This is a genomic window from Bacteroidales bacterium, from assembly GCA_013314715.1.
In the GTDB taxonomy this organism is placed as follows: domain Bacteria; phylum Bacteroidota; class Bacteroidia; order Bacteroidales; family GWA2-32-17; genus Ch61.
This window is the reverse complement of record JABUFC010000012.1, coordinates 1-57,671: the sequence shown is the minus strand read 5'-3', so window position 1 is coordinate 57,671 and position 57,671 is coordinate 1. Positions and strand designations below refer to the sequence as shown.

Here is a 57,671-nt window from a genome sequence, read left to right as displayed (position 1 = left end):
CTTTACAATAATAAAAGGATTACCTTATCATAATGAATAAACAAAGTTTAAATTTGGCAAAATTCGTTTACATTTGCAAAGAAATTAATAGTTATGACTTTTGCTGAAATTGTAGGACAAACCTTTATAAAACAACGATTAACCTACATTGCTCGTCAGGAAAAAATTCCTCATGCACTTTTATTTACAGGTCCTGAAGGTGTAGGCAAGTTAGCTACTGCCATCGCTTTTGCTCAATATATTAACTGTCATAAGCCACATAATGATGATTCATGTAACACTTGTTCGTCTTGTCATAAATATAATCATCTTATTCATCCCGATTTACATTTTGTATTCCCTATTTACAAAGGGAATAAAACATCGGCTGTTTGCGACGATTTTATCAACGATTGGCGCGACTTTGTATTAACTCGCCCCTATTTTAAATCGTCAGATTGGTACCAAATTGTTGCTGAAGACAAAGGACAACCTATCATATATGCCGACGAATCGCTGGAAATTATAAATAAACTAAGTGTAAAAAATTACGAAGCTAAATACAAGGTAATTGTTATATACCAACCGGAGCGAATGCACACAGCTACCGCTAATAAAATACTTAAAGTACTCGAAGAGCCTCCTGCCTATACTGTTTTTATTCTGATATCGAGCAATCCTGAATTATTATTGCCTACTATTGTTTCGCGTTGTCAAATAGTTAAATTTCCATTACTCGATGATGTTAGTATAAGCCAATATTTAAAAGAAAAATATCCTCAACATAAAGAACACGAAATACATCAGGCTGTTATATTAGCTGGTGGCAGTTTACCACATGCCATTCAAGCTTTAGAAAACCAAAATGCTACACAAGAATTTTTTAATTGGTATGTACAAATTTTTCGTTTAGCTTTTGAAGTTGCCCGAAACAAACCCCGTCGCGACGAAATGATAAAATGGGCGAGTACATTAGCCGGTTTATCTAAAGAACAACAAAAAGATTTTATATTATATGCCCTTCGATTTACACGCGATCACTTTTTAAATCAAGCCTCCTTAAAATCGCTAACATTTTTAACGAAAGAAGAACAAGATTTTTCTGAAAAATTTGCTCGTTTTATTACTTTTCCTACCGCACAAGCATTGTATAAATATTTTAGCGATGCACTTTATCATTTAGAACGAAACGGAAATGCAAAAATAATTTTTACCGATTTAGCTTTTTTGTTAACACGACATTTTTAAAAAAGGTTACAAAAAATTATTCTACTTTTGCATATTATTTAATAAAAACGAGACTTTTTTTATATAAGAGTTAAAATACATGATAAAACCCAATGTTTTTAGTTGGATATTATGGCTTTTAAGTGGCATAGTATTATTATTTATTATTGCTCCCTTAGTTCAGGTATTTTTATCGATTCATTATTCTGATTATCATAAAATTATTTCAGATAATGAACTACATCAAAGTTTAGTTACTACGATTTTGATAGGTTTTATTACTTCCTTAATATTTTCGTTGTTGGCAATTCCTTTAGCATATGTGCTCGCTCGTAAGCAATTCCCATTAAAACGCCTTATAATAAGCATTATCGATATTCCTATTGTAATTCCTCATACGGCAGCCGGTATCGCATTATTAACTTTATTTAGCTCCAAAGGTTTTTTCCCATTAAATATCATTGATAAGCCAATAGGCATTGGTTTGGCTATGGCTTTTGTAAGCATTCCTTTTCTTATACAATCTGCCCGCGAAGGATTTATATCAGTTCCCGAAAAGCTCGAAAAAGCATCGTTATCGTTAGGCATAAACTATACTCAAACATTTTTTAAAATTTCGCTTCCATTAGCTTGGCAACATATTGTAAGTGGATTTATTATGATGTTTGCGCGTGGTATTAGCGAATTTGGCGCTATTATTATAATTGCTTATCGTCCTACTACATCGTCGGTTTTGTTGTTTGAACGATTCAATTCTTTTGGTTTATCGGCAGCCCAGCCTGTTGCCGCTACTATTATTGTAATTAGTCTTATTATATTTGTAATTCTTCGTTTATTGGCAAGCAAAAACTAATATGCTTAATATCAAAAACTTATATTATCAAATTGGAAATTTTAAATTAAACAATGTATGTCTTAATATAAATCATGGAGATTATTTTGTTTTATTGGGCGAATCGGGTAGCGGTAAGACCCTTCTCCTTGAAATAATTGCCGGTTTTAGAACCTATAAACAAGGTGAAATTTTTTTGAAAAACGAAAATTTACTCCATAAACCTGTTCATAAAAGAGGAATTGCTTATATCCCTAACGACGGAGCTTTATTCCCTCACTTAAATGTTAAAGAAAATTTATGGTATGCCATTAATAAACATACATATCCATTATTAAATAATATTATAGAGTCATTCGGACTAACACTATTATTAAACAAAAAGCCTGCAATGCTTTCTTCGGGAGAAAAGCAAAAAGTAGCTATTGCAAGAGCCTTACTTTCGGGCGCTTCTTTATTTTTATTTGACGAACCCCTTTCGAGTATAGATGTGCATGCAAGGTACGAAATTATGCTTATGTTACGACAACTAAATCAGCAAGGATATACGGTTTTGCATGTTACTCACGATTATTACGAAGCACTCACGCTTGCAACTCATGTGGCCGTATTGCATCAAGGTAAAATTATTCAAACAGGAAAGGTTAATGAGATTTTTAACCAACCGAATAATCTTTTTGTTGCCAAACTTTCAGGTATTAAAAATGTATTTAATGCCACATTAAGTTCAATTGAAAAAAAACAATATAAAATTAATTCTAACCTAACTATTGTTGTTAATTCTTTAGATTTACCCCAAAAAGCTATTTTAATAATACCGGCTAACGATATTGTACTTTCTATACAAAAAATAGAATCGAGCATGAAAAACTCTTTTTTAGGCATTGTAAAAGACATTATAAAAAGCCATGAGTCTATTGATGTGCTTATTGATATGGGTGTTTTGTTGCATGTATGCATCACCGAAATTTCACTTTCTACTATGGATTTAATACCTGGTAAAGAAGTTTGGATAAGCTTTAAAGCTTCGTCGGTAAAAGTATTACCATCGATATAACCATACCTCGTTTTTTTTATACAATAAAAAATTGTACTTTTGCTCAGTTATTAAGCTTAATATTTTGTGAAAGAACGTAACATTCAATTTCAGATTAAAGAATATACATCTGTAAATGAATTAGATTTAATTTATCAAAATTTAATTAAAGAGGCTGAAAATGCTGCTCATAAAGCATATGCTCCATATTCTTCGTTTTTTGTTGGAGCTGCCATTTTGTTAGATAACAATGAGGTGATTACGGGTAATAATCAGGAAAATGCTGCCTATCCTTCGGGATTATGTGCCGAGCGTGTTGCCTTATTCTATGCTAATGCACATTTTCCCAACCAAAAAGTAAAAGCCATTGCTATTACAGCCTTTGTCAACAATACGATAAAAGTTGACGAACCAGTACCTCCTTGTGGCAGCTGTCGTCAAGTAATTTTAGAAAGCCAATTAAGACAAAACGAACCTGTTACATTGATCTTAGCTGGAAAAAATAAAATACAACTAATCGAAGATGCTTCGTTGTTGTTACCTTTACATTTCGACAAAGAAATGCTTTTATAATTTTAAAAACTTCTTTATTTCTTCTAAATATTTTTCTTTATTAGCCAATAAATTGTTTTCACCATTACTATTTTTAACAGTATAAATGGTAGAAATCGCCGAACGTATTTTTGCAAGTTCTTTTATATCTTTAGGTGTATATATTTTATCATTTTCGCCAACAATAAACATTACTCCATTTAATTGTCCTCCCTTTGTTTCTAATGCATATTTAGGTTCTATTTCGTTCTTATTATAACCTAAAGGCAATAAAACGTCTTGTCCGCTGGCTTCTTTTATTCTTTGTTTAGCTAACTCTAATGTTGTATAAGGAGAATCGGCAATAACAGTTCCTAAATTGCGATTTGCAGCAACTGCAATAGAAAGTCCAGCTCCAATGCCAATGCCATATAAATGTATTTTAGGCAAACTAGTCCGTTCTTTTTTTAAATAATCGATGACTGCATTTAAATCTTTTTGAAATTGAGCATATATATAAAAGTTGGGTTTTATTTCAAAATCGCTACTAGCCCCATAGCCTCGATAGTCGTATGTTAAAACATGATATCCCAACGACAAAAAAATACTCACATGTTCCATTAAATCAGACATATTGCCATTACCATCATCGCTTAAAACCATTATTTTATACGAAGTTTGGCTTGCAGGAAAATACCAAGCATTAAGTTTTAAACCATCTGAAGTAGCAATTTTTAATTCCTCAAACGATAAACCAAAGTCCGAAGGTTTTACCGCATATTGCCGCAATGGATTTAAGGCAAAAATATTGCTAACTAATAGCAAGGATAAGCTTAAAAACAAAAATTTCATATAATTTATATTTAATAATTTTGAACAAAGTTAAGAATTATTCAAGTTGTTTGATATTTATCTTTGCCATATTTTTTTTAACAACTTATGAACAAAAAGGGTTATTTTTTAACATCTCCAAACCATTCATTAAATAATTTATTTAAATTTGCATTAAACCCCTAATACTCATAAAAAATGAGAGCATTATATATAACACTCATTTTAATTTTTTTTAATATTTTAGCTAAAGGAAACTTAACCATACCCGATTCTATTTCAATCAAATATAATCTTCTTAAAAGCGATTCAAACAAGGCAGAGTTTCTTATAAATAAAGCGTTTTCGTTACAAGGGAATTTTCCTAAACTTGCATTCGAATTGGCCGAAAAAGCATTGTTTTATTCAGAACAAGCCAATTATATTCAAGGAATGTGTAAGTCGTACAATATTCTTGGTTCAATAAAATGCAATATAGGCGAATATATTACTGCCATTGAATATCACGAAAAAGCATTTGAACGTGCTAAGTTTATTAACGATTATTGGTTGCTATCAGAAACTTATAATTACATGGGCAATGTAGCTTATGCACAAAAAAAGTACAGCAAAGCTATAGAATATTACAAAGAATCGTTAGAATACAGCGAAAAATCGAAATATAAAACACAATCTCTAAATAATTTATACAAATTAGGATTGATATACGAAACATTAGATAACCTAAATGACGCTTATCGTTGTTACAAACGTAGTTTACTTATCGAAGAAGAATTAAAAAATAAAGAAGGCATGTTTTATAGTTTAATGGGAATAGCCTCTGTTAGTATGAAAAAAGAAAATTATTATCAAGCTTTTATTTTATACAACAAAGCCAAAGATATAGCAAAAGAATTAAATATACTTTCGTATCAGTCGCTCGTATATTCGAAATTAGGTGATTTAGCTAAGGCACAAAAAAAATACGTAGAAGCCCTAAATAACTATATGATTGCATTAAAAATTGCCGATTCGCTAGAATATTATAAAGATAAACGCGATTGCTATTATAATTTAGCTTATACAAACGAAAAGTTACAATATTACAAAGAAGCCTATCAAAATCTTTATCGTTTTGTCGAAATTAACGATACACTTTATAATGCCGAAGTAAACGAACAAATAGCACGCATGCAAATGCGATTCGATTTAAAAGCAAAGGAAAAAGAAATTGAATTTTTCAAACAAAAAGAAGAGCAACGAACAAAAGAAAGAAATTTTATGATTGTAGGCTCAATTTTTTTATTCATTATTTTAGTATTATTATTTTTATTATACAGAAACAGACAAAAACACGCACAAAAACTTAAATACCAATACAACGAAATAAAAGAAAAACAAGACGAACTCAATACTGCTATTGAACAACTAAATCAATTAAATTTAGAATTAAAAAAGAGCAACGACCAAATTACCGATAGTTTATTATATGCATCAACCCTTCAACAATTATTATTGCCTTTTGAAAAACAATTTAAGTTTTATTTTCAAAACTCATTTGTTTTTAATCAGCCCAAACATCTTGTAAGTGGTGATTTTGCTTGGATTTATGAAACAAATAATTATTATTACTTTGCTGTTGCCGATTGCACAGGTCATGGACTGGCAGGAGCATTAATTAGTATCAAAGCCTTTAGTCTGCTAAATAATTATGTTAGCAATAATAATCAAGCATCAACAGGCGAAATTCTTTTGTGGTTAAACCAAAATTGGAGCCCCATACATAAGGCTCATAGCGAACAAGAAGACAGTTTAGAAATTTCGCTTTGCCGATTAAATAAACAAAGTTTTGAAATGCAATATTCAACAACGAATCATAAAATTGTAGTTATTCAGCATACAGGCGAAAGCAATATTCTAAACAATAATATGTTTTGCATTGGTGGAAATATTAACAACAACGAACCCATTTATTTCAATACCGACCAAATAACTTTACATAAAGACGATACCATTTATTTGTTTACAGATGGTTTTGCTGATCAATTTGGACATGGCAATCAAAAACTTATGTTTAATGCATTTTTAGAACAATTAAAATCGCTTTCAAAATATCCTATACAACAACAAGAAACTATATTAAAAAACTTTTTTATGGAATGGAAAGGCAAAAGACAACAAACCGACGATGTGTTGGTAATAGGACTTCGCATTTAAAACTATACCCCATCTTGCTCGTTAAAAAAGCTTAATATTTTTTTAATTAAAAACTTCGACTATCTCAAAGTAAAGTTTATAAAAGTTATTAATGCATTTGTATAAGCCATTTTTCTTAAAGCTTTTCAACATCGTAAGTTATTTTAAGAAAACACATAGCTTTTTTTAACTGAACATTTGGAATTGTTTAAAAGTTTTATTTTTTGTATCTTTGCAAAAATATTTTTTATTCGCTCTTTAAACATGGAAAAAGAAAAAATTCTATTTGTAACCCAAGAAATTATTCCTTATTTACCTGAAAACAAAATTTCGCACATTGGACGATATCTACCACAAGGCATGCAAGAACGAAATTGTGAAATTAGAACTTTTATGCCTCGTTTTGGTAATATCAACGAACGTCGTAATCAATTACACGAAGTCATTCGTCTTTCAGGGATGAATATGGTTATTAACAACACCGATCACCCGCTCATAATAAAAGTTGCATCCATTCAATCGGCACGCATGCAAGTTTATTTTATCGATAACGACGACTTTTTTAAACGCAAATTTACTCTTACCGACGATAAAGGACATTTATTCCCCGACAACGATGAACGTTGTATTTTTTATGCTCGCGGTGTATTAGAAACCGTAAAAAAACTTCGTTGGGCACCCGATGTTATCCATTGTCATGGATGGTTTAGTGCCCTTGTGCCTCTTTATGTAAAAAAAGCTTTTAAAGAAGATCCGATTTTCGACCATGCAAAAATTGTATTTAGTATATACAATCAATCTTTTGAAGGAACACTCAATAAAGATTTTATTAAAAAAGTTCCTATTGACGATATCACAACCAAAGACATTAAAATAATAGAAAATCCAACATATACAAACCTTATTAAATTGGCAATTCAATATTCCGATGCAGTTGTTATTGGAGACGAACATGTCAATACTGAAATAATCGAATACATAAACCAAAAACAACTTCCTTTTATTCATCATCCCAATGAAGAAAACTACGTTGAAGCATACAATGAATTTTATGACAGCCTTATCGAAAAAAAATACATCGAAGAATTTTAATCTACTAATTATATTGGTCATTTTTTCTTTCTTTGCTTGCCAAAAAGACCCATCCGATATAGGACTTAGCTTGCAAAACGAAGAAGAAATTATAAACGGCAACGTTATTGATACCATAACGATAAATGCTTTTACTATTAAAGAAGATTCATTATCGTCCGACGAACGAACGTATAGTTTATTAGGTTCTTATCTCGACCCCATATTTGGATATTCCGAAGCCTCATTTATTACACAAATGCGATTACCTTCGTCTAATGCAAGTTTTGGCACAAATCCAGTTGCCGATTCTATGGTTATATATCTCGATTATCGGAGTTATTATGGTGATACTACCATTGCCCAAACTTTTGATGTTTACGAAATAGAAAAAAGTATTTATCTCGATTCTACTTACTATTCTAATTTAAATATTCAAAATTTTATTCCTTCGCAAAAAATAATTGCCACAAAAAACTACTATCCTCATCCAAACGATAGTTGCTTGGCTATTCGTTTATCAGACACTTTTGCACAACAAATAATATCGGCAACTTCAACTCAACTTCAAAATAACGATAACTTTTTAACTTTTTTCAAAGGTTTTTTATTTAAACCGCACTCCAATTATAATCAAGCTGCTATTATTTATTTCAATTTATTAAGTACAAAATCAAAAGTAACATTATACTACCATAACGACACTGGCAACAATTTAAAATACGACTTTGTATTTAATAGTAGTTGTGCCCGTATCAATCTTTTTAATCACGATTATTCAACTTCTACAATACAAACAAGCATCAACGACAGTACCGGCAACGATTCGCTATTATACCTACAGGCCATGTCAGGTTTAAATGTTAAAATTAAGTTCCCATTTATTTCAAATTTTTATCAACAATCCTTACTTGCATTTGTTAGAGCAGAGCTAATAATACCCATTAAAACGGATGATGCAACCGCCTCTTTATTCAAAGTTCCACAAAAATTATTGCTTGTAATGTATAACAGCTCAGGCACATATGAATTTATACCAGATTATAGCGTTGGCAGCAGCTATTTTGGCGGAAATATTAACACCGAATATACAGAATATCGCTTTAACATTTCGCGGTATATACAACAATTAGCCTATAAAGAACGTGAAGATTACGGCATTGCACTATTTGTTGCCGATAATCGAATCAGTGCAAACCGTTTAGTTATAAAAGGACCCCAATGTTCTAATGGAATGCGTTTATCAATTACTTATTTAAAACCTTAAAAAATTATGTGTGGAATAGTAGGTTATATTGGACCTAAGCAAGCATTTCCAATATTAATAAATGGCTTAAAGCGTCTTGAATATCGTGGATACGATTCAGCTGGTATTGCTATTGTAAACCCCGACACAAAACAATTCAATGTATATAAATATAAAGGCAAAGTTGCCGATTTGCAACAAAATACTATTGGTAAAGATTTAGCCGGAAATATTGGTATTGGTCATACCCGTTGGGCAACTCACGGCGAACCAAACGATATCAATGCTCATCCCCATACTTCAATGAACAAAAAATTTATCATTATTCACAATGGTATTATCGAAAACTATGCACGTTTAAAAAAACGATTAGAAGATCGTGGTTACTCTTTTATTAGCGAAACAGATACAGAAGTTTTAGTTAACCTCATCGAATATATTTACATTAAAGGACAAGTTTCGGCTGAAATAGCCGTTCGATTGGCTTTAACTAAGGTTGAAGGAGCATTTGGAATACTGGTTCTTTGTACCGACGAACCTAATACTATTTTTGCCGCGCGTAAAGGAAGTCCATTAGTAGTTGGGATAGGAAATGGCGAATATTTCTTTGCTAGCGATGCTACACCCATAATAGAACATACCAATCGTGTTGTGTTTTTAAACGACAACGATGTAGCTATCGTTCAGCCCGATCAAATTACTTTTAAAACCATTATGAATGTTCCTATTACACCTACCATTCAAGAACTGGATATGGATATTGGCGAAATAGAAAAAGGTGGGTTTGAACATTTTATGTTAAAAGAAATTTTTGAACAACCCAAAGCTATTCAAGATACAATTCGCGGAAGAGTATCGCTCACCAATAAAGAAATTACATTAGGCGGTTTATACAACGTAATGGATAAACTTATCCATGCGAAACGAATACTTATTATTGGCTGCGGCACATCGTGGCATGCCGGACTGGTAGGCGAATACCTACTCGAAGACTTAGCACGCATTCCTGTAGAAGTTGAGTATGCGTCTGAGTTTCGCTATCGAAACCCTGTAATATTCCCCGACGATATCGTTATTGCTATTAGTCAAAGTGGTGAAACTGCCGATACACTTGCTGCTATTAAATTAGCTAAACAACGAGGTGCAACTGTTATTGGAATTTGCAACGTAGTTGGCAGTAGCATTCCCCGCGAAACCGATGCTGGCGTATATACACATGCTGGTCCCGAAATAGGTGTTGCTAGTACCAAAGCCTTTACCGCTCAAGTAACTGTATTAACCGCCATGGCTGTTTTGCTTGGACATAAACGTCAAGCGATTTCAGACGAAGAATATCGTTATTATATCGAAGAAATTCATGCTATTCCTGCTAAAATTGAAAAAATTTTAGAACAACACGAAAAAATTAAAGAAATTGCCGAAAAATACTTTAATATCTCTAATAGTTTATATTTAGGAAGAGGTAACCTTTTCCCTGTAGCACTAGAGGGTGCACTTAAACTAAAAGAAATATCATATATCCATGCAGAAGGCTACCCAGCTGCCGAAATGAAACACGGTCCCATTGCTCTAATCGACGAACATATGCCGGTGGTTGTATTAGCTTCTAAAGATAAATCGTACGAAAAAATTGTATCCAATATTCAAGAAGTTAAAGCTCGTAAAGGAATTGTAATTGCTATTGTAACCGAGGGAGAAGAAACCATTACAAAATTTGCTAATCATACCATCGAAATTCCAGAAACTCCAGATATTTTAACTCCATTAACTTCTGTAATCCCGCTCCAGCTTCTATCATATTATATTGCTGTATTAAGAGGTTGTAATGTTGATCAACCTAGAAATCTTGCAAAATCTGTAACAGTAGAATAATGTATAAACTTAATTTTTAACTAATTTTGCAGCGTGAAAAAAATATCGATTTATAGTATTATCATTATTTCTACTTTAGTAGCTTTAGGATGTAGCAATTTCCAAAAACTACTCAAAAGCACCGATTATAATTTAGTGTATAACGAAGCTGTAAAATATTACGAAAAAAAAGATTATTTTAGAGCCCAAAGCCTATTTGAAAATCTCGAAAACATTTTTAAAGCTTCTGATAAAGCCGATAAAATATTGTATTATCTAGGATATTGCTACTATAACCAACGCGATTATATAATGGCCTCGTACTATTTTAAAAATGTTGGTAATCGCTATCCATTAAGCCCACTTCGCGAAGAAAGCGATTTTATGGCGGCTTACTGTTCTTACCTCGACGCCCCCGATTATAGCCTCGACCAAACTTATACATATCAAGCTATTGATCAAATGCAAGCATTTATAAATCGTTACCCCAAAAGCGATAAAATAAAACAATGTAACGAAATTATCGACAATTTACGAGCAAAACTCGAAAAAAAAGCTTTCGAAGCGGCTAAACTTTACTATAAAACGGGTTATTATCAATCGGCTATTATCGCTCTTAAAAATTCATTACAAGAATTTCCTGATAGTCGTTATCGCGAAGAAACATTATTTTTAATACTTAAATCAAGCTTTATATATGCTCAGAATAGCATCGAAGAAAAGAAAAAAGAACGTATGGCAGCAACCATAAATGAATATTATACCTTTACGTCTGAATATCCCAATTCAACTTTTTTAAATGAAGCCAAAAAAATATATAATCAAGCATCTGAAATAGTTAAAAACTAAAATATATGGAAAACAAAAAAAGTAACGCATCTTTAACAACTATTACTCGCGATGTAGATAAATTAGAAGAAGCTACGGGTAATCTTTATCAAACTATTATGATAATAGCTAAAAGAGCCAATCAAATTGCCGTTGAAATGAAAGAAGAGTTAAGCAAAAAGTTGGAAGAATTTAGCTCATATACCGAAAGCCTCGAAGAAATTTTCGAAAATCGCGAACAAATCGAAATTTCAAAATATTACGAGCGATTACCGAAACCCGTTGCCATTGCTTTACAAGAATTTATCGAAGGGAAATTATATTACAAAATTCCCGAACAGACAGAACGAATAAGTGGCGATTCTTCGCTCAAAGACGAATAAGGCTATGCGCCTAAAAGGCAAGCATATTATACTCGGTATTACAGGAAGTATAGCAGCATACAAGGCCGCTATGCTTGCTCGTTTGCTTATTAAAGAAGGAGCACAAGTAAAAATCGTAGTTACTCCATTAGCTAAAGAGTTTATTACACCTGTTACCTTAGCAACACTTTCGAAAAATACCGTTTTATGTGATTTTTTTCATCACGACGATGGAGCTTGGAATAGCCATATAGAACTTGGAATTTGGGCTGATTTAATGCTTATTGCCCCCGCCACTGCGAATACTATCGCTAAAATGGCTCATGGAATAGCCGATAATCTATTATTAACAACCTATTTGTCGGTTCGATGCCCAGTAATGGTAGCTCCTGCTATGGATACAGATATGTATATGCACATTGCCACTCAAACCAATATTAAACAATTGCAACAACGAGGTGTTTATTTTATAGAACCTCCTTCGGGAGAACTTGCAAGTGGTTTAACCGGAAAAGGCAGGATGGAAGAACCCGAAAAAATTGTTGAACATGTTGTATCGTTTTTTGCACTCACACAACGATTTTCAAATAAAAATGTGCTTATAACGGCAGGTCCAACATACGAATACATTGACCCTGTTCGTTTTATTGGCAATGCTTCGTCAGGAAAAATGGGTTATGCTATTGCACATGCATTTGCACAAGCAGGTGCCAAGGTTACCATTGTTAGTGGTCCTGTAAACGAACAAATACAACATCCCAATATCAACATCATTTCAGTTATTTCAGCCGACGAAATGCTAAATGAAGCCATACAAAATTTTAAAAAAGCAGATATCGCTATACTTGCAGCAGCTGTTGCCGATTTTAAGCCTTTAAAAAAAGAAAATATAAAAATAAAACAAAAAGATAAAAACCTTATTATAGAACTTACACCAACTCCCGATATAGCAGCTACATTAGGCAAAATGAAGAAAAAAAAGCAAATTATTATTGGTTTTGCTCTCGAAACAAATGAACCACAAAAAAATGCATATGAAAAATTAACTAAAAAAAATCTTGATGCCATTATTTTAAACACCATTTCAAATAAGCTAAACCCCATTGCAAACGATGTAAATCAAATTACTATTCTCAATAAGCAAAATAAAAGTATAAAATATCCGTTAAAAACAAAAAAAGAATTAGCTCTAGATATTGTTAGATATACCGAAACCTTATTAAATGAATAAATTTACTGCTTTAATAATTGGCTTTATATTTTTAAATGCTTGTTATGCACAAGAATTAAATTGTCGTATTCAGGTATTTTCTCAACAAATACAAACATCTAATAAACACATTTTTGAATCGATGCAAAAGGATCTTTACGAGTTTATGAATAACCGTAAATGGACCGACCACGTATATACTTATGACGAAAAAATTGAATGTACCATTCTGATTAACCTTACCGAACAAATTTCGGCCGATCAATATAAAGGTACGATGCAAATTCAATCGATTCGCCCTATTTTTAATTCAAATTATAACTCAGTAATGCTCAACTTAAAAGATAATGATATTCAATTTAATTATCAAGAATTTCAAGCCTTAGAATTTAACGAAAATACTTTTGGCTCCAATTTAGTATCATTACTCGCCTACTATGCATACATTATTATTGGGTTCGATTATGATTCGTATTCATTAATGGGTGGTACTCCTTATTTTCAAAAAGCTGAAAAAATTGTACAAAATGCTCAAAACGCCCAAGAAAAAGGATGGAAATCGTACGAAAGTCAAAAAAATCGCTATTGGCTAGTAGAAAATTTACTTAATTCTAAATATGCTCCTATTCGCGAATTTAATTATAAATATCACCGACTTGGCCTCGATATTATGGCTGAGAAACAAGCTGAGGGAAGAGCACAAATAGCCGATGCATTAACGCTAATTCAAAAAGTATATCGCGATAAACCTAGTCCTTTCATGATGCTTTTGCAAATTTTGTTTGATGCTAAGTCGGATGAATTTGTACAAGTTTTCTCCGAATCATTCCCCGACGAAAAAGCACGTATAGCCAATCTTTTAAAAGAGGTCGACCCAACCAATGCCAATAAGTATCAACGAATATTAAACGAAAACAAACAATAACCCATGCTGCAAAGCTTATACTTAAATAACTTTGCAATTATCGAGGAGTTGCATATAGACTTTTCTAATGGATTTACAGTTATTACCGGCGAAACAGGTGCAGGAAAATCGATTATAGCAGGATCTTTATTGCTGCTAAGTGGTGCAAAAGCCGATATAAACATTCTTAAAAATAAAGAAAAAAAAGCTATTATCGAAGCCCTATTTAATTCTACAATAAACGAAGTAAAAGAGTTATTTAAACAACATGAAATTGAATGGTCTAACGAAATTATTTTACGTCGTGAATTATTACCATCTGGCACTTCACGCTGTTATATAAACGACACCATTGTTTCGGTTAATGTTCTTAAAGAAATTAGCGCATTTTTAATTGATATTCATAGTCAACACCAAAATTTGCAAATTACACATCAAAATTTTCAACTTTTTGTACTCGATGTTTTAGCCCAACAATTAACCGATGTAAAATCTTTTAAAAAACAATATCAACAATATCTGCAACAAATAAATAAACTCAAAATATTAAAAGAACAACAACAAAAATCGAAACAAGAAGCCGATTTTCTTTCATTCCAACTACAAGAATTCAACGCCATTAAATACACAGAACAAGAATTTTCAGAATTAGAACAAAAATATCAAACACTTGAACATGCCGAAGAAATTGCTATTAAACTTTCAGAAATAATTCAAACTGGTAAAGAACAAGATAACTCAACATTAACTCAATTAAAAAGCATCACAAAATTATTACAATCACTTAGTCATCAATATTTTAAAGCTGATTTATGGTTACAACGAGCTGATAACCTGTATTTTGAATTTAAAGATTTAATTTCTGAAATAGAACAAGAATTTGAACATATTCAAGCTAATCCAGCTCTTTTAGAACAAATTCAAAAAGAAATCAATACGGTTTATAATCTCCAACAAAAATATCATTTAAAAAACTATCCAGAAATATTAGAACTTAAAAACGATATTAAACTAAAACTCAGTAAAATTAACCATATCGATAATGATATTTTACAGTTAGAAGAAACCATAGATGTTTTAAAAACAGAATTGGATAAATGGGCTCAGAAACTGCATCGGCAACGACAAAAAGCTTCTGAAATTCTTGTAAAACAAATTATCCCTATTTTAAATAATTTGGGCATGCCCAATGTTAACTTTGTTATCGATTTAAAAAAATCGGAAAACTTATCTGAATTTGGTTATTCCATCGTAGAATATTTATTTTCATCGAATATTAAAATACCTCCACAACCAATTGAAAAAATTGCTTCCGGAGGCGAATTATCAAGAGTTATGCTTTCATTGAAAACAATAATTGCACACCAGAATACCTGCGAAACAATATTTTTCGATGAAATTGATACAGGCATTAGTGGCGAAATTGCATATCATATGGGGCATATAATGCAACAATTAGCTACACATATGCAAGTTATTTCCATTACTCATTTACCACAAGTAGCTGCTTGCGGCAAACAACATAAACAAGTTTCTAAAAATCAAAACAATAAAGGCACAATTGTGGTTGTTAAAGATTTATCAGAACAAGAACGCATTTATGAGATAGCTAAAATGTTAAGTGCCAAAGAAATTACAAATTCTGCATTAGAACAAGCTAAACATTTATTAAAACACTAATAACAAAATAAAAAAAGGCTGCCTTTCTGTAGCAGCCTCCTTTTAAAACATCGTAAGATTTTATTTTTTAATTATTGTTGTTGAATATATTTTGTCACGCAAATATACTTTTACAATATAATTCCCTTTTGGTAATTGTTCTATTACTAAAGGTTCATCTATCGATTTTGAATTAGATATAAGATTCCATTCGTTTAATTTTTGACCTAACATATTAAATATCTCAACCATTACATTACCTAAAATATAATTTGAACGAATAGCTAAAGTAATATTTGATTGAGCTGGATTCGGATAAAGAGCCAAACGTGTATTAGCATCTATTTCAATTACTGAAAGTGGCGACTGACTTACAGTAACGGTTAATGAAGTAACACAACCATATGTATTAGTAACATTTACCGTATATGTTCCAGCTGGAATATTGGTTAAATCTTCAGTAGTAGCACCATTGCTCCATTGAATGGTATAGGGCAAAACACCTCCCGATATAGATAAATCAATAGCGCCATCGTTGCCACCATAAGTTGACACATCAGTTACAGAAGCATTAAGTATGTATGAAGGAATTACATCTATTGCAATTTGTGCAGTATTTGAACAACCATTAGCATCCGTTCCTGTTACGGTATAAGTGCTAGGTGATTGAGGTGTAAAAGGAACGCCATTTTGAATACCATCACTCCAACTGTATGTTTGAGCGCCTTGGCCTGTTAAAGTAACTGTATTACCTTCGCAAACAGGATTGGTCGAAGCATTGATCGTTACATTGGGCAATGCATTAACAGTTATAGTAACTGACGCTGTGTTTGAACAGCCATAACTATCAGTACCAGTAACAGTATAAGTATTGGTTGCCGTTGGTGTAAAAGCATTACCATTTATTACATTATTGTTCCATACATAAGTTTGCGCACCATGACCTGTAAGAGTAACCGATTGTCCTGAACAAACAGATGTATTTGAAGCAGAAATAGTAACGTTTGGTAGCGAATGAACTGTTATGGTTTGCTGTGCTATAGATGAACAAGAATGATTATCTGTAGCGGTTACTGAATAGGTTGTAGTTGTTGTTGGAACAAAAGATACTCCATTCGTTATTCCATTGCTCCAAGTGTATGATTGTGCACCAGTAGCAGTTAAAGTTACCGATTGACCAGAACATATTTCTGTTGCAGATGCTTGTACAGTAATAGTTGGATTTGCATATACCGTTATAGATGAAATAGAAGTATCTGAGCCAAAAGCATTAGTTGCAATTAAAGTAACGTTATATGTTCCAGGATTTGCATAGCTAACACTTTCGTTTGCATTGGTACTTGTAGCTGGATTGCCTCCTGCAAAAATCCATTGATACGATGTTGCATCTGTACTTGTGTTGGTAAATGATATGTTCCCATTTTGACAAATAGCATTAGAGGAAGTATTGAATGAAGCGGTTGGAAGTATTTGTGTAATTCCCGGATCGATGGTGATATCGTCTATAAATAACATAAATTTATCGGTAGAACGATGACGAATAGCTACATATATTGTTTGATTATTGTATGCAGATAAATTGTAAGTTTTTTGAGTCCATGTTGAAGGAGCGGTTTCATTTGAGGCAATTGCTGTAAAGCTTGCGGGTTGATTGTTGGTTGTAGAAACTAACACATCGTAAGTTTCGTTGCCCCATGTACCTGGTTTTGGCGATTGTACCCAAAAAGAAATGGAACCTCCTGTTTGCATGGGTAAAGCCGATGAAATAAGCCAATTATCAGCTTGCGAAGCATCGGCAGGGCAAATGGCTACTCCACAACGTTGACCACCATGGGTAGCAAAGCAACCTGCAAGCGACGGATTAAATGCCATAAAACCAAATGCTGTGCCTTCTCCTGTAAAGTTACAATCAGATGACTGATAAGTAGTTTTTCCATCTTGGTCTTGACTTGTCCAAGGAGTAAAGTTTGTTGACCAATCGGTGCAAGCTTCAAAATCTAAACTAAACCCACTTGATGGTTGATTTACTGTTATATAATTGGTTTTTGTAATCGTATCAGAACCATATTGGTTACTTACAATTAAGGTTACGTTGTAGGTACCCGCTGTATTATAGGTAACAGTAGGATTTTGTTGAGTAGAGGTTGCTGGTGTGCCACCAGGGAACGACCACGACCATGAGGTGGGAGTATTAGTACTTTGATCGGTAAATGCTACCGAACCACCTTCTATTATATTGGTAGGATTTCCAATAAAATCAGCAACGGGTGGAACATTTAAATTTTCATCAAATCTAAAAGCTACAATTTTGGTGTACTTTGTTGTTGTAGAAGTTTTCATATATTGAGTAGTCCCCCAAAATGTGATTTTGTCGGTAGGGTCAACTGATAGTTGAGCATAATCGCCCCATCTATTGTATGACGATTGATATGTTCCGCCATTAACTATGGTTGTTTCAGGAATATCTAAAGTACCATTAGCAATGGCATTAGCACTTGCCGATTGTCCACAGATTCTGATACCAGGATATACATTGGTGCCTCCAGTAACACTATAAATCAAAGCTATTTGCTTATTTTGATTGATAGAAATAGAGCCACACCATCTATTTAAGCCATCATTGGGAGCATATGTACCGTTTTGCCGAATGGTCCACGTTGTTCCACCGGATGTACGAGTAAGTTCGTACCAACGCAATCCTGCCCTATTAGACCCCACATTAACTGTATGGTAGCAAACGATACGTTCTTCGCTTCCAAAATTTACATATTGAGCTCTAAACATTAAAATGGTAGGAATACCATCTAATTTTTGTGAAGTTCCAGCTTGAGTAATATCGTCCCAAGTTGTGCTACCAAAATAGCTACTAAATGCAGGTACCGATATGGTTTGTGTGCGACTAAAAGTAGAGTTTGAAGTTGTTGTCCAGTTAACTTGTAATTCGTAAATCCACAATTGATCTGATCCACCCCATGCATCATCATTAATAGTAAGAAAAATACCAGGTTTGCCTGTTGGAGCAAATGTCCAATCATTGTCAGCAGGCATAATACAATGAAAACCACTATTGGGACGATTAGGATTATCAAATCCTACCATTTTAGGGCTAGAACCACCCGTAAGCATTACATCGCGTTGAAAAACATAAACATCTTTACCCGATGTATTATTAGTAGCCATATAATACCCATCACGCCAAACGCCAAACTTCATATAATCAGGAACATCGTCAACATCAAATGAATATTTATACCACGTTCCAGTTGGATCGTTCGTTGTTGATACAGCAATTAGCATATAATCGTTAGTGCCACATAAAGAAAATTCGGAATAAAACCAACGATCGGCATTCTCATCGTATAAAACGATAGGATCGCCATCATTACAAGAGGCCCCTGTTAAGCCCGAAAAAATTACATTCAAGTTTGTGGGACCTGCCACTAATGCTTCAGTAGATTTATTATAAATAGTATAAGTTAAATTAATGGTTTGCATAAAATGATTAGGACCTACCGTTCCATTGCAATCAAGCGGAAATGAAGAACCATTTTGACCGTCAAAATTATGTACAATGGTTGTTGTTACTGCTTTTGCGTTTCCTTGTTCACTCTGTAAAAGTGGATCAGGACCCTTGGGCAATGCTGTTTCTATGAATGGATATCGACGTTGTTTCATTTCAGGATTTCGTTCAAATTCTAATTCTTTGCGTTTTTGTTTTGAATCTTTAAAAAGTTGCTGAACTTTTTCTAAGTCATCAACAGGTAAAAGATCTCTCAAAGGTTGGCTTTCACCAAGGAATACTCCCGTTGTTTCAAAAGATGGATGAACTTTAATGCTTGCAGGTTGACTAAATGCCATCGTACTAATAAGCAAGCTAATAGCTAATAAACGCAGCTGTTTAAACATATTGTTATGGTTTTAAGTTTGGTTTTGGTAAAAATAGAGAAAAATATTTTTAATTATTCTTTCGTTAAAAAAGAATTTTTATATATATTATGAAATGTACATCTCGTCAAAATGACGAGACCAACCGAAAATGAAAATTATAATATCAATATTATCGGTAATATAAAAACTTTATACACATGAAATACCATTAATGAATTACAGTAACAGGACCTGTTTTGGTTCGCGTTACATTATGCGTATCTTTAAATTTAGCTATCCATGTATAAGTACCTACAGGCACTAATTGGTCGCCATCTTTTGCCTTGCCGTTCCAAACCTTTTCAATATCGTTGGTTTCAAAAATAATTTCACCCCAACGGTCCATAACAACCAAGTGGAAAGTGCTAAAATCTATATTGGTAGCATATACCCGCCATACTTCGTTTTTGCCATCGTTATCGGGCGAAAATGCCGTAGGAGCATAGAAGGTATATTCTCCCATTACTTCTATGGGTTGCCATACGGTATCCACACATCCGTGAGAGCTTATAGCAACCAAATAAACTTGATATTGTCCTGGTATGCTTGGATATTGATGATAAGGACTTTCGAACGAAGAAGAGTCGCCATCACCAAAATTCCAATAATAGGAGGTTGCACCTGTAGATAAATTTACAAAATGCACATTTGTATTTAGCATCGTTATAGTAAGTGGATCGGTTACAAATTTGGCTTCGGGAATAGCATAAACATGAATTAAATTGGGTATAATTTGCTGCGTATGGCAACCATAAATATTGGTTGTTGTAAGCGAAACGGTATAATCTCCGGGATTCACATAAGTATGAACCGGTGTTTTGCTATCGCTGACATTAGCCGAATTGGGATCACCAAAATTCCACCAATAAGTTTGATTTTCGTTAGGCGAAGATTCTACAAAGTGAACCGTTAATGGAGCACAACCCGCAATGATATCGGCTTGTAAATTATTAGGAGGCGATGGAATAACTAATACATCAAAATAGAAGTATATAGGTGGGGTATTGCAGTCATCATCAACTTTAATAACATACGAAGCAGATTCTTCAGGATATAAAGTAAATGGAAGTGTAATAGGCAAGGTATCGTTTAATGTTATTGTATATTGACCGCTGCCTCCATTAATAGTTCCCGAAAATACTAAAGGTTCTCCACTGCAAAGTATGCTGTCGTTAATATTGATAATACCCGACAAGGGAGGTCTTACTTGTACCGTTGTGCCAACAGTTGAAATACACCCATGGGTATCGGTAACGGTTACAGAATAATTTGTATTTATTGTGGGCCAAACATGGATTAACGTATCATGTGAGCCAGTATTCCAATTAAACGAATATCCCGGAGTTCCACCTGTTGCAGACACATACAAATGAGCGGTGTCGTTAATACAGATAATAGTATTTTGTGTTACATCTGCATAGAGTTTACCAGGTTCACGAACAAATGCTGAATCAACAATAATACAACCATGGCTATCAGTTACTGTTACATAATACCAATCAGACGTTAAAAAGCCAATATCTTCATTGGCAGAACCGTTATTCCATTGTATTTGATAAGGAGGTACACCTCCAGTAACAGTTAGGTTAATAGCACCATTTATTTCGCCATGACAACGCACATCGGTTACTTGTAATTGTGTACTTACATAAGTTGGAGGTTCATTAACCGTCATGGAATAGGTTTCGGTACAACCATTAAAATCCGTTATTGTAACCGAATAATTTCCAGCAGGGATGTTGTTTAAATCTTGGGTTGTTTGCCCACTGCTCCATTGATAACTATATGCAGGAGTTCCTCCTGCAGGTGTTAAATTAATAACACCGGTTGAGTATCCATGACAAAGCACATCAGTAACCTCGTAAGTAGCCGTAAGAGGTGCCAAGGGTTGTTGTATAAATACTTCAGCTATAGTTGTACACTGGTGGCTATCGGTAACCGTAACGGAATAGGTTCCAGTTGGTAAATTGCTAATGTCTTCGGTAGTATCTCCTGTACTCCAGATATACTGATAAGGAGGAGTTCCACCACCAACAATTAAGTTAGCGCTTCCATTTGAAAACCCGTAACAAGTAACATGGGTAGGCATAATTACGGCTGCTAACAAAGGTGGTTGGCTTATTGTTTCTGTTAATGTTATGGTACAATGATGGTCATCTGATACAGTTACAGTATAAGTATTCGCATATAAATTATTCACATCTTCGTTGGTAGAACCATTTGACCAAATATAACTATAAGGTGGAGTGCCCCCACTGGCTGTTATGGCTAAATAACCATTGTTGCCTCCATAGCAAAGCACATGTTCTAAAGAATCAAGCACAACGCTCAATGAGGTGGCAGGTTCGGTTATGGTGGTACTATCAACTTTTGGACAACCTACAGCATCCGTTACTGATAGTGTATAGGTTCCGGCGGGTAAGTTAGTCGCATTCGGTCCATTGCCTCCCAAGGGTGTCCATTGATAAGTATAAGGAGGTGTTCCTCCTGTTACTTGCGAATAAATAACTCCGGTACTGTCTCCATGACAAAGAACGTTCACAGGTATCAAATGCATGTTAATAGGAGGATTGGTTTCAATAATAGTAGCAGATGCCGTATGCGAACAGCCATTGATGTCGCTTACGGTAACCGTGTAAGTGCCACTTAATAAGCCAGTTATACTATCTGATGTGGAATTGGTGGTATCTACCACACCATTCGACCAGGTATAAATATAAGGCAATGTACCATTGGCGACTGTTACTGTAATAGTACCAATACTATCACCTGCACAAATATTATCTGTATGAGTTATAGAAACTAATTCAAATTCTGGATTGGGAATCATAACAATACCGGGGAAAATAGTATCCTGAAATCCGGCCAATTCCCAAGTATTATCATACCAAGTTAAAGGAATGTATCCTAAAGGCAAATTGATATCAATAAGCGGTCCTATGTGGAAGGTCCAGTCTAAAATATGTGGGTCTGTTCCATTATTGCCATCATCATACGTCCCTGTGTTGCCGGCAGAATCAGACAATTGTTTTAACTGAACCAACTCATCTCCGGTAATAGCAGGAGCACAAACTTCACTATTTGGGTTTTCTGCTTGTGTACTATCGGGTAGAGGAATGCAAAATTCAGGGACGATAATAGCCGATTTGAAAGGCAAATCGATCGTAATTGTAAATTCTAATGCTTGAATAATAAAATTAAAAGCAATGCTATCCCAAACATGGTTATTAAAATCGTTTCCTAAGTGTGCTGCCATGCCAATTGGCATTTGAGGCCAGTTGAAGCAAGGATAACGATATTTAAAATCCATACAAGTTGCAAAAGAAATACTATCTGAAATTCCTTGATCAACAACCTGATTACCATTATGTGGGTCGGTTATCCAGTATTCTACAGGAGTTGGAAATGTAAAAATAGAATATACCGTTGGTGTAAAAGTTAAGTCTTGTTGCAACGTATTGCTCATACCTAAATGAGCAGAAAGCAAATTATATTCGATGGAAATAATACTAAAATTATAAGTGCCATGCAGCATGTCTAAAAATTGTTGAATAGCAGGACCTTGGGGCGGTGGTATAAAACCAGCTAAAAAATGTAAAAACTGTATGATATCTAAATCAATACCTGCATAAGCACTATCTCCATTGGCTCCAAGAATTTGGTGACATGGGTCTGAGTCGTCTAACCAATCGGTTGTTTCGATGTAGGGCAGAGTTATCCAACCACTCAAGCCAATACCAAAAAGATTATTGAACGTGATAGGTAAAATATCATCATGGCAAATGGTAAAACCCAACCAACTATTAGGGTCAACACAAGGATAAGCGACTTCGCCCGTTTGCCCATTTAAATAAAATATCGCCATAGAGTCATCAGGCATGTTTATATCAACAATTTGAATATTGTCGCACCCAAACAAACAAACATCGGCATTGATATCTAAACCAAAACCATAATCTAAATCGAGCGAGATGACGCCAGCTTGCGGAAAATGACTATATAATTCCCACCCGGGTAGTACTTCGTAATCGGAATGAATGGTAACAACCTCACCAGGATTGAATGTGTAATTATTAGGAATTTCATAATTTACGCGAACCGGGTAATCAACATCGATCCATCCAGTAGTCCAACCGTGCATGTCGAATGTTGAACCCAATAACATGTGGGCATTTATATTGAACATAGCTCCTACTTGCTCACCTAATACTTCTTCCATATATCCAATAGAGATAGAAGTATCAAATTCTATATGAAAAAGTTCGTATGTAAAGTTTAGGTTAAAAGGAGTACCGTTGGGTCCCCACATGTTTTGATTTTCGGTATGCCAAGGAATATCGTGACTAATGGTATAGGTTTGAGCTTTAGAACTAAAGTTCAGCAGAAAAATTACCATTAGAAGCAGTATTGTTTTTCGTGTGCTCATGGTTAGTCTTGTTTTTCAGGTTTAACAGATAACAGACTTTTGCGAACAATTTTTTCGACAAAGCGTTTTACCGATTGAGGGTAAGTAGCATTGAGCCAAATGGTGTTTTCCATATCGCCTGTAAATAGCATAACACGTTCAAAGGGTGTGTCTTTATGAAGGGAGTCTTTTGCTGGAATGGTAAATGAAATGGTAAATAGCTTTCCTTGAGTTCCATTATCTAATACCACATCTTCGGTTGCATTTAATACGGCATTTTGACTGGCAATATATTCTGATGTTAATTGTTCGCATAATTGTGTATAATGATAGCCTTTGATTTCTGTACACGTTATTGAAGTGGTAGTTGCCAAATGTATAAAACCGCGAATGTTGTCAACCGGTTTAAAATTTTTTGGAGGTGAAATAAACACATGCGTTTGAGGAAATAATACAGGAGGCTGTAAAACCAAATACGAATCGGAATCTTTGAAATGTTCTTTAAACTCCTGCTTGCTTTTTACCAATTTCATGGTCTTTACCTTAGAGGTGTCTATACGCTGCGTTTGAGCCCACGTTTGATTGATGGAGTAGATTAAAATGATAAAAAATATAAGAATCTTCATGTTCAATATTTTTTTAAAAGACGTATTTAATTTTATTTAGTTGCCTGTTTTTTTTCATATTCTTTAAGTTTATGCTTAATTAAAAGTGCACAATCTAAATATGCTTCTGCTGTTTTGTTGCAACAAGCATTTTTAAATTTCTTTTCAAGTTCTTTAATAATTTCTATAGAAAAAAGTTGAAGGTCGTTCATAATCATATTGTTTTAATACGCAAAAGTAGTCAAATTTGTTTCACTTCAAATTTAAATTTTGGTTATTTAATATTTCTTTTTCCGATTAAAACTTCTTAATTTGCAAAAATTTTTTATTATGGAAAGGTATGCTCTTCATTCTAATTTAATTGAAAAATATTTACAAAAAGATGCTGAAACTTTTACACGAGAAGACATCATAAAGTATATTTGCGATCATCATATTGAAATGGTTAATTTTAGATATGTCGCACAAGATGGACGATTAAAAACGCTTAACTTTTATATATCAAGCCTTGAGTATTTAGAAACTATTTTAACTTTTGGCGAACGTGTCGATGGTTCGAGTTTGTTTTCATTTATTGAAGCAGGTTCGAGCGATTTATATGTTATACCTCGTTATTCTACGGCTTTTGTCAATCCTTTTTCTGAAATTCCTGCTGTAGATATTTTATGTTCGTTTTATACGAATGAAGGGAAGCCACTCGAAAGTGCTCCCGAATATATACTTAAAAAGGCTCATCAATATTTTCAAGAAACAACAGGGCTCAAATTTAAAGCATTAGGAGAACTTGAATATTATGTAATTGCTCCCATTGTAAATGACTATGAGCCAACCAATCAAAAAGGGTATCACGAATCTGTTCCTTTTATTAAATATAACGACTTCCGCAATCATGCTATGCAACTTATTTCGCAATGTGGTGGTAAAATAAAGTATGGACATTCAGAAGTAGGAGCATTTTCTGACGACAACTATATTTATGAACAACATGAAATTGAATTTTTGCCGGTTCCTGTTGAACAAACTGCTGATCAGATTTTAATAGCCAAATGGGTACTTCGCAATTTAGCTTATCAATATGGTATAACGGTTAGTTTTGCACCAAAAATCACTATTGGCAAAGCAGGTAGTGGCATGCATATTCATATGTTAGCCGAAAAAGATGGACATAATGCTATGCTCGAGAATGGCCAACTTAGTATTATTGCTCGCAAAATGATTGCGGGCATTCTTTCGCATGCCGATGCATTGACTGCTTTTGGCAATACAACACCGCTTTCGTACATGCGCTTAGTGCCCCATCAAGAAGCACCAACTAACATATGTTGGGGCGATCGTAATCGTTCTGTACTAATTAGGGTTCCATTAGGTTGGACCACAAATGTAGATATGGCTTCGGCAGCGAATCCTCATGCTATTATTACCAATCTTCCTAAACCTGAAAAACAAACCATTGAATTACGTTCACCCGATGGAACTGCCGATGTTTATTTATTGTTAGCAGGTATTGTTATCTCAGCAACACATGGTTTTACTTTAGATAACGCACTTGAACTTGCCGAAAAACTTTATGTTAATGTTAATATTCATAAAGAAGATTGTCGTGATAAGGCAAAATATTTAGGGCATTTACCTTCGTCGTGTGTAGAATCGGCAAGGGCATTGCAAGCTAAACGTAAAAGTTTCGAAATAAATAACATTTTTCCTGCAGGAACCATCGATCATATTATAAAATATTTATCAGATTTTAATGATGCCGATTTAAGAGAACAACTTCAACGCGATCAACAAATGCTCGAAGAATTGGTTAAAAAAAACTTGCACCTTAAATAAATACCGATTATATTTCAATATTTTTTTAATATTATTTACAATTTAAATATTACTTATTGTTTTATTTAAAAAAGCAAAATATTTGTACATTTGCCATAAAAAAGCTGTGAATAAATATAAGAATATCTGGTTAATATTCTTTATCGTATCAACTTTTACCTATGCTCAAAATGATTATTTTGATAGCTCAAGTATTCGTTATAACGATTTCATTTATCAATCGACGATACATACTCCACAAATACATAAACTGGGCAATGAACTATCGTATCCATTTGTAGAGATGAATAGCAACGACACACTGGTAGCACAATTTGATGATTTTCAGGACAACATTCAAGATTATTATTTTACCATTATTCATTGCGATAAAAACTGGACACCTTCGTCACTCAGTTTTTATGAATATGCCGAAGGCTTCGACGATTGTCCTATTAAAAATTATGCTTTTTCGTTTAATACTTTACAGTCGTACATTCATTATAGTCTTACTATTCCTAACGAACAACTAAAAATAAAATTAAGTGGAAACTATTTATTACTGGTACATCATAACGACCGTAGTAAACCTGTACTAACACTTCGTTTTTTTGTATATGAGCCTTTGACACAAATTACAGCACAAGCCCATCAGGCAACTTTAACCGAGTATAGAAAAACGCATCAAGAAATTGATTTCTCCATTAAAAACGCTTTTAGTTGTAACAACCCTTTTGCAGAGATTTCGGTTGTTATTAGCCAAAACTTCCGATTTGATAATGCCATATACGATTTAAAACCGCAATTTGTTAAAGACAACGAACTGATATATAATTACGAACAAGGTAATCTTTTTGAAGGCGGAAGTGAATTCCGTTGGGTCGATTCTAAAAGCATTCGTTTTCAGGCAGAGCGAATACAAGCTATTGAATTTGAACGCCCCTTATATCATTATTATATGTACCCCGACGAAAAACGTACTTTTAAAGTCTATTTTCAATGGCAAGATATAAACGGACGTTTTTTAGTAAAAAACAGTATGGGACGTGATAGTCGCATTGAAGCCGATTATGTTTATGTGCATTTTTTCTTACCATTCGAAGCTCCTTTAGCAGAAGGAAATTTATATGTAGCTGGCAATTTCAATCGTTGGCAATATAATAACACCAATCAAATGACGTATAATTACGACCAAAAACGATATGAGCTTACTTTACTTTTAAAACAAGGATTTTATGATTATGCTTATGCATACCTTACAGATAAAAATAATCAAGCCGATTTTGGCTTTATAGAAGGCAATCACTACGAAACCGAAAACGATTACTATATTTTTGTTTACTGGAAAAATAACAGTTCTCTATACGAACGTTTAGTTGGTGTAAAAGCGATTAATTCAAGCAGACAATAAAAATTATATCATATAAACAAATTTATCTCGTTTTTATGAAGATAATATAAATCAAATTCTTTTCTTTCTTTTCAACGTTAAATATCTTTAATGAACTTTTTATTTAGAAATATTCTAATTAAATTTGCAAAAAATATTTTTTCATATATATGGAAAATGAACACATATTGAATAAAATCACTCAATCGGAATATAAATACGGATTCGTTACTGATATCGAAGCCGAATCTATTCCTAAGGGTCTTAATGAGGACATCATCAAAAAAATTTCAGCTTTAAAAGGTGAACCCGAATTCATGCTCGAATGGCGGTTAAAAGCTTTTGAGTATTGGAAAAAAATGGAAATGCCACAATGGGCTCATTTAAAAATACCTCCTATCGATTATCAAGATATTATTTACTATTCAGCACCAAAACAAAAAGCTACCCTTAATTCTTTAGACGAAATCGATCCCGAACTTAAAAAAACTTTTGATAAATTGGGTATTCCACTCGATGAACAAAAGCAATTATCGGGTGTAGCTGTCGATGCTGTAATGGATAGTGTATCTGTAAAAACTACGTTTAAAGAAAACTTGGCAAATTTGGGTATTATTTTTTGCTCTATGAGCGAAGCCATTCGCGAACATCCCGATTTGATAAAAAAATATTTAGGCTCGGTAGTTCCTTATACCGACAATTATTTTGCAGCCCTCAACTCCGCTGTTTTTAGCGATGGATCGTTTGTTTATATTCCTAAAGGCGTACGTTGTCCTATGGAACTATCGACTTATTTCCGTATTAATGCTGCTAATACCGGACAATTTGAACGTACCCTCATCATTGCCGACGAGGATGCATACGTAAGCTACCTCGAGGGATGTACGGCTCCTATGCGAGACGAAAACCAACTACATGCTGCCGTAGTTGAGCTAGTTGCTTTAAAAAACGCTGAAATAAAATATTCTACGGTTCAAAATTGGTACCCAGGCGACAAAAACGGCAAAGGTGGAATATACAATTTTGTTACTAAACGAGGTATTTGCAAAGAAGAAAATGCAAAAATCTCGTGGACACAAGTAGAAACCGGTTCTGCAATAACATGGAAATACCCCAGTTGCATTCTGAAAGGCGATAATTCTGTTGCTGAATTTTATTCAGTAGCGGTAACCAATAATTTTCAACAAGCCGATACCGGCACCAAAATGATACACATAGGCAAAAACACTCGTAGCCGAATTATTTCCAAAGGAATCTCTGCCGGTCAAAGTCAAAACAGTTATCGTGGTTTGGTAAAAATCATGAAAAATGCCGATAATGCACGAAACTATACCCAGTGCGACTCCATGCTCATGAGCGATCGTTGCGGAGCTCACACCTTCCCATACATCGAAATCGACAACCAGACCGCTATAGCCGAACACGAAGCCACGACCTCACGCATTGGCGAAGACCAGATTTTCTATTGCAATCAACGTGGCATAAGCACCGAAGATGCCGTAGGGCTCATTGTGAATGGCTATGCTCGCGAAGTTTTAAATCAGTTACCTATGGAATTTGCTGTTGAAGCTCAAAAACTCTTGCAAATATCTTTAGAAAATAGTGTAGGATAAAATTAAAATAATGTAAATTATGTTAACGATAAAAAATTTAAAAGCCCAAATAAATGGAAAACTTATTCTGAAAGGAATCAACTTGGAAGTTAAACCTGGCGAAGTTCATGCTATTATGGGACCCAATGGCTCAGGAAAAAGCACCTTAGCTTCGGTACTCGCCGGACGCGAAAATGTTGAAGTAACAGGAGGAGAAGTGATATTTATGGGTAAAAATTTACTCGATTTATCTCCCGAAGAACGTGCACGAATGGGTATATTTTTAGGTTTTCAGTATCCTGTTGAAATTCCAGGCGTAAGCATGGTTTCGTTTATGCGAACAGCTGTTAACGAAATACGTAAATACAGAAATCTATCACCCTTATCATCTTCAGATTTTTTGAAATATATGCGAGACAAAAAAGAACTGGTAGAAATAGACACACAACTCACCAATCGCTCAGTTAACGAAGGATTTTCGGGTGGTGAGAAAAAGAAAAATGAGATTTTTCAAATGGCTATGCTCGAACCCAAATTAGCCATCCTCGATGAAACCGATAGCGGCTTAGACATCGACGCTTTACGCGTAGTGGCAAATGGCGTCAATAAACTCAAACGACCCGACACTGCAACCATTGTCATTACTCACTATCAGCGACTGTTAGATTATATTGTGCCCGATATTATTCATGTATTGTACAACGGTCAAATTGTAAAAACAGCCGGGAAAGAACTTGCTCTCGAGTTAGAAGAAAAAGGATATGACTGGATAAAGAAAGAATTTCAAAATTAACAGCTTATGTCAACAAATCTTATTCAAAATATAGCCCAAGAAAATATTCAGAAAGCAATGGAGACGGTGTTGGATTCGGGAACACAACCAATTGTTGCAATTCGAAAAGAAGCTTATGAAAAGTTTTTACAAAAGGGGCTTCCCAACAAAAAAAACGAAAATTATAAATACACAAGTATTGAACAGCACTATACAGGGAAATATCAGTTTTATCCATATTTAAAATCTGAAAACATAAACATTGATGAAGTTTTTAAATGCGATGTACCAACGCTCAATACTCAAGTTATTGTACTTATGAATGGTTGGTATTATGCTACTGTTCAACAACCCAAATTAATAAAACACTCAAATGGCATTATTGTTGGAAGCCTTAACGAAGCCATTAACCAATATCCCGAATTAGTTTTTTCATATTTAGGCAAAGCCGCTCATAAATACCATGACGAACTAAGCACTATTAATGAAGCTTTAATGCAAGACGGGATTTTTATTTATATTCCTGCTAAAGCACAATTAGAAAAGCCTATACAACTCATAAACATTGTAGTTGCCGACGAACCTATCCAGGTTTATCCACGTCACTTAATTATTAGCGAAAGTGAATTCGAAAATCAAATTTTAGTATGCGACCATAGCCTTAACCCCAGTCCTTTTATTATGAATGGATTAATGGAAGTATTTTTAAAAGAAAAAGCTAAACTAAGTTTTTATCGAATGCAAAATGCTCATAATCATTCCGTTCAAATAACAAATAATTATATTGAACAAGAAAAAGAAAGTCAATTTCATACGGCTTTTATAACCCTTCATGGTGGAACTGTTCGCAACAACCTGTGGGTTGATTTAATAGGCTCAGAAGCTCAATCGAACCTTAATGGTTTATGGCTAGCAGATAAAAATCAACATATTGATTATCATACTTTTGTAAAACATCATACAACTAATTGCGAAAGCAATCAACTTTTTAAAGGTATCCTCGACGATGAAGCCACCGGAATTTTTTCTGGTAAAATATTAGTTGAAAAAGGAGCTCAAAAAACAAATGCTTATCAATCGAATAAAAACCTTATCATTAACCCTTCGGCAAAAGTACGCTCAAAACCACAACTTGAAATTTATGCCGACGATGTTAAATGTAGCCACGGTTCTGCCACAGGTAAACTCGACGATGAAGCTATGTTTTACCTGCGTTCGCGTGGCATTGCTCATAAAGAAGCTTGCCAATTACTAATGGTTGCTTTTGCCAGCGAAATAACCAAACAAATACTCATTGATGCATTAAAAGAAGAAGTAGAAACCTTGGTTGATAAACGCTTGAGAGGCGAACTATCGCGTTGTAATCGTTGTTCTATTGCTTGTTCGTAAACACTTCGTAATTTAGCAAATAGCCATTATCGCTTCCTACTATTAAGTAATAGTTTTTGATAGTGGTGCTAAAAATACTTATGCTAAATGGACTTATTCCTTTTAAAGGAAATCCGCTTGGCATTTTGCCATCTTTATCAACCAATAAAATCGAATTTTTGCAAACTAAACCTATTTTATTTTTCGATAGTGGAAACTCGTAAAATATGGGTTTATATAAAGGCTTAGAAGGTAACGAATAGCTTAGCATTATTTTTTTATTACGTTGATAAATTAAAAGTTCGTCTTCGTCAACAAAAATAAAATCGGAATAACCATCGGCATCCATATCGTTATATAAAAAATAATGATGAGGGCTAAATTTATCGAATGAACATGATTTTACTTTTCCATCGAGATAAATAAAATGAATATTCCCTTCGATGTCATTAATTACAAACCGAGTTTCAGTTTCATGATTTTTGGGTTCAAAATAAAGTTGTGCATTACGATTTATTGGAAAATGTTGTTTTATGTTAATAGCTGGTTTGCCTTGTTGGTTTAAAATATAGATGTTAAGGGTATCGACAAAATAAATATATTCTTTATTGTCGAAAGAAACGTATTGTACTGGTTGATAAACAAAATGGTTAGTAGTTTCAAAAGTCCATGTTTTGTCTAATTTCCCTGCAAGTGTATAACAATACACTTTTTTGTCGGCACAAGCAATCCATATACGTTGTTCATTTTTTTTATTTATAGTTATAAGGCTCATAGCATTTGTTGCAGGAGCTTTTAGTTTTATAGGATAATTTTCTAATACCTCGCCATTACGATCAACAATATAAATGTAATTTTTGGTACTGAACAGATATTGCAACCGTTTATTCTTCATTAAATCTACTTGAAAAATATCGCTTTTTATTTTTTCGGGCAAATGATTTTTCCATAATATGCGACCCGAATTATTGATAAGATATATGTTATTGGCATCATCTTGAACCCATATTTCTTTTTCCTGATTCGTATGATTTATTACAAAATAAGGTTTCATACTAATGGTTGTATCGAGCTTACTTTCCCAAACGGTATGCGTATTTTGTTTTATTTCGGGACTATAGCGAACATACAAACTGGTATATAATAAGTCGTTGTTGTTCGATATTTGACAACTTACAGCATCCATTTGTCGAACAATTTCGAAATTTTGCTCTAAAACACGGAAAATGTTGGTGTGAAGTGTTGTTTTTAGAAACGTTTTAGCACGAGCAATATCGCAATAAAATAAAAGGTTCGATTCTTTATCGAGCATATCGGTATAAGAGCGATATAGTTCTTCGTTTTTGAGTGTTTTTTTTAGCGTATTGGCATATAAAATACGCTGTAAGGCTCGCTTAGACTTTGTAAATATCAGATAATTATCGATAAAAGCAGCATAGCGGCTGCCAGCATTCGAAAAGGCACTACCAAATAATATTTCAGGTATATTTGTAATAGGAAAACTATAGATTTCGGACGAAAGTTCGTTATCTAATTTTAAATTTAAAATATAGTCGTTGTATTTTTTGCCTTTAGCTTGAGCATAGTTTTCGAGCACACTGTCTAACATCTCTTTTGAACTTGTTTGATTATCGGTATTGATAATAAAAAAGGTGTCATCGCTCTGAAGGCTATCGCTCGATTCGGGATTAGAAGCAAAGACCAAACCGACTTCTTTATATATCAATTGATCGAATAAGCGAATAATATCGATTTGTTGATTTTTTTTCAATAAGGATAAAGTTTGGTCTCTGCCTTTACGTAAACCATACGATTCTAAAAATATGCTGTATGCTTCTTGCCAATTTTTAAAATGACTCATGCTTAAAAACAAAAAGGTATGACTTTCTTTAGGGATAATATTGTCGAAGCTAAAATCGACAGATTCCTGACTTGATAAAATTTTTAAATAATTTACTAGTGAGTCGCCATGATCTATAAAACCATTGATTAAAAACATGTTTTGCGAGACATGTAAATCGAATGCCGACCATTCTGCTAAACTTGTGTTGATATTTGCCTTTTGCAAATCGGACGATAGCCATTTTTTCCAAAGCTTATTAAAAAGTTTGTGATTTATAAAAAGATTGGCTTCAACGTTTTGCCCGGCCGTTTTTACAACTTTCTTAAACGACGGATTGTCGAATAGCGAATATTGGCTTTGATGTTGACGCAATACCTCTTCAACCATTAACGAAGAATTTGAAGCAATAAAAAGACCATGTATAAAACAAAAATGAAACGATGATATTACATCATTTGGGTTGGCAATAACCGAAAATATAACTTGATCGTTGTATGTTTTTTCATTTATCGTAATAGGATGACCGTACAAATCTTGAACAACTGATTGAGCGGTTGCTTCGCTCGTATTTGAACCAAAGTTTACTATTAATAATGTATTAAAATCTTTTTTACCACTGGGATGAAACGATAGTAATACGGGACCCTTAGTTGAGTTGTATTTGAATAATGGATGATATTTTACAACACTGTCAAAATAATTTATTTGTTGATTTAATCGTTCTATTTCTTTTATATTTTTGAGTAAAGACCACGGCTTGCTCGAATGATTTAAAGCTGTATTTAGGTTCGATATATTTTTAGCTTCAATAATTAGGGCAGCATCGGTAGGAATATACTTATAGATATCAGAAACCATAACTTCTTTTTCGATAAACGAATTTTGGTAGTAATATATTCCACCTACCACGATACCTATCAAAAAAATTAAAACAACCGATATGCGAATCCATTTCATCATAGCACAAACTTACATATAAAGCTATTATTTTTTTCGGTACATTTAAATAAATAATGAACGAAATAATGTTAATAGCTATATATATTAAAATTGCATTGAAATTGAATAAAAAATTTGATCAACCAGATTATTTTTTATTTCTTGAACTTTGTTAATTTGAGACTTTTGCAAATGTCTCAAATTGCAATTTGCTTTAAAAAGCAACTTTATTTAAATGATAATTGTTATTTTGCGTATTGTTCTATTTTCTGTATTAGTACTTCTAATTCGATGGGTTTAATGATATAATCTGAACATCCAACTTGTTTGCTCATCTCAATTTCGGTTGAATATGCATAAGCGGTTTGGGCAATTACTGGGATGTCTGGTTTGAGTATTTTTATTTTTTGAGTTGCAACAAAGCCATCCATAATAGGCATTTGTATGTCCATTAAAACTAAATTTATTTGCTCCATTTTTTCAGTAAAAAGTTCAACCGCTTCTTTACCATTTCGTGCGTGTATAAGTGTAAAATTATATTCCGACAGCATTTCTTCTATGAACATGTAATTGATGTCATCGTCTTCGGCAATAAGAATGGTTAATGGTCGTGCAATAGAGCAGTGTTTTTCTACGTTAGTTGTTGTGTTTTCAAAGGTAAATGTATGACGATAAGGAAAACGAACGGAGAAGGTACTTCCAACTTGCCATTTCGATTCTACATGAATACTTCCCCCCATTAGTTCCGTAAGTGTTTTAATTATGGTTAAACCTAAACCTGCACCTTTTTGTTCGGTAGTATAGTTAGAACTTAATTGTACAAATGGTTTAAATAATTGTGGAATGTGTTCTTCTTTAATGCCTGTCCCGGTATCTTTTACATAAAAAATAATGCTATTGTTGTAGATTTTATAGCCAAAACATATTTTGCCCGAATAAGTATATTTAATAGCATTGATTAAGAGGTTCGAAAGAATTTGCTTTAATCGTAATTTATCGGTTTCAAAAGGTAGATTATCGTCGGGTGTGTTCTCTAAAACAAGCGAAATATGTTGTTTGTTTCTAATTAGCAATTCTTGTTGATATTGCTCGTATAATTCTTTTAACAAGTCGTATAAAAAGACTGTTTCGAAAATAAGCTGTAGGTTTCCTGTCTCAAATTTAGTATAATCAATAAGGTCGTCAATAATACGCGAAAGTGTTGACGAACTGGCATTGATTTGTTTTATATATTGGTCTCGTTTGTTGTCAGAAAGGTCAGCTTTTTGCAGCAAATGAGCAAAACCATGAATAGCATTGAGTGAATTTCTAATTTCGTGACTAATGGTAGCTATAAAAGTCGATTTTAAGCGGTTGCTTAATTCTGCCTTTTCTTTTGAATCAATAAGTGTTAACTCTCTGTTTTTTTGTTCGGTAATATCTTTTACTAAAACTAAAATAAAAATTACTTTATTATTTTCGATAATTGGATGAAGTTCTTCAGAGAATATTTTCTTGATTCCTTTGCTATTTTCGAATGGAAACTCAAAATATAAATTAGTAGGGTTTTGTTTTAAGTTATTTATGATTTCAATGGCTTTATCTTTGAATTTTGGAGGGAAAACGTTAATTACAGATGTGTCGGTAAGTTTGTTTTTTTCTATTTCAAAATAATCACAAAACGGTTGATTGACAACTTTTATTTTGTAATCAGTATCTACGATTAAAACTCCTTCATTTAGGTTTTCTATAATTTTTTGGTTAATAGAAGTAAGTGTTTCAACTTCTTTCGATTTAAGTGCTAATTTCGTAACATCGCGTATTGCAATAATAAATTGTTCATCGTCTTGATCGGTAGACAAATATGAAATGTTGGTCTGATAATAAACAAGTGTATTGTTTATTAAAGATGTGCTTTGAAATAGTTGACTTTGTTTAGTGTTTTTACATGTAATAAGATAATTGTATATATTTTGATTTAAAAAAGGTACAGCTTCTTTTATTTCGAGCCCTAAAACAGATGTTGAATAGTTATAATTAGCTAATAACTGCAATAAAGGTTGATTGGTAAAAACGATCTTGTAATTTACATCCACAACCAAAATAAAATCGTCAATAGTATTTAATATCGACTTATAAAAAGCATGATTTTCGTTGATTTTTTTTTGCGATAAATGACGTTGTAAAAGCAACGACGCCTGATTTATAAGTAATTCGAGAATTTCGATATTTGTTTCTTCTTTATGAGTAAAAAGGGTAATGTTTCCCATGAGTATAGAATTATTGATAAACCCCATGGAATATATGGATTCAACTTGAGCAGTTAATAAAAGTTTTATTATTTCTTCTTGTTTTATTGAGAACTGTACTGTTAAAAAATCTTCGTGTGGTATTTTAATAAATTTCCCTTGAAAATTTAAAGGCCAAAGTTCTTGAGGTAAGGTGTACGACAATAGTGCTTTTTTTTGTTTTAGTTTTTCTGATAGTTCTTGAACCGATGGTTTGGGAGAATATAAAAATTCAGTTATAAAAAGATTTTTCGTTGGGTAATATTTATTTATTGTTATTGTACAATCGGGGAAAAGTTTTTTTACTTTTTCACCAATAAAAACAAATGGGTTATAGCTATTATCGAGTGTAATAAACTCGTACGAAAATTGATGTAAAAGAGCAATTTGATTTTTAATAAGTGTTTCTTTTTCTTGAGCAATATAAACAGGTGTTAAGTCGTTTACATAAAGCCATATTTGCTTTACTTCATCGTCTTGAATAATAGGAACTAATTGGTAGTAAACATATATTAATTTTCCCCACTTTGTAAAATACTTAGCGGTATCGGAGGTTATATTTTTAGTTTCTAAAGCCTTATTAAATAAGCCAATTAAAGGAGTTTCCTGTAAAGGCTTAAATTGCAAAATATTGATTTGTTTAGTTGCCTCTGCCGAAGGAGATCCCAATATAGTCAACATAGCAGAATTTACTTCCAATATATTGCCCCAAATATCTATAATAGCTATGCCCAAAGGAGCATTTTTAAATATTGTTGGTAAATTTTGGATATCTTCTTGACTTAGATTTTTTATTTTTTCAGTTTGATTTATATCTCTAATTATGAACAAACATCCATAATTATTTTTATCAATATTGATAGGAATAGCTTTAAAAGTTACTAGTTTATTGTTTTGTACTAACAATAAAGGTTCTAAAGACTCTATTGTTTGATTTTCTTGAATACACTTCAAAATAGGACAACCTACGATTTCGCCCTTTTTTGTTTTTAAACTTAAAATATCTTTAGCAACTAATCCATTTAATGGAGAACGATTAAAAAACGACTCTGCTAATGTATTCGTGTTAATAATTATACCGTTTTGATTAGTAATAATTAAAATTTCAGAGGATGGTTGGAATAGAAAATTAGAAGTATCAGAAACATGAAAGTTTTGATGGTTCATTGAAAATTCAGCTATTTTATTAAGCAAAAGTAAATCAAAAAAAAGTAATTACAAAATAATTATTCGGTTTTACTCGATTTTAAAACCGAGATAAACATCTTAATATCAATAGCTTTTGTAAAAATAATAACCAGTCCACCTATCGTTATAATAATAGTAGAACCTATTAACCAATTTGAAATATATAGCGAAACAATACAAGCTGTAACAATAGTAAAAACTAATATAAACATCAATTGCAATAAGAATTTTTTGTTTATTTTAAAATGAAATATTTTTAACGATAAATATATTTGAAAAATTGCAGCAAATAATTGAGCAGTAATACTCGAAAAAGCAGAACCTAAAGCTTGAAAACGAGGAATCAAAATCAAATTCAATGTTATATTAATTAACATGGTTATAAAAGCCATAATATTAAGCTCTTTTAAATTACCATTAGATGTCAATAACGTACCGTATATATACGTTGTTGAAGTTGCAAACAAGCCAATAATTAAAACTCTAAATACAGCAACAGAATAATCATCGTTGTGATGATAAAGCAAATTCATTATTTGAGGTGCATAAGTTATTGCCACTATAAGGAAAATAATAACGGGTAATATGATAAGTTTATACGATAACTGAACCAACGGATAAACATCTTGTTTTTCTTTAAGCATTTTAGAAAACATGGGCAATAATAAACCACTAAACAAAAAAGCGATCATACTTGCAGCATCGAGGATTCGAAACGATTGAGCATAAATTCCCGCTTGCTCTTTACCATTTTCGAGCATACGTTCTAACATAACGCCATCAATACGATTATAAAAAGCCATAAGCAGAATAAGCAAAGCATAAGGGTAGCTTTGTTTTAAAAAAACAATAAAAAATTGCCAATCAACATGTAAATATATTTTCCCGGCTTTTTTTAATACTATCCATAACGCAATGGTTGCTGCAATGACATAAGAAACGGTCTGAGCATAAACAAACTTTTCAATAGTAAAAGGTTTTGAGAAAAGACTTGACCAAAGCATCAACGAACATAAGATGATCATAATAAGTCGATCTAATACCGATATAATGCTATCTGTTTTAAATAACTGCAAAGCACTAATGTTCGAACGCAGATATAAAATAAGCGAAAGAAAAAACTGATTAATAACCAAAAAAACAATCAAATAAAGTTGTCGTTGATTGTATCGAACAATATGAGCTAAAGAAAAAACCACAACGGTATAAAATACAAAAAGTAGCAACTTTAGCGAAAGTACATTCGATAAGTGTTTATTGAGCAACTGATTATGTTGAGCTATATTGCGATTATTATAATTTGTGATGCCTAAATCGAGTAAAATATTCAAAATAAGCGTAAAATTAAATAAAGCAAAATAAAAACCATACTCTTCGCTACCAACAGCATTTTGAACACTTCGGTCTATACCAAATATCCAAAATGGCTTAACCAAAAGATTAAGTAAAAGTACAATAAATAAATTTGTTACAAAAAATCGCCTCACGCCAAAATTTTTGACAAAAATACAATTTAATGACGCATAAAGTTTAAAATAAGTGGCAAAAATTGTAATGAATCAACTTTTTTGTTTGAAAACAAAATATTTATGGTAAAGATAATTTTCTATAATTTTTATACATCAACCCATAATTGAGTTAAGATATAATCTAACAAAAGCCAATTATTTTCATTTATAAAAAATCCATTTGGCTTTTCCGAAATAAGTCCTGTTTTTAAAACTGCTTGATATTTTAAATGCCATTTTTCAAAAATATTTTTATCAATAATCGACAACTCATTAAAATCGGCACCAGTATTGAGTCTTAAATGAGTCAATAAATATTCATTAAACTTATTAACCGTTGTCAATACCTCTTCTTCGTAGGCATTGCTATGTGTTTTAATTTTATGAATATAATCAAATAATGATGATATGTTCCAACGCCTTGTAGTACCTGTATAAGAATGAGCCGATGGTCCTATACCAATGTATTTTTTCTGATGCCAATACGCAGCATTATGTTTCGATTCAAATCCGGCTAAAGCAAAATTCGACACCTCATAATGAATAAAATTATATTGTGCCATCTTTTCAATAAGTAATTGATATTGATTAACGCTTTCGTCTTCACTGATAGTTGAAATCTCTTTATTTTTATGCTTCTGGTAAAGCGGCGTACCTTTTTCAAAGGTTAAATGATAGGCAGAAATATGCTGTACACCTAATTTTACTGCATTATCAAGGGTTTTATCCCATATTTCTGATGTTAAACCAGAAATGCCATACATTAAATCGATGCTTATATTATCAAAACCTATTTTTTGTGCCCATTTTACCGAATCGATAGCTTTTTTTGCTGTATGCCTGCGAGATAAAAATTGTAATATGTCGTCATGAAACGATTGAATACCAATGCTCAAACGATTAATTCCGATTGTTTTGTAGTTTTTTATTTTTTCGATATAGAGATCGTCGGGATTGGCTTCTAAGGTAATTTCAGCTTTGTCGGAAAGGTTATAATATTTAACTATGGTGTTGAGTAGGGTTTCTATATAGGCTGTTGGGAGAAACGATGGGGTACCTCCGCCAAAATAAATGGTATCAATGGGTTCTGAATATTGGCTTGATTGTTCGATAAGTTCGATTTGTTCTGCTTCGATAAGTGGCAGAAAATGATCTATTTGAGTGGTGCTGTAAAAATCGCAATAAACGCAGCGGGTTTTACAAAAAGGTATGTGAATATAAATGCCTGCCATTAAAAAGCAAATTGCTTTAAATAGCTTATGAAAGTTGTTATTCGATCAATCGACTCTTTCTTGCCAAGAACTTCCATAATTTCGCCTAAATGGGGTCCTTTAGTTGTTCCTACTAAGGCAATACGAATGGGTATCATAATTTCGCCTAAGCCCAGTTGATGCTGCTGGCAAAAAGTGTTCATAGCGGTTTCTAATTCCTCATTCGCAAAATTACAGCTATTTAAATCATCGATTAATTGCTCTAAAAAGTTGATAGAAGTAGGCTTAATTCTCTTTTTAATAGCTGCATCGTCGTATTGAAGAGGTTTTTGAAAAAAGTAAATGCCTTCATTAATGATATCTTGTGGAAATATGGCTCTTTCTTTTAACAAACCTATTACTTTATGGAGTTTTTCTGGAGTTGTATTTATTCCTCTCTCCAATATAATAGGTTTAATTAGTTCTGTCAATTCGTCATTGCTTAGTTTTTTCAAGTATTGTTGATTAAACCACTTTGCTTTTTCAGGGTCGAAGCGTGCTCCCGATTTATTCACTCTTTCAATTGTAAAAAGTTCAACAAGTTCGTTCAATGAGAATAATTCTTGGTCGGTTCCGGGATTCCAACCTAACAATGCTAGCATATTGATAAAAGCTTGAGGCAGATAACCCCATTCTCTAAACCCGGGGTAGAGTTCACCATCTGGATTGTGCCAATTGCAAGGGAAAACAGGGAAACCGAGACGATCGCCATCGCGTTTGCTCAATTTGCCTTTGCCATCGGGTTTTAGCAATAGAGGTAAATGTGCAAAAAGTGGCATGGTGTCGGTCCATTCAAAAGCCTCATAAAGCAAATAATGCAGGGGCAATGAGGGCAACCATTCTTCGCCTCTAATAACATGGCTTATTTGCATTAAATGATCGTCAACAATATTGGCTAAGTGATAAGTGGGCAAACCATCCGATTTGAAAAGTACTTTATCGTCAAGGGTTGATGTGTTGACCGTAACTTCGCCACGAATTAAGTCGTGAAGCTGCAATATTCTGTTTTCGGGCATTTTAAAACGTACAACATAAGGTTTACCAGCATTTATCCAATCTTGTGTTTCTTGTTTGCTAAGTGTAAGACTGTTTTTAAGGCTTGTACGTGTGTGTATATCGTATTGAAAAGTCTTTTTTTCGGCTTCGTATTGTTTTCGCAACGATTCAAGCTCTTCAGCCGTATCAAAAGCATAATAAGCTGAGCCTTTGGCTATTAAGTAATCAGCATATTGTTTATAAATAGCTTTGCGTTCCGATTGTTTGTAGGGTCCATATGGACCACCTATATGAACGCCCTCATCAAACTTAATTCCGCACCATGTAAGCGATTCGATAATATATTCTTCGGCACCAGGCACAAAACGTTGTTGATCGGTATCTTCTATACGTAGAATAAACTTACCGTTATGCTTGCGAGCAAATAAATAATTATATAAGGCGGTTCTAACACCTCCTATGTGCAACGGTCCGGTAGGACTTGGTGCAAAACGTACTCTAACTTCTCTGTTCATGATGTTTATGATTGAATAATGGCAGCAAAATTACATTAAAATTTACAAAAGGTAATCGAATATATGTCTATAAAAAAATAAAAATGCTTTTATGGCGATATATAAACTTTACTTTCAAAAAAAGAAAAAAATTAGTTTATACTGTTTATTATACTCCCCTAAATATAATCTTAATAAAAAAACATATTATTTTTTATATCATAAAAATATTCCCGTTTGACTTTGTAGTAAACGGGAATATTTTTTTAAATTTTTAATAAAATAAAGTTAGGTAATTGCAGGTTTTGCAATTAAAAACTATTTTTTTTGTTTTCTATTTATCATTGATTTTTGCACACTAATAGGAACCGAAAAGTTAATAGTAACTTGATTTCCTTGCCAGCCTTGACCGGTAACAGTTCCTTCTATTAATTGACCGGGATTGGTAGAAAATTTAGTAAAAGTAATCGTTCCAGATTGTAACGAGTCTGGGTTTACTAATTGTTGTGTGCCATATTGTACAGTAAAATCATTAGGTATAGAATATTGTTGCCCCACATTTATTGGAAACTGCACATTATGACTATAAATAGAAAACATACCCGTATTGAACACATGAACATATACCTCCAAGGAATCTCCACCAAAATAGCCAGAAACATCATTGCCCTGAGAGTTTCCTACTATTGAAAAAACAGTTGTCCCATTAACTGTTAATTTATTATTGCCTGGTGTAGCTGGCATTATAAGTATGTATTCCGTTGTGTCCGTTGGATAATAAATATATTTATTTACTTCTTGAGTTGGAGTTTTTGCAACTAACGTTACATAATAAGCATTAGCATCAACCGGTAATATAAAACGACCTAAGTTATTTGTAAATGTTACAACTTTTTGTTGAGAACCACTATACCATTCTGCACTTACATAAGCATTAGCAATGGGTTGTCCATTAGAATTTTTAACTACACCATGAATAGCAATAATAGAACTCATTGGCAATACAAAATCTATACGTTTTGATTCGTTATTGGCTAAAGCATTGTTTAAAATGGTAGGACTAAAACCGATATTGCCAAATATTGGAACAACGACAATACCAGGCAAATTATCGGGCACTTTAGCTTCGTATTTACCTTCGGAATCGGTAAGAACAATTTGGCGTCCTACTTTAACTTTAACACCTGAAATGCCAACGCTATCGCCATTAACAACCTTAATTACTTTACCCCAAATGGTTGCCTTACCGGTATGAGGTCTCTGACAACTCCAGTAAGAGAAATGTGCTACTTGTCCTACATATTTATCACCATGTTTGCCTGCTTGTCCACGTTGTACTTGTTGTCCTTGTGCAGTAGCATATTCCCATGTTTCTATATTATTGGGTGCTTCGGTAACTAAGGGAGCAGGAATTTTCATGGCTACTGTTGCCATTTTATGGTTAATGGTATCGAGTTGAATTTTATTACCAGCATTATCATATAGCACGACATTTAAGCCCGAAAATGGATTTAACATAACCTCGTTATTATTGATATCTTTTGCATATAAATCACCACCAAAAACATACATACCATAATTATCCCACGTGGGATCTAAATAACAAGCTTTAACAGTAACCATACCCGTGTAAGGTGTCCCATTTTGATTCATAAAAGCATTTGCAGGAAAAGAAACAACACTACCATCGGGAAGCTCTATTGAATCGGCTTGAGTAGCATTAAATGTTTTTTGTGCTGCATAAGTCGGATTATTTTCGTCTATCAAACCAATAGCTAAATTAATAGGTTTGCCTGCTTGAGGAACACCCGAACGCGTTAATGTAAAATAACCTGTTTTTTCGAAGGTTATAATATATCTTGAAGTTCCAAAATTAACAGTTGGAAAATAAAAACTACCCGTATAATCAGTAGTAGTAGTATAATTTCCTGCCTTTACCGTTACATCTGCCAAAGGTTGACCATAAGCATCTACTACAGTGCCCGAAACAGGAACCACAATAGATGTGGGAGTAGAAGGAGTGGGAGTTTCGTCTCTATCTTTTTTGCAAGCGTTAAAAAAAAGTATTAAAAGCGAAAAAATCATCGAAAGTTTTAAGATCGTTTTCATAGTATGATAGTTTTAAGATTATTTCAAACAAAGATATAACGATTTTTTATTATACACAAAAACATAGGTGAAAAATAGATAAAAAAAATAAATCAGTGATTAGTTTTTATCTAAAACAATATTGTTTTAATTATTAAACTTAACAGCAATAACAGCTATCTTGCGTTCTTTAGCAGCTGCGGGACTATATACAGAATTGCGTTGATCGCGAAGGTCATCACTTACTCCTTGAGCTACCATGTTTTCGCCAAAGGCTTCGCGAAGAATATCTAATTTGCCGCCATTCAATGCCTTTCCCTCTATAAAGGGAACAAAAAAACCATCTTCATAGCGGTATAGCATGTTAATTAAGCTTTGAACTCTACGTTTCGATAAATTTAAGTTGTAAGCATGATTATTTAAAGGGCTGGCATAACCTTTTATGGTTATGGCAATATGTTGTCCTTGTAACAGCATTTGTTTAAGCAATTGTATAAAACTTAACATTTTTAAGTAATTTTTTTCTACTTCGTCGCTAAAAAAAGCATCAATTTCAGATTCGGCATTGAGTTTTTCTTTTTCTTTAAGTTTTGCACCATACATTTTTATGTATTCGTAACGCATAGCCATGTATTTTTCGTAAAGTTCATCGTACGAAAATTGAGTTGTGGTGTCGTATGTGCGTGGATTAGGTTCATCGTTATGAAAGTATAAGGTAACAGGAATAAGTTCTTCGGCTTTTTTTTGCGTTTTTTGCTTGGTTTGAACTATTAATAAACTATCGGTTAAGGGCTTTTCTAAAGGAATGTAAAAAATATCGTTGCAACATTTTTCATTTTTGGTTAGTGAATTTAAAATTCTGTTAGATGCGAACAATGCCATTGAGCCATCTTGAGCTAATTGATAGAAAACTTCGTTGTGATTCGTGTTGATAGGATATCCCATATTTTGTGGAGGATAAAGGTTTTTTATCCATCCATACGACGAAAAGATATCAAAACCACCTAAATTGGTAAACCATTCGCTACTAAAAAAAAGAGTTTTTGTTTTTAAATCGTAAAAAGGACTAAGTTCGTTATCCATACTATTGATATTCTTTCCTAGATTAAAAACACTATCTATTGGGTTGAGCGTTGAATCAATAGCTACAGCCCATAAATCGTATTGACCAAATCCTCCTTTACGGTCTGAAGCAAAAAGTAAATAACAATTCGTGTCGGTTTCAATAACAAAAGGATGGGTCGTTGAACCATTGGTTATATTGATAGGGCTTTTTAGCAACTCCGGCTCTGACCAAGATGAATGTTTTTTATGGCTTTTATATAGTTGACAAAAGAAATGGTTGCCCATTTTTTTGTTGCATAAACTTATAACCATAGTCGTGTTTTTATTCATCAAAGCAAAGCTCGAAACAAAGCGGTTGGGTTTGTTAATCATACTGTCAATAGGTAAGAGAATGAATTGGGTTGAATCTATTTTAAAGTTTAATAATTTAGAAGTAAATGTTAAGCTATCCTCACCCGATAAAGGCTTATACGAAGTAAGCCAAAAAAGTGAATCATAAGTCAAATATGCCTGAAATTCGCTGTAAGGGCTATTGATGGTAGAATCAAACGTGTAAATTGGTGTTTGGTTTTTATCAAAGGTTAAAAACAGGGCATTTTCGCATGAAAGAACCTCATGACGTGCTTTTAAAGTATAATAGTCTTTAACAGAAGCGTGCTTTTGCACGTATTTTTTAAAATTCAATTGTGCACGCTGATATTTGCCTAAATTTTTTTGAACCGTAGCTAACCAAAAAGTGGTAAGTGGAAATTTTTCTAAACCGTTTTGTTCTACATACGAATACCATTTTTCAGCAATTTCAAAATCGTGGTTTAATCGGGCTGCTTCTGCCATATACCATGCAAGTTGTGCATTTTGCTCTTGCTCTAGAGCCTTGCCAAAATAATAAACAGCCGATTCGTAGTTGGTATTGTTGTATGCTTTTTTACCGGCTTTTATGAATTGTTTTGCCGATTGCGACATGGCAACCGAACTTAAAACTACAAAAAGAAAAACAACCCAAACTCTCATAATCATTACAAAAACGTTGGACAAATATGTTTCTCGGGCAATGGTATTCGAGTAGGATTTGAAAAAATGTAGCGTATGGCTATTTCTAAGCCTCCACGGCCATTGCTTGCAGTAACTAAAGGCGAAATATTGAAATCGTAACTTAATCCGATATGGAAATTCTGATAATCAATAGCTGTTGTTAAAATAGCTGCATCGCCTATGCGAAACCATCCTCCAAGGTAAAAACCTCTGAACGATAAGTCTTGAGTTTTGCGATAAAGCAAACCACCTAAATATACCTCGTTGAGCATTTTTTGTTTGAACCAATATATCGAAGGCTGTAAATAGGTTTGTTGCGAAATGGTTAATGATGACTGGGCATAAAAGGTTATTTTTCGGTCTAATTTTACATTGATTTCCTGATAAAAAGTTTTTTTCGGCTGGTTGATATGATATGCAGCCATACCCAAAATGATTGGAATCTGAGGTTTTATCCATCTTTTTATCCATAAACCACCATGAACATCAAAATAGTGCATTTGGCTTCTCGGAAATTGTTCCATGGGTGCAATCGTCGGGTCGTACATGTAGCCGTTGTATTGGTTGTCAAAATAAAATTGGGTATAATCGACTGAATTTTGGTTCCACATACCTAATAGCCCAATGCTAACTTCCCAGAGTGAATCGCTAATGGGGATTAAATACGATGAGGATAGCCCAATTTGATTGGTTCCAAAATGACCATCACCTGCTTTGTCAGAATTAAAAAGCAAGCCTGCCGAAATGTTCCCAGGCAAGCTTAATTGATTGAATTTTTTTTCAAAACTGGCAGAAAAAGTAACATAAGGAACCGTAATAGATCGCCATTGTGTGCGTTGATTTACATGTGCCCTGTAATCGGCATTAAAACGACCAGTTTCAGCTGGATTTAGGTTTAATGGTGATAAATGCGATTGCGAAAAATGAATGTCTTGAGAAAAAAAGTTTAAGGAAATAAACATAAAACTTAAAGTAATAGCAATAAAGTGCCTAGTTTTTGGAGATGTCGAATAAATTTCAGTATAACGCATCTGAGTTTTTAGCCATTTTCTATATGTATTCAGTAATACCATCTTTTTATCGAATTAACGTGATATTCCCTTTCTTCTCGAACTGCAAACGATTTAAACAAGTAACTTTTAAATAATACACAAATACAGCGGGATCGAGTGGTTTGCCTTTGTACATACCATTCCATCCTTTTGAGGCATCGGTAGTTTCAAACATTTTTTCGCCCCATCGGTCATAAATAGCAAAATATAAATCGGTTGCCATATCGGCATGAACATATAATACATCGTTGTTGCCATCGCCATTAGGAGTAAAGGCATTGGGAACATAAATGTAGGGTTCGTCACAAACAACATCAAGAACAGTAACAACAACAGTATCAACATTGGTGCACCCAAAGGCATCAGTTATTTCAACGATATAAGCTGTTGTGCTATCGGGAGTAGCAATAGGATTTTGAACATACCCATTTGATAACGTATGAGCAGGCCACCATACAAAATGCAAATTGCTATTGGCATCGGCATATAAATGTGAACTTTGTCCGTGATAAATAACATAGGGTTGCGCCATTGCATTTAAAGGTGGATAGTAATGATTATTAGCGACTCCATATTGATCGGTATAAGAACACCCCTGAGCATCGGTGATGGTTACCTCGTAATAGCCCTCACACAAATTTTGAATATTTTGTGTGTGGGCACCATTTGACCATACAAAACTATATGGCGATGTGCCTCCTTGAGGCGTTATGTTAATGCTTCCGTTGCACGAAGCGGAACAAAGCGTATGGTTTACATTAGCAGTAGCCTCAAGCAACGAAGGTTGTATAACGCTAATTTGTGTAGTATCTTTACATTGGTGCGAATCGGTAATAATAAGCGAATAAACTCCACTGCCAATACCATGAAGTGAAGCATTTGTACTGCCATCGTTCCACAAATATGTATAATCGGGCGTTCCACCTAAAACATCGGTAATGTAAATGCTAGTCGTATCGCCATAACATGGAATAGCAGGAATATTGAGCACCGGTCGAATACTATCGGGCTGCTGAACTAAAATAGATTGTACACGTACGCAATATTCAGCATCGGTAACGGTAACCGAATAAACACCGGAACATAAGTTTTGAATGGTAGTCGAGGTGTTTTGCGTATTCCACAGGTAGTTGTAAGGTGGTGTGCCTTGAGTTGTGATGAAAACTTGAGCACTGCCATCACAGAAACCGAAACAGCTGGCTGGTTGTTGTGATGTTGAAATCTGTAACGGCGAAGGGTCGTTAATAACCGCACTTAAAACCGTATCGCATCCATTATGGTCAGTTATAGTAACCGTATAAGTGCCCGCAAATAAATTTTGTAAAACAGGAATGGTATCGTTGGTGTTCCAGTGGTAATGATAACCGGGTGTACCACCCCATGCTTGTGCTCCAACAGATCCTGTATTGGCATGCTGCGGATCGCATTGGGCTAAAGCCAAAACCTGAATGCTTGCTTCCAATAGTGGAGGATTGGTAAAATTTGTTTGTAATACTTTGCTGCAACCAATAGCATCGGTAACCGTTACAGAGTAAGTACCTGCACAAAGATTTTGCTGGTAAGAACCATTACCAGAGTTACTCCAATGATAAGTAACAGGTAAAACAGGATCAGTAACCAATACTTGTATAGCTCCATCGCACTGATTATGACACAAGACTGGTTGAATTGAAGAAAATTGAGCATTAAAAGGATCTATATTAACATGCACCGAATCGATTGTAGTACAACCATGGCTTTCAGTCGCTGTTACCATGTAAGTAGTGTTTTGTTGCGGATTTACAACCGGTGAAGCAGTCGTATCACCACTTACTATACTCGAAGTTGGACCCCATTGATACGATACACTACCAGTAGTAGAAACAATATTCGCATGCAAAGTAGCGGTTGAATTTGGACAAAGAGTAGTATCGGGCACGGCTTGAATCACCACTCTGTTTACTTCGACATGAACGGTATCATATAAGGTACAAATTCCATCTGATACAACTATGTAATAACTCTGATTTTGTAGAGGATTGATGGTTAAACTAGGATTTGTAACAGAACTGTTTAATGTGTCATGAATAGGATATTGATTATCCCACACATACGTTACTGGAAAAGAATTGCCACTTGCCGATACACTAAGGGTAATGGAGTTTCCATAACAAATTGAAGTGTCATTGGTTTGGATTTGCAACGCTTCAACAACAACAGGACGAATCATGGTATCAGCCACATTGCAAGAAGTAGGATTATTGGCAATAAGGGTAACGTAATAAGTCCCTGCTTGCGAATAAGTATGCGTAGGATTAGCATCAGTGGCATGGGTGCCATCGCCAAAGTCCCAATAATATTCGGTAGCTAACTGGCTGGTATTGGTAAACTGGGTAGGAGTGTTTAAGCATACAGTTGGAGCCTGAAAATCGGCGACTGTCAATGGTAAGGCAAAACTAAACTTAAAAAGAGCATTGTTGCATACCCATTCGCTGGGTGTTCCCATACCTCCGTTATTAGGCGACCAAACGCCGGGGTTCGGATATGTTGGAAAGCCATTACAGCCAAAACCACAACTAGCACAAACCGACTGATATATATTTCCACGTTTATCGAACCGACTGGTGCCTCCATCTACATGGTCGTGTCCGCAATAAGCACTGCTACCATTGGGATGTATTTCACCGAAAAAGGTAGCATACTCGAGGTGTGAGGCGTCGTCAGCTAAAACCATTAGATAAAAATCCATTCCATCTGTTTGACTTTGATATGCATTGTTTGTTACTTGCATTCCGTATGTTCCCTCATTGGTAGTAAAATTCCAATTACGCCCCCAGCCACTTAAATAAACACGATTGCAAAAATCGACCGAAAAGGCGGTGAACGAAATATTGGGTTTGCCATTGCCTGTACCAAAAGCAGTGCTCCATATAGGCGAAGCAAGACTATTAGGCAATTTAGTAATAAACTGTCCGCTATTGGGTGTATTGTAAGCAGCGTTAATAATAAAGGTTGTTCCGGGAGCTTTCGTTTGACCGGTTACATATACGTTTCTCAATTTATCGACCCTTACAAAATAAACCTGGTCGTATTCATCTGAACCAATATACGTAGCAGCCACAATATTAGAACCACTGGCATCGATATGAGCAACAAAGCCATTGCATTTGTCAATTCCAGGGGCTAATGGATGCCATACTCCCGAAGTGGTTGGTATATTAAGCGAGGTGGTACCACCGGCAATATATACTTCGTTGTTTTGGTCAATATCGAGCGAATAAATAGCATCTTTATCGCTTCCACCAAAATAGCCACTCCATAAAAGTTGCGATAAATTCGGGTCAAATTTAAATGCAATGCCTTCTTGTCTGCCATGAAAATTGGGACCAAAAGAATTTGGAGTAGTTGGGAAATCGGACGAAAACGTGCAAGTCCCAACATAAATATTTCCGGCTGCATCGCAAATAACTTCGCCGCGTGCGCCATCTGCATAATTGTAATATAAGCTGGTATCGATGTTTTCGTTCATGTAATAGCCAAAATAATTGAGTCCGTCGTTTTTTGAACCTCCGATAAGCGTAGAAGCAAGTAACTGTGTGCCATCAGAACTTAAACGACTGATAAAAATATCGGTACCGTTAGAAAATCGTATAACATTATCGTAAACAGTCGTGTCGCCACCATTATAGGTACGATCATAAGCATTGACCGTAGTCGGAAAATCGGATGAACCGGTAGTGCCCATAACAATAAGATCGTTACTGCGATTGCAAACCATGCTATGCGGAAGTTCTTCGCTAACTGCACCCCCTAAATAAGTAGCCCATAAACGCTGTAAGCCATTGGGTGAATATTTAATAATACCGATATCGCAACCAATGCCATAGTATCCAGGGTTTTGAGGATTCGATGGTTCGCCACCCGCATAATTCACCTGATAGGCACCCAACGTAGTAGGATAGCCTGTATTGAAGACGATGCCTGCCGAATAACCGTTACCTAATTCATCGTATGTTGCGGTAAAGCCCCAATTGTCTGTTGTAGAACCCGAATAAGACGAAAATACCAATATCGGATCAATGACCAGTGTGTAATTTTCGTTGTATCCATTAGGAAACTGAAAAGCTAAATAACCATTACGAATCAGAAAATGGCATTTAACATCGACCTTTTGTCCGTTAATCCATTGATATGCATAGGGTTTAAGCTCGTTCATTTGTGCAACAGAAGTAATAACCACCACTTTACCTGTTTTATCAATCAAAAGAGTATCTTGTCCTTCGTATTTTATACGAATATCTTCTGCGACCCCACCAGGGTGTACTACGAAATCGTATTGCAATGATTGTTCGTCGTTGATATAAAGAACATAATCTATGTTTGTGTAAATATTATTCCATTTAATTTTTTTGTAACGTTTCGCTTTATAAACCCATTTAGTAGGATCGTTGCCGATGTAAAAATTTTCGTAATCGTTGTAGGGATCTTCGGCAATAGGATATACTTGTTTTGCATTAACAAAGCTCATTTTATAAGCATGAAAACGAATCTGTTTTGGAATGTTAGGGTTTATATAAGCATGATGTGCTCTTGAAATTTTAATATCGTTGGTGTTAACTAAATTGTATGTAATTCCATTGTTTTCGGCAAAAAGGCTACCAATGGGTAAGGTATAACGAAAACGAACTTGTTTATTCCACTGCCCTTTATTTTCGACAAAAGCATTTTGAGCAATGATGATAGTAGCAAAGCAAATAAAAATTAACCATATTCCCCATTTACTTATAGAGGTTATATGATGGGTCATAGTAAAATAATTTTTGTAAATATACATCAAATCATTGATTTTTGAAAAAAAATGAAGTATTTTTGTAGAGTATGCAACTAAAAGTGTTTAGTTTGAGTCTTAATAATGCAGCTAATGTATAATGAAAAAGAAATAATAGAAGGCTGTAAGAAACAAAACCGAAAGGCTCAAAAGATGTTGTACGATCGTTTTTCATCGAAATTTTTAGGTGTTTGCATGCGTTATGCAAAAGATAAACCAGAGGCAGAAGATATTTTGCAAGAAGGTTTTTTAAAAATATTTGAACGCATCGATCAATATAATTATTCTGGTGCTTTCGAAGGCTGGACGCGTAGAATCATTGTTAATACTGCTATTTCAAACTATCGAAAAAATTTAAAACATTACAATCATACCCATATCGACGACGTTTACGAATACGAACAAGAAGTAACGAGCGATGATATTGAATTTACCATGGAAGAAATGCTAAAGGTTATACAATCATTATCACCCGGCTATCGAATGGTTTTTAATCTCTTTGCAATAGAAGGTTATCCGCACAAAGAAATTGCAGAAATGTTAGGAATTGATGTTGCAACTTCAAAATCGCAATATTCAAGAGCAAAAAAAATTGTGCAACACCGATTAATCAAAATTCGTTCACAAAGAAATGCTTCTATTAAAGTATGAAAGACGAACCATTTGAAAAATACTGGCAGGAACAATTTGAGCAATTTGAATCTCAACCAAGTGAAGGCTTATGGGATAAAATGAGCCAGGAGCTTTTTGTTCGTCAAGTTAAAATGATTTTTAATCATTATTTTGTTAAACCCGAGGCTTCTTTTTGGAAAAAAATTGCTATTATTTTATGGTTTAAAAACTTTTTCCGTTTTTCGTTAACCACCTTTAATGTATATTATTTACTTACTTCCATTTTATTAACATACTCTACTTTTAATGTTATTGATATACGTGAAAATAAAACACCTAAAATAACGTCTAATTCAAATACCAACATTAAATCTTTTAATAATGCACGTTCGATACAGCCATGGCTAAAACAGCAGGAATCCTACATCTCGAAAAAAGACACCCCTCCACTCCATACCCCATCAAAAATAAATAAAATGCCTGTTATTATTGCCAAACCTTATCATCAAGAGCTCACTTCATTTTATACAAATAATGAAGAATTTTTAGAGCCATTGAACCCTAATACCATAAACAATGTAGGCAAATATACTTTTAATGAAAACAATATAGCTCAAAATTTACACGAATATAAGTTGCGTCATCATGCTGCTTTGGCTTTTTACATTGCTCCTATGAATCTTATTTCTAATTTATCTATTCTAACTCTTAGCGACGAAAAACTCAAATCTAACTACCAACCTATTACCTCTGTTGGATTAAGCAATTTTGCCCTCAGCGCTTATTATGAATGGCAAAAGTTCAATTTTAAGTTTCAAACAGGTTTAATATATAGTTCTTTAAAACAAAATTATACTTTTAATGATGCTTTCTTTTATAACGACACCTTACACTTTCAACAAATTATTGATAATAGCTACTATAATTACAGTTATATACAAGTTTTAAATTTAGATAGTCTATTATTAACAGGCGATACGGTTTGGTTTACTTATGTTGATTCAACTCTTGTTCCTGTTTTTGACACATTGAATACAACTGAAATTGAAATGGTTCGAAAAGACAAAACGTCTCAACAGAATTTCAAATTATCTGTTATCGAAGTGCCATTTACAGCCGGATATTCATATAGTTTTGGTAAATTTGATTTAACATTAAAAGCAGGTACCTCGTTAAGCTATGTGCTTTTAACAAAAGGTTATTTACCTTCTACTAGCAACGATTATGGTGTCATCCCTTTTAAACGTGAACAGATGCAAAACTTTTATATAAACATACTAGCAGGCGCAGAAGCTAATTATTTTATTTCCGATAAATTATCGCTTAGTTTAATGCCACTTTATCGCCGTAATGTAACACGCTTATTTAAAAACGACATTCCCATTCGATTACAACTTCAATCATGGACTTTTAACATTGGTTTAAAATATCAACTCAGATGAAATATTTTGTAATTACAATATTAACATTGCTAATTTTTCGGCTTTATGCTCAAGATGATAAAGTAGGATGCAATGTGGTTTTTTCGTATAGTGTACAAGAAAATCAGCTGTCTTACTTTTCGCATAAAGTAATAAGTGGAAGCGATATGATTGTATCGTATTCTTGGGACTTTGGCGATGGTTATGTTTCAGACGATCCGAATCCCGAACATGTTTATTTAGGAAGTGGCATTTATACTCCATGCTTAACAGTTGTATTTGATAATAACTGTACAGCCACCTATTGCGATACCATCATTATTCGTAATCCGGTGTTAGATACACTTCAAAATTATGGTATTTCGGGATCTGTTTATGCTGGTGATGCACTCTTGCCCGATGGCATTGTTGTTTTAATAAAATATTTAAATAATCAATACCGAGCCGTAGCATATTGTCATGTTGATAACGGCAATTATCATTTTAGCAATTTAACACCTGGAACATACTATATTTATGCCATTCCCTACTTTAATATTAATGTTATTTTTTATCCCAATTATTTTCCAACCTACTATGGTAATACGATGAAATGGCAAAACGCTGCACCAGTTAATGTAAATGGTTTACATATCAATAAAAATATTAATCTACAATGTAGCTACGATCTGATTTTAGGAAACGATTCTATAGTAGGCGATGTTAATATTGCCGACTCAAGTAATTTTGAGTATAATGTGTATTTAAATAATTGGTTTGATAACTCTTTGCCATCGCAAGAAAATTTGAATCTAGCTCCCAATCAAGTTGTATTATTATTAGATTCCAATAATATACCTCAACGCTTTGCACTAACAAATCATAATGGCATATTTGTTTTTAAAGATATTCCTTCGCAAATATTTAAAGTAAGAACCGAAAAACATGGTTTAATATCGCAAATAATTGAGCAAAATGCTGCTATTGATTTCGAACCCATTCATTTTACCATTACTTCCGATGCAGTTGTCATTGGCATCGATAACAATAGCCTATCACAAATTCAAGGCAGTATATATCCCAACCCTGTCGAAAACAATCTATGGTTACGTTTAGAATATGAAGCAAGTATAACAGCATTAAATATTGAATTATTCGACTTTAATGGCAAGAAAATTTATCATAATACTTTTAAGCACGAAGAACACGACACCTATATTATCCCAATGGTGCACCTCAATAGTGGTGTTTATATTTTAAAAGTGCATGCTCAACATTTTTTGCCTAAAATCTTTAAAGTGGTAAAAAAATAATTATTAACCAAACACACAAAAAACATATAAATTATTGATATATTTATATTTAAACTTTTAACAAAAATTATTATTTTTATTTTTTTATTTATTTATTTCGTATTACTTTCGTAATAGAACTTATCGCTGTTATGTCTATATTGTTTCATGATATTGTTTATGGACCTATAAAAAGCCGTCGCTTTGGTTTTTCGCTCGGAATGAATTTATTGCCAACACAATCGAAAGTCTGTTCATATAATTGCATTTATTGCGAATGCGGATGGAATCCCGATACACCTCAAGGTACCTTTGTTAACAAAGACTTATTTTTAGAAGTGTTGGAACAAAATTTAAAAACACTTTTTGAAAGTAATAGTCAGCTCGATGTATTAACCTATGCCGGCAATGGGGAGCCAACACTTCATCCAGAGTTTTTAGATATTGTAAATCATACCATCGAACTTAAAAACAGATATTTCCCTAATAAGAAAATCGTGTTGCTTTCTAATGGCTCCACCATTTCGGAACCATCGATTAAAGAAGCTGTTTTTAAAATTGATATGCCGGTGCTAAAGCTCGATTCTGCCATAGAACAAACAATGAAAGCGATTAACCTGCCTTTTATCAATTTTAACTTGCGTCAATATCTTGAGCAATTATACACCTTACAAGGTAAAATTTATCTTCAGACCATGTTTGTTAAGGGGACTTACAATGGAATTTTAATTGACAATACCACCGATAACGAAATAGAAGCCTTAATAGATCAATATATAAAAATTCAACCCAAAGCCGTGATGCTTTATTCGCTCGATCGCATTCCACCGCTTAGCAGTTTGCAAAAAATTGATGCCCATACCATGCAAGATATTGCGAAAAAAATTCAACAAGCAGGAATTAATGCTATATGGGTATAACTTCAACACCAAAAAATGTATTAATATGCCCACTCGATTGGGGACTGGGGCATGCCGCTCGCGTTATACCCATTATTAAAAGAATTCAAAACAAGGGTCATAACGTTTTTATTGCTTGCTCAAAACATCAGCAACATTTTTTTAAAAACGAACTATCGAACTATACATGGATTCCGTGTGCTTGTCCGGCTATTAAATACAGTGAAAATAAACTATCCATATTTCATTTATTAAAGCTAATTCCTACCATCTTAATAGGCATTAAAAAAGATAAAAACAAAATCAATCATTGGATAAAAAAATACAACATTCAACTTATTATAAGCGACAACCGATATGGCTGTTATAGCCCCAAAGCATATTCTGTCATCATTACACATCAAATAAAAATTAATTTACCCTCTAAAGTTAAATGGGCTGAAAATCTATTGCATAAACAAATAAAACGATGGATTTATAATTTTAATCGCTGTTGGATTCCTGACATTAACGAAATACCTAATTTTGCCGGCGATTTATCGATGCAATTTTCATTGAATGGGAAATCGGCTTTTATTGGTCTTTTATCGCGTTTCGATGATAAGGCCTTTGCTGAATTATCAGTAGAAAAACAATACGAAGTTATTGCTATTGTGAGCGGTCCAGAACCACAGCGAAGTATTTTTGCCAATATACTACTACAGCAATTGAAAGAATTACATAAACCCTGTATACTTGTTTTAGGCGATTTTAGCAAGCCATTCAGCACTTGGCACGAAGAGAATGTACTTGTTTATTCGTATATGAACACCAAACAATTATTTCAGGCCATACAATCATCGAAATATATTGTAGCACGCTCCGGATATTCTACGATTATGGACTTGATTAGCTTAAAACGCACCGCTATTTTAGTCCCTACACCCGGACAAACTGAACAAGAATACCTGGCAAGTTATTATAAATCTAGACGTATGTTTGTTATTGCAGAGCAAAATAATTTTAAATTATCCGAATCACTTGCCGAACTCTCGGTATATACTTGGATGTATTTATACAAAGTAAACGATCATATTGAAATAGAACTCGAACGAGTGCTTAATTAATGTTAGGAAAAATATTTTATAATTATTTGATATTTCTTGAACTTTGTTTTATATTTGTAAAGTTGATGTCTGAAATGCTTTTCAGGTATTTTCGACAAGCTCTTTTTAGCTTACAAAACTGTAAGTGAAAGGGCGGAGCTGCATAAAGAGGTAAAAGAACAAAAAAGTTTACAAAAAATTATAAGTCCATTTGATAATTTGTAATATTTCTTTAACTTTGCAA

Annotated in this window: 38 protein-coding genes (1 of these 38 running past the window's edge); 24 read left to right on the top strand and 14 right to left on the bottom strand. The window is 33.7% G+C overall.

Features of this window, described 5'->3' with window-relative positions; all coding sequences use genetic code 11:
• The 5 genes from HPY79_04350 to HPY79_04330 all read left to right on the top strand — a co-directional run.
• Positions 1-40: the 3' end of a 23S rRNA (pseudouridine(1915)-N(3))-methyltransferase RlmH gene (locus HPY79_04350; protein ID NSW45027.1), read on the top strand. The gene continues 431 nt to the left of window position 1, outside the view; only the last 40 of its 471 coding nucleotides appear in the window; its start codon lies off the left edge, out of view; its stop codon occupies positions 38-40.
• 53 nt (positions 41-93) lie between these two features.
• On the top strand, positions 94-1,227 hold the full coding sequence (gene holB, locus HPY79_04345; protein ID NSW45026.1) for a DNA polymerase III subunit delta': 1,134 nt from the start codon (positions 94-96) through the stop codon (positions 1,225-1,227).
• A gap of 79 nt (positions 1,228-1,306) precedes the next feature.
• Complete coding sequence (locus HPY79_04340; GenBank protein NSW45025.1) at positions 1,307-2,059, top strand: ABC transporter permease; 753 nt, start codon at positions 1,307-1,309, stop codon at positions 2,057-2,059.
• A 1-nt stretch (position 2,060) separates the two neighbouring features.
• Positions 2,061-3,095: an ABC transporter ATP-binding protein gene (locus HPY79_04335; protein NSW45024.1), complete on the top strand. Its 1,035-nt coding sequence runs from the start codon at positions 2,061-2,063 to the stop codon at positions 3,093-3,095.
• A gap of 66 nt (positions 3,096-3,161) precedes the next feature.
• Positions 3,162-3,647 (top strand): cytidine deaminase, encoded by a 486-nt coding sequence (locus HPY79_04330; GenBank protein NSW45023.1) that lies wholly within the window; start codon positions 3,162-3,164, stop codon positions 3,645-3,647.
• Here the strand turns inward: HPY79_04330 and HPY79_04325 are convergent.
• Entirely contained in the window at positions 3,642-4,457 is an 816-nt protein-coding gene (locus HPY79_04325) for an alpha/beta hydrolase (protein NSW45022.1), read from the bottom strand. The genes HPY79_04330 and HPY79_04325 overlap by 6 nt on opposite strands.
• Positions 4,458-4,634: 177 nt before the next feature.
• Between HPY79_04325 and HPY79_04320 the strand changes: the two genes are divergently transcribed.
• The 9 genes from HPY79_04320 to recN all read left to right on the top strand — a co-directional run bounded on the left by HPY79_04320 (position 4,635) and on the right by recN (position 15,763).
• Entirely contained in the window at positions 4,635-6,632 is a 1,998-nt protein-coding gene (locus tag HPY79_04320) for a tetratricopeptide repeat protein (protein NSW45021.1), read from the top strand.
• Between the two features lie 243 nt (positions 6,633-6,875).
• Positions 6,876-7,703, top strand: a complete 828-nt coding sequence (locus tag HPY79_04315) for a glycogen/starch synthase (protein NSW45020.1) — start codon at positions 6,876-6,878, stop codon at positions 7,701-7,703.
• Positions 7,663-8,949: a DUF4270 domain-containing protein gene (locus tag HPY79_04310; protein ID NSW45019.1), complete on the top strand. Its 1,287-nt coding sequence runs from the start codon at positions 7,663-7,665 to the stop codon at positions 8,947-8,949. The genes HPY79_04315 and HPY79_04310 overlap by 41 nt, the downstream gene beginning before the upstream one ends.
• Before the next feature lie 6 nt (positions 8,950-8,955).
• Positions 8,956-10,800: a glutamine--fructose-6-phosphate transaminase (isomerizing) gene (gene glmS / locus HPY79_04305; protein NSW45018.1), complete on the top strand. Its 1,845-nt coding sequence runs from the start codon at positions 8,956-8,958 to the stop codon at positions 10,798-10,800.
• Between the two features lie 33 nt (positions 10,801-10,833).
• Positions 10,834-11,628 (top strand): outer membrane protein assembly factor BamD, encoded by a 795-nt coding sequence (gene bamD / locus HPY79_04300; protein ID NSW45017.1) that lies wholly within the window; start codon positions 10,834-10,836, stop codon positions 11,626-11,628.
• A gap of 5 nt (positions 11,629-11,633) precedes the next feature.
• Positions 11,634-11,990, top strand: coding sequence for a DNA-directed RNA polymerase subunit omega (locus HPY79_04295; protein NSW45016.1), 357 nt, complete (start codon positions 11,634-11,636; stop codon positions 11,988-11,990).
• A gap of 4 nt (positions 11,991-11,994) precedes the next feature.
• Complete coding sequence (coaBC, locus tag HPY79_04290) at positions 11,995-13,200, top strand: bifunctional phosphopantothenoylcysteine decarboxylase/phosphopantothenate--cysteine ligase CoaBC (GenBank protein ID NSW45015.1); 1,206 nt, start codon at positions 11,995-11,997, stop codon at positions 13,198-13,200.
• Positions 13,193-14,104, top strand: a complete 912-nt coding sequence (locus HPY79_04285; protein NSW45014.1) for a DUF4835 family protein — start codon at positions 13,193-13,195, stop codon at positions 14,102-14,104. Before coaBC ends, HPY79_04285 begins: the two co-directional genes overlap by 8 nt.
• A 3-nt stretch (positions 14,105-14,107) precedes the next feature.
• Positions 14,108-15,763: a DNA repair protein RecN gene (gene recN, locus HPY79_04280; GenBank protein NSW45013.1), complete on the top strand. Its 1,656-nt coding sequence runs from the start codon at positions 14,108-14,110 to the stop codon at positions 15,761-15,763.
• A 60-nt stretch (positions 15,764-15,823) separates the two neighbouring features.
• Here the strand turns inward: recN and HPY79_04275 are convergent, their stop codons facing one another.
• The 4 genes from HPY79_04275 to HPY79_04260 all read right to left on the bottom strand — a co-directional run bounded on the left by HPY79_04275 (position 15,824) and on the right by HPY79_04260 (position 24,891).
• Entirely contained in the window at positions 15,824-19,648 is a 3,825-nt protein-coding gene (locus HPY79_04275) for a PKD domain-containing protein (protein ID NSW45012.1), read from the bottom strand.
• Positions 19,649-19,838: 190 nt separating this feature from the next.
• On the bottom strand, positions 19,839-24,095 hold the full coding sequence (locus HPY79_04270; GenBank protein ID NSW45011.1) for a gliding motility-associated C-terminal domain-containing protein: 4,257 nt from the start codon (positions 24,093-24,095) through the stop codon (positions 19,839-19,841).
• Positions 24,096-24,097: 2 nt separating this feature from the next.
• Positions 24,098-24,700: a hypothetical protein gene (locus tag HPY79_04265; protein NSW45010.1), complete on the bottom strand. Its 603-nt coding sequence runs from the start codon at positions 24,698-24,700 to the stop codon at positions 24,098-24,100.
• Between the two features lie 32 nt (positions 24,701-24,732).
• Positions 24,733-24,891, bottom strand: a complete 159-nt coding sequence (locus HPY79_04260; GenBank protein ID NSW45009.1) for a hypothetical protein — start codon at positions 24,889-24,891, stop codon at positions 24,733-24,735.
• A 118-nt stretch (positions 24,892-25,009) separates the two neighbouring features.
• Between HPY79_04260 and HPY79_04255 the strand changes: the two genes are divergently transcribed.
• The 5 genes from HPY79_04255 to sufD all read left to right on the top strand — a co-directional run bounded on the left by HPY79_04255 (position 25,010) and on the right by sufD (position 31,631).
• A complete protein-coding gene (locus HPY79_04255; GenBank protein ID NSW45008.1) occupies positions 25,010-26,509 on the top strand; it encodes a glutamine synthetase in 1,500 nt (499 codons plus the stop codon).
• 106 nt (positions 26,510-26,615) lie between these two features.
• Positions 26,616-27,899, top strand: a complete 1,284-nt coding sequence (locus tag HPY79_04250; GenBank protein NSW45007.1) for a DUF5103 domain-containing protein — start codon at positions 26,616-26,618, stop codon at positions 27,897-27,899.
• Positions 27,900-28,048: 149 nt separating this feature from the next.
• Complete coding sequence (gene sufB, locus HPY79_04245; protein NSW45006.1) at positions 28,049-29,491, top strand: Fe-S cluster assembly protein SufB; 1,443 nt, start codon at positions 28,049-28,051, stop codon at positions 29,489-29,491.
• Between the two features lie 19 nt (positions 29,492-29,510).
• Complete coding sequence (gene sufC / locus HPY79_04240; protein ID NSW45005.1) at positions 29,511-30,263, top strand: Fe-S cluster assembly ATPase SufC; 753 nt, start codon at positions 29,511-29,513, stop codon at positions 30,261-30,263.
• Between the two features lie 6 nt (positions 30,264-30,269).
• Positions 30,270-31,631: a Fe-S cluster assembly protein SufD gene (gene sufD, locus HPY79_04235; protein NSW45004.1), complete on the top strand. Its 1,362-nt coding sequence runs from the start codon at positions 30,270-30,272 to the stop codon at positions 31,629-31,631.
• Here the strand turns inward: sufD and HPY79_04230 are convergent.
• The 9 genes from HPY79_04230 to HPY79_04190 all read right to left on the bottom strand — a co-directional run bounded on the left by HPY79_04230 (position 31,615) and on the right by HPY79_04190 (position 52,118).
• Positions 31,615-34,413, bottom strand: coding sequence for a DUF3352 domain-containing protein (locus tag HPY79_04230; protein ID NSW45003.1), 2,799 nt, complete (start codon positions 34,411-34,413; stop codon positions 31,615-31,617). The genes sufD and HPY79_04230 overlap by 17 nt on opposite strands.
• Before the next feature lie 224 nt (positions 34,414-34,637).
• Positions 34,638-37,826, bottom strand: a complete 3,189-nt coding sequence (locus tag HPY79_04225; GenBank protein ID NSW45002.1) for a PAS domain S-box protein — start codon at positions 37,824-37,826, stop codon at positions 34,638-34,640.
• A 59-nt stretch (positions 37,827-37,885) separates the two neighbouring features.
• On the bottom strand, positions 37,886-39,334 hold the full coding sequence (locus HPY79_04220) for an oligosaccharide flippase family protein (GenBank protein ID NSW45001.1): 1,449 nt from the start codon (positions 39,332-39,334) through the stop codon (positions 37,886-37,888).
• 128 nt (positions 39,335-39,462) lie between these two features.
• On the bottom strand, positions 39,463-40,587 hold the full coding sequence (gene hemW, locus HPY79_04215) for a radical SAM family heme chaperone HemW (GenBank protein NSW45000.1): 1,125 nt from the start codon (positions 40,585-40,587) through the stop codon (positions 39,463-39,465).
• The gene (locus tag HPY79_04210; GenBank protein ID NSW44999.1) at positions 40,587-42,116 is read right to left on the bottom strand and encodes a glutamate--tRNA ligase; all 1,530 of its coding nucleotides are present in this window, start codon (positions 42,114-42,116) and stop codon (positions 40,587-40,589) included. The genes hemW and HPY79_04210 overlap by 1 nt, the downstream gene beginning before the upstream one ends.
• Before the next feature lie 297 nt (positions 42,117-42,413).
• Positions 42,414-44,204, bottom strand: a complete 1,791-nt coding sequence (locus HPY79_04205; protein NSW44998.1) for a carboxypeptidase regulatory-like domain-containing protein — start codon at positions 44,202-44,204, stop codon at positions 42,414-42,416.
• 126 nt (positions 44,205-44,330) lie between these two features.
• The gene (locus tag HPY79_04200) at positions 44,331-46,259 is read right to left on the bottom strand and encodes a hypothetical protein (protein NSW44997.1); all 1,929 of its coding nucleotides are present in this window, start codon (positions 46,257-46,259) and stop codon (positions 44,331-44,333) included.
• Between the two features lie 5 nt (positions 46,260-46,264).
• Positions 46,265-47,311 carry a PorP/SprF family type IX secretion system membrane protein gene (locus HPY79_04195; protein NSW44996.1) on the bottom strand — a complete coding sequence of 349 codons (1,047 nt, stop codon included), beginning with the start codon at positions 47,309-47,311 and terminating at the stop codon, positions 46,265-46,267.
• A gap of 46 nt (positions 47,312-47,357) precedes the next feature.
• Entirely contained in the window at positions 47,358-52,118 is a 4,761-nt protein-coding gene (locus tag HPY79_04190) for a gliding motility-associated C-terminal domain-containing protein (protein NSW44995.1), read from the bottom strand.
• Positions 52,119-52,223: 105 nt separating this feature from the next.
• On the opposite strand from HPY79_04190, the gene HPY79_04185 reads away from it, so the two are divergent.
• The 5 genes from HPY79_04185 to HPY79_04165 all read left to right on the top strand — a co-directional run bounded on the left by HPY79_04185 (position 52,224) and on the right by HPY79_04165 (position 57,448).
• Complete coding sequence (locus tag HPY79_04185; GenBank protein NSW44994.1) at positions 52,224-52,790, top strand: sigma-70 family RNA polymerase sigma factor; 567 nt, start codon at positions 52,224-52,226, stop codon at positions 52,788-52,790.
• Positions 52,787-54,193 (top strand): hypothetical protein, encoded by a 1,407-nt coding sequence (locus HPY79_04180; protein ID NSW44993.1) that lies wholly within the window; start codon positions 52,787-52,789, stop codon positions 54,191-54,193. Before HPY79_04185 ends, HPY79_04180 begins: the two co-directional genes overlap by 4 nt.
• Positions 54,190-55,464 carry a T9SS type A sorting domain-containing protein gene (locus HPY79_04175; protein ID NSW44992.1) on the top strand — a complete coding sequence of 425 codons (1,275 nt, stop codon included), beginning with the start codon at positions 54,190-54,192 and terminating at the stop codon, positions 55,462-55,464. Before HPY79_04180 ends, HPY79_04175 begins: the two co-directional genes overlap by 4 nt.
• Before the next feature lie 131 nt (positions 55,465-55,595).
• A complete protein-coding gene (locus HPY79_04170) occupies positions 55,596-56,363 on the top strand; it encodes a radical SAM protein (GenBank protein NSW44991.1) in 768 nt (255 codons plus the stop codon).
• On the top strand, positions 56,354-57,448 hold the full coding sequence (locus tag HPY79_04165; GenBank protein NSW44990.1) for a glycosyl transferase family 28: 1,095 nt from the start codon (positions 56,354-56,356) through the stop codon (positions 57,446-57,448). The genes HPY79_04170 and HPY79_04165 overlap by 10 nt, the downstream gene beginning before the upstream one ends.
• The last annotated feature ends 223 nt before the right edge of the window (positions 57,449-57,671 follow it).

What these genes read in the sequence shown, in the direction of transcription:
- holB (NSW45026.1), top strand. Translation starts at nt 94, where the DNA reads ATGACTTTTGCTGAAATTGTAGGACAAACCTTTATAAAACAACGATTA.
- HPY79_04340 (NSW45025.1), top strand. Translation starts at nt 1,307, where the DNA reads ATGATAAAACCCAATGTTTTTAGTTGGATATTATGGCTTTTAAGTGGC.
- HPY79_04335 (NSW45024.1), top strand. Translation starts at nt 2,061, where the DNA reads ATGCTTAATATCAAAAACTTATATTATCAAATTGGAAATTTTAAATTA.
- HPY79_04325 (NSW45022.1), bottom strand. Translation starts at nt 4,457, where the DNA reads ATGAAATTTTTGTTTTTAAGCTTATCCTTGCTATTAGTTAGCAATATT.
- HPY79_04320 (NSW45021.1), top strand. Translation starts at nt 4,635, where the DNA reads ATGAGAGCATTATATATAACACTCATTTTAATTTTTTTTAATATTTTA.
- HPY79_04315 (NSW45020.1), top strand. Translation starts at nt 6,876, where the DNA reads ATGGAAAAAGAAAAAATTCTATTTGTAACCCAAGAAATTATTCCTTAT.
- HPY79_04310 (NSW45019.1), top strand. Translation starts at nt 7,663, where the DNA reads ATGACAGCCTTATCGAAAAAAAATACATCGAAGAATTTTAATCTACTA.
- glmS (NSW45018.1), top strand. Translation starts at nt 8,956, where the DNA reads ATGTGTGGAATAGTAGGTTATATTGGACCTAAGCAAGCATTTCCAATA.
- HPY79_04295 (NSW45016.1), top strand. Translation starts at nt 11,634, where the DNA reads ATGGAAAACAAAAAAAGTAACGCATCTTTAACAACTATTACTCGCGAT.
- coaBC (NSW45015.1), top strand. Translation starts at nt 11,995, where the DNA reads ATGCGCCTAAAAGGCAAGCATATTATACTCGGTATTACAGGAAGTATA.
- HPY79_04285 (NSW45014.1), top strand. Translation starts at nt 13,193, where the DNA reads ATGAATAAATTTACTGCTTTAATAATTGGCTTTATATTTTTAAATGCT.
- recN (NSW45013.1), top strand. Translation starts at nt 14,108, where the DNA reads ATGCTGCAAAGCTTATACTTAAATAACTTTGCAATTATCGAGGAGTTG.
- HPY79_04275 (NSW45012.1), bottom strand. Translation starts at nt 19,648, where the DNA reads ATGTTTAAACAGCTGCGTTTATTAGCTATTAGCTTGCTTATTAGTACG.
- HPY79_04270 (NSW45011.1), bottom strand. Translation starts at nt 24,095, where the DNA reads ATGAGCACACGAAAAACAATACTGCTTCTAATGGTAATTTTTCTGCTG.
- HPY79_04265 (NSW45010.1), bottom strand. Translation starts at nt 24,700, where the DNA reads ATGAAGATTCTTATATTTTTTATCATTTTAATCTACTCCATCAATCAA.
- HPY79_04260 (NSW45009.1), bottom strand. Translation starts at nt 24,891, where the DNA reads ATGAACGACCTTCAACTTTTTTCTATAGAAATTATTAAAGAACTTGAA.
- HPY79_04255 (NSW45008.1), top strand. Translation starts at nt 25,010, where the DNA reads ATGGAAAGGTATGCTCTTCATTCTAATTTAATTGAAAAATATTTACAA.
- sufB (NSW45006.1), top strand. Translation starts at nt 28,049, where the DNA reads ATGGAAAATGAACACATATTGAATAAAATCACTCAATCGGAATATAAA.
- sufC (NSW45005.1), top strand. Translation starts at nt 29,511, where the DNA reads ATGTTAACGATAAAAAATTTAAAAGCCCAAATAAATGGAAAACTTATT.
- sufD (NSW45004.1), top strand. Translation starts at nt 30,270, where the DNA reads ATGTCAACAAATCTTATTCAAAATATAGCCCAAGAAAATATTCAGAAA.
- HPY79_04230 (NSW45003.1), bottom strand. Translation starts at nt 34,413, where the DNA reads ATGATGAAATGGATTCGCATATCGGTTGTTTTAATTTTTTTGATAGGT.
- HPY79_04225 (NSW45002.1), bottom strand. Translation starts at nt 37,826, where the DNA reads ATGAACCATCAAAACTTTCATGTTTCTGATACTTCTAATTTTCTATTC.
- hemW (NSW45000.1), bottom strand. Translation starts at nt 40,587, where the DNA reads ATGGCAGGCATTTATATTCACATACCTTTTTGTAAAACCCGCTGCGTT.
- HPY79_04210 (NSW44999.1), bottom strand. Translation starts at nt 42,116, where the DNA reads ATGAACAGAGAAGTTAGAGTACGTTTTGCACCAAGTCCTACCGGACCG.
- HPY79_04205 (NSW44998.1), bottom strand. Translation starts at nt 44,204, where the DNA reads ATGAAAACGATCTTAAAACTTTCGATGATTTTTTCGCTTTTAATACTT.
- HPY79_04200 (NSW44997.1), bottom strand. Translation starts at nt 46,259, where the DNA reads ATGAGAGTTTGGGTTGTTTTTCTTTTTGTAGTTTTAAGTTCGGTTGCC.
- HPY79_04195 (NSW44996.1), bottom strand. Translation starts at nt 47,311, where the DNA reads ATGCGTTATACTGAAATTTATTCGACATCTCCAAAAACTAGGCACTTT.
- HPY79_04190 (NSW44995.1), bottom strand. Translation starts at nt 52,118, where the DNA reads ATGACCCATCATATAACCTCTATAAGTAAATGGGGAATATGGTTAATT.
- HPY79_04185 (NSW44994.1), top strand. Translation starts at nt 52,224, where the DNA reads ATGCAGCTAATGTATAATGAAAAAGAAATAATAGAAGGCTGTAAGAAA.
- HPY79_04180 (NSW44993.1), top strand. Translation starts at nt 52,787, where the DNA reads ATGAAAGACGAACCATTTGAAAAATACTGGCAGGAACAATTTGAGCAA.
- HPY79_04175 (NSW44992.1), top strand. Translation starts at nt 54,190, where the DNA reads ATGAAATATTTTGTAATTACAATATTAACATTGCTAATTTTTCGGCTT.
- HPY79_04170 (NSW44991.1), top strand. Translation starts at nt 55,596, where the DNA reads ATGTCTATATTGTTTCATGATATTGTTTATGGACCTATAAAAAGCCGT.
- HPY79_04165 (NSW44990.1), top strand. Translation starts at nt 56,354, where the DNA reads ATGGGTATAACTTCAACACCAAAAAATGTATTAATATGCCCACTCGAT.